This is a genomic window from Mammaliicoccus sp. I-M35, assembly GCF_022386455.1.
GTDB lineage: Bacteria > Bacillota > Bacilli > Staphylococcales > Staphylococcaceae > Mammaliicoccus > Mammaliicoccus sciuri_A.
The window spans coordinates 1-57,671 of record NZ_JAJNIL010000008.1 but is presented as its reverse complement, the minus strand read 5'-3'; the positions used below and the strand labels follow the sequence as shown (position 1 = coordinate 57,671).

General features: G+C 33.3%; 60 protein-coding genes (1 of these 60 running past the window's edge). 25 read left to right on the top strand and 35 right to left on the bottom strand.

Annotation, left to right across the window (positions count from 1 at the left end; all coding sequences use genetic code 11):
• Window positions 1-370: the start of an MFS transporter gene (locus tag LQ679_RS10190; RefSeq protein WP_185805761.1), read on the bottom strand. 851 nt of this gene lie to the left of the window's left edge; 370 of the gene's 1,221 nt are visible here — the first part of the coding sequence; the start codon lies at window positions 368-370; the stop codon falls past the left edge of the window.
• Window positions 371-543: 173 nt separating this feature from the next.
• On the opposite strand from LQ679_RS10190, the gene LQ679_RS10185 reads away from it, so the two are divergent.
• The 13 genes from LQ679_RS10185 to sarA all read left to right on the top strand — a co-directional run bounded on the left by LQ679_RS10185 (window position 544) and on the right by sarA (window position 14,655).
• Window positions 544-1,533 carry a siderophore ABC transporter substrate-binding protein gene (locus tag LQ679_RS10185; protein WP_204188332.1) on the top strand — a complete coding sequence of 330 codons (990 nt, stop codon included), beginning with the start codon at window positions 544-546 and terminating at the stop codon, window positions 1,531-1,533.
• A gap of 75 nt (window positions 1,534-1,608) precedes the next feature.
• Entirely contained in the window at window positions 1,609-2,184 is a 576-nt protein-coding gene (locus tag LQ679_RS10180) for a GNAT family N-acetyltransferase (RefSeq protein ID WP_239762636.1), read from the top strand.
• A gap of 527 nt (window positions 2,185-2,711) precedes the next feature.
• Complete coding sequence (locus LQ679_RS10175; protein ID WP_239762719.1) at window positions 2,712-4,019, top strand: LLM class flavin-dependent oxidoreductase; 1,308 nt, start codon at window positions 2,712-2,714, stop codon at window positions 4,017-4,019.
• Between the two features lie 9 nt (window positions 4,020-4,028).
• Entirely contained in the window at window positions 4,029-4,598 is a 570-nt protein-coding gene (locus LQ679_RS10170) for a GNAT family N-acetyltransferase (RefSeq protein WP_204194492.1), read from the top strand.
• 34 nt (window positions 4,599-4,632) lie between these two features.
• Entirely contained in the window at window positions 4,633-5,259 is a 627-nt protein-coding gene (locus LQ679_RS10165; RefSeq protein WP_048541896.1) for an amino acid ABC transporter permease, read from the top strand.
• A gap of 9 nt (window positions 5,260-5,268) precedes the next feature.
• Complete coding sequence (locus LQ679_RS10160) at window positions 5,269-6,024, top strand: amino acid ABC transporter ATP-binding protein (protein WP_037590060.1); 756 nt, start codon at window positions 5,269-5,271, stop codon at window positions 6,022-6,024.
• Entirely contained in the window at window positions 6,024-7,361 is a 1,338-nt protein-coding gene (locus tag LQ679_RS10155) for an MmgE/PrpD family protein (RefSeq protein WP_126476414.1), read from the top strand. Before LQ679_RS10160 ends, LQ679_RS10155 begins: the two co-directional genes overlap by 1 nt.
• Before the next feature lie 3 nt (window positions 7,362-7,364).
• A complete protein-coding gene (locus LQ679_RS10150; RefSeq protein ID WP_103361257.1) occupies window positions 7,365-8,138 on the top strand; it encodes a transporter substrate-binding domain-containing protein in 774 nt (257 codons plus the stop codon).
• A 629-nt stretch (window positions 8,139-8,767) separates the two neighbouring features.
• Window positions 8,768-10,279 carry a PTS mannitol transporter subunit IIBC gene (locus tag LQ679_RS10145; RefSeq protein WP_037590058.1) on the top strand — a complete coding sequence of 504 codons (1,512 nt, stop codon included), beginning with the start codon at window positions 8,768-8,770 and terminating at the stop codon, window positions 10,277-10,279.
• A 24-nt stretch (window positions 10,280-10,303) separates the two neighbouring features.
• A complete protein-coding gene (locus LQ679_RS10140) occupies window positions 10,304-12,346 on the top strand; it encodes a BglG family transcription antiterminator (RefSeq protein ID WP_025905500.1) in 2,043 nt (680 codons plus the stop codon).
• Between the two features lie 6 nt (window positions 12,347-12,352).
• Complete coding sequence (locus tag LQ679_RS10135; protein WP_239762633.1) at window positions 12,353-12,787, top strand: PTS mannitol transporter subunit IIA; 435 nt, start codon at window positions 12,353-12,355, stop codon at window positions 12,785-12,787.
• Window positions 12,787-13,905 (top strand): mannitol-1-phosphate 5-dehydrogenase, encoded by a 1,119-nt coding sequence (locus tag LQ679_RS10130; protein ID WP_204255196.1) that lies wholly within the window; start codon window positions 12,787-12,789, stop codon window positions 13,903-13,905. The genes LQ679_RS10135 and LQ679_RS10130 overlap by 1 nt, the downstream gene beginning before the upstream one ends.
• A 381-nt stretch (window positions 13,906-14,286) precedes the next feature.
• Entirely contained in the window at window positions 14,287-14,655 is a 369-nt protein-coding gene (gene sarA, locus LQ679_RS10125; RefSeq protein WP_025905497.1) for a global transcriptional regulator SarA, read from the top strand.
• A gap of 922 nt (window positions 14,656-15,577) precedes the next feature.
• On the opposite strand, the gene LQ679_RS10120 is transcribed toward sarA, so the two are convergent.
• The 14 genes from LQ679_RS10120 to LQ679_RS10055 all read right to left on the bottom strand — a co-directional run bounded on the left by LQ679_RS10120 (window position 15,578) and on the right by LQ679_RS10055 (window position 28,175).
• The gene (locus tag LQ679_RS10120; RefSeq protein WP_204188328.1) at window positions 15,578-16,360 is read right to left on the bottom strand and encodes an alpha/beta fold hydrolase; all 783 of its coding nucleotides are present in this window, start codon (window positions 16,358-16,360) and stop codon (window positions 15,578-15,580) included.
• A gap of 132 nt (window positions 16,361-16,492) precedes the next feature.
• Window positions 16,493-17,209: a hypothetical protein gene (locus LQ679_RS10115; protein ID WP_037590562.1), complete on the bottom strand. Its 717-nt coding sequence runs from the start codon at window positions 17,207-17,209 to the stop codon at window positions 16,493-16,495.
• 94 nt (window positions 17,210-17,303) lie between these two features.
• Entirely contained in the window at window positions 17,304-17,831 is a 528-nt protein-coding gene (locus LQ679_RS10110; RefSeq protein ID WP_037590564.1) for an SA0570 family protein, read from the bottom strand.
• Window positions 17,832-17,955: 124 nt separating this feature from the next.
• Entirely contained in the window at window positions 17,956-18,732 is a 777-nt protein-coding gene (locus LQ679_RS10105) for an alpha/beta fold hydrolase (RefSeq protein WP_037590576.1), read from the bottom strand.
• Window positions 18,729-19,496: an HAD family hydrolase gene (locus LQ679_RS10100; protein WP_239762631.1), complete on the bottom strand. Its 768-nt coding sequence runs from the start codon at window positions 19,494-19,496 to the stop codon at window positions 18,729-18,731. The genes LQ679_RS10105 and LQ679_RS10100 overlap by 4 nt, the downstream gene beginning before the upstream one ends.
• 86 nt (window positions 19,497-19,582) lie before the next feature.
• Window positions 19,583-20,563: a FecCD family ABC transporter permease gene (locus LQ679_RS10095; RefSeq protein WP_239762629.1), complete on the bottom strand. Its 981-nt coding sequence runs from the start codon at window positions 20,561-20,563 to the stop codon at window positions 19,583-19,585.
• Window positions 20,556-21,446, bottom strand: a complete 891-nt coding sequence (locus LQ679_RS10090) for an ABC transporter substrate-binding protein (protein ID WP_239762627.1) — start codon at window positions 21,444-21,446, stop codon at window positions 20,556-20,558. The genes LQ679_RS10095 and LQ679_RS10090 overlap by 8 nt, the downstream gene beginning before the upstream one ends.
• A 95-nt stretch (window positions 21,447-21,541) precedes the next feature.
• The gene (argS, locus tag LQ679_RS10085) at window positions 21,542-23,200 is read right to left on the bottom strand and encodes an arginine--tRNA ligase (RefSeq protein ID WP_239762626.1); all 1,659 of its coding nucleotides are present in this window, start codon (window positions 23,198-23,200) and stop codon (window positions 21,542-21,544) included.
• Window positions 23,197-23,613, bottom strand: coding sequence for a YwiB family protein (locus LQ679_RS10080; protein WP_025904915.1), 417 nt, complete (start codon window positions 23,611-23,613; stop codon window positions 23,197-23,199). The genes argS and LQ679_RS10080 overlap by 4 nt, the downstream gene beginning before the upstream one ends.
• Window positions 23,614-23,818: 205 nt before the next feature.
• On the bottom strand, window positions 23,819-24,331 hold the full coding sequence (locus LQ679_RS10075; RefSeq protein ID WP_191836148.1) for a YwhD family protein: 513 nt from the start codon (window positions 24,329-24,331) through the stop codon (window positions 23,819-23,821).
• A 68-nt stretch (window positions 24,332-24,399) separates the two neighbouring features.
• The gene (locus LQ679_RS10070; RefSeq protein WP_048541443.1) at window positions 24,400-25,698 is read right to left on the bottom strand and encodes an HD domain-containing protein; all 1,299 of its coding nucleotides are present in this window, start codon (window positions 25,696-25,698) and stop codon (window positions 24,400-24,402) included.
• A gap of 23 nt (window positions 25,699-25,721) precedes the next feature.
• Window positions 25,722-26,483, bottom strand: coding sequence for a 2-keto-4-pentenoate hydratase (locus LQ679_RS10065; protein WP_239762624.1), 762 nt, complete (start codon window positions 26,481-26,483; stop codon window positions 25,722-25,724).
• A 13-nt stretch (window positions 26,484-26,496) separates the two neighbouring features.
• Entirely contained in the window at window positions 26,497-26,973 is a 477-nt protein-coding gene (locus LQ679_RS10060; protein WP_239762621.1) for a GNAT family N-acetyltransferase, read from the bottom strand.
• Between the two features lie 350 nt (window positions 26,974-27,323).
• The gene (locus tag LQ679_RS10055; RefSeq protein WP_239762620.1) at window positions 27,324-28,175 is read right to left on the bottom strand and encodes an NAD-dependent epimerase/dehydratase family protein; all 852 of its coding nucleotides are present in this window, start codon (window positions 28,173-28,175) and stop codon (window positions 27,324-27,326) included.
• Between the two features lie 206 nt (window positions 28,176-28,381).
• Between LQ679_RS10055 and deoC the strand changes: the two genes are divergently transcribed.
• The 3 genes from deoC to LQ679_RS10040 all read left to right on the top strand — a co-directional run bounded on the left by deoC (window position 28,382) and on the right by LQ679_RS10040 (window position 30,273).
• Window positions 28,382-29,095 carry a deoxyribose-phosphate aldolase gene (gene deoC, locus LQ679_RS10050; RefSeq protein ID WP_239762717.1) on the top strand — a complete coding sequence of 238 codons (714 nt, stop codon included), beginning with the start codon at window positions 28,382-28,384 and terminating at the stop codon, window positions 29,093-29,095.
• A gap of 6 nt (window positions 29,096-29,101) precedes the next feature.
• Complete coding sequence (locus tag LQ679_RS10045; RefSeq protein WP_239762619.1) at window positions 29,102-29,815, top strand: GntR family transcriptional regulator; 714 nt, start codon at window positions 29,102-29,104, stop codon at window positions 29,813-29,815.
• Between the two features lie 77 nt (window positions 29,816-29,892).
• A complete protein-coding gene (locus LQ679_RS10040; protein WP_239762618.1) occupies window positions 29,893-30,273 on the top strand; it encodes an SDR family NAD(P)-dependent oxidoreductase in 381 nt (126 codons plus the stop codon).
• A 996-nt stretch (window positions 30,274-31,269) separates the two neighbouring features.
• Here the strand turns inward: LQ679_RS10040 and rihB are convergent.
• Window positions 31,270-32,199 carry a ribosylpyrimidine nucleosidase gene (rihB, locus tag LQ679_RS10035; RefSeq protein ID WP_239762614.1) on the bottom strand — a complete coding sequence of 310 codons (930 nt, stop codon included), beginning with the start codon at window positions 32,197-32,199 and terminating at the stop codon, window positions 31,270-31,272.
• A 102-nt stretch (window positions 32,200-32,301) separates the two neighbouring features.
• Here rihB and yeiL point away from each other — a divergent pair, with 102 nt between their 5' ends.
• The gene (gene yeiL / locus LQ679_RS10030) at window positions 32,302-32,964 is read left to right on the top strand and encodes a transcriptional regulator YeiL (protein ID WP_239762612.1); all 663 of its coding nucleotides are present in this window, start codon (window positions 32,302-32,304) and stop codon (window positions 32,962-32,964) included.
• A 61-nt stretch (window positions 32,965-33,025) separates the two neighbouring features.
• Here the strand turns inward: yeiL and LQ679_RS10025 are convergent, their stop codons facing one another.
• The 5 genes from LQ679_RS10025 to LQ679_RS10005 form a co-directional block, all read right to left on the bottom strand.
• Window positions 33,026-33,361 carry a YuzB family protein gene (locus LQ679_RS10025; RefSeq protein ID WP_025904905.1) on the bottom strand — a complete coding sequence of 112 codons (336 nt, stop codon included), beginning with the start codon at window positions 33,359-33,361 and terminating at the stop codon, window positions 33,026-33,028.
• A 78-nt stretch (window positions 33,362-33,439) separates the two neighbouring features.
• Window positions 33,440-34,279, bottom strand: a complete 840-nt coding sequence (locus LQ679_RS10020; protein WP_037589955.1) for a lipoate--protein ligase family protein — start codon at window positions 34,277-34,279, stop codon at window positions 33,440-33,442.
• A gap of 2 nt (window positions 34,280-34,281) precedes the next feature.
• Window positions 34,282-35,268: a phosphate acetyltransferase gene (gene pta, locus LQ679_RS10015; RefSeq protein WP_204258248.1), complete on the bottom strand. Its 987-nt coding sequence runs from the start codon at window positions 35,266-35,268 to the stop codon at window positions 34,282-34,284.
• A 113-nt stretch (window positions 35,269-35,381) separates the two neighbouring features.
• A complete protein-coding gene (locus LQ679_RS10010; RefSeq protein ID WP_204258249.1) occupies window positions 35,382-36,062 on the bottom strand; it encodes a hypothetical protein in 681 nt (226 codons plus the stop codon).
• A gap of 71 nt (window positions 36,063-36,133) precedes the next feature.
• Window positions 36,134-37,939: a purple acid phosphatase family protein gene (locus LQ679_RS10005; RefSeq protein ID WP_239762610.1), complete on the bottom strand. Its 1,806-nt coding sequence runs from the start codon at window positions 37,937-37,939 to the stop codon at window positions 36,134-36,136.
• 270 nt (window positions 37,940-38,209) lie between these two features.
• On the opposite strand from LQ679_RS10005, the gene LQ679_RS10000 reads away from it, so the two are divergent.
• On the top strand, window positions 38,210-39,001 hold the full coding sequence (locus LQ679_RS10000; protein WP_204188317.1) for a Cof-type HAD-IIB family hydrolase: 792 nt from the start codon (window positions 38,210-38,212) through the stop codon (window positions 38,999-39,001).
• 29 nt (window positions 39,002-39,030) lie between these two features.
• Window positions 39,031-39,411, top strand: a complete 381-nt coding sequence (locus LQ679_RS09995; RefSeq protein WP_107576876.1) for a VOC family protein — start codon at window positions 39,031-39,033, stop codon at window positions 39,409-39,411.
• Between the two features lie 61 nt (window positions 39,412-39,472).
• Here the strand turns inward: LQ679_RS09995 and LQ679_RS09990 are convergent, their stop codons facing one another.
• From LQ679_RS09990 to LQ679_RS09975, 4 genes are read right to left on the bottom strand one after another with little or no spacing between them, the layout of a single operon-like run.
• Complete coding sequence (locus LQ679_RS09990; protein ID WP_206166500.1) at window positions 39,473-40,381, bottom strand: ABC transporter substrate-binding protein; 909 nt, start codon at window positions 40,379-40,381, stop codon at window positions 39,473-39,475.
• A gap of 21 nt (window positions 40,382-40,402) precedes the next feature.
• Entirely contained in the window at window positions 40,403-41,209 is an 807-nt protein-coding gene (locus LQ679_RS09985; RefSeq protein ID WP_037589949.1) for a MetQ/NlpA family ABC transporter substrate-binding protein, read from the bottom strand.
• 7 nt (window positions 41,210-41,216) lie between these two features.
• A complete protein-coding gene (emtB, locus tag LQ679_RS09980; RefSeq protein ID WP_037589948.1) occupies window positions 41,217-41,888 on the bottom strand; it encodes a metal ABC transporter permease EmtB in 672 nt (223 codons plus the stop codon).
• The gene (locus tag LQ679_RS09975) at window positions 41,885-42,607 is read right to left on the bottom strand and encodes an ATP-binding cassette domain-containing protein (RefSeq protein ID WP_239762607.1); all 723 of its coding nucleotides are present in this window, start codon (window positions 42,605-42,607) and stop codon (window positions 41,885-41,887) included. Before LQ679_RS09975 ends, emtB begins: the two co-directional genes overlap by 4 nt.
• Window positions 42,608-42,803: 196 nt before the next feature.
• Between LQ679_RS09975 and hemQ the strand changes: the two genes are divergently transcribed.
• Window positions 42,804-43,556, top strand: a complete 753-nt coding sequence (hemQ, locus tag LQ679_RS09970; protein WP_239762598.1) for a hydrogen peroxide-dependent heme synthase — start codon at window positions 42,804-42,806, stop codon at window positions 43,554-43,556.
• Between the two features lie 448 nt (window positions 43,557-44,004).
• On the opposite strand, the gene gltS is transcribed toward hemQ, so the two are convergent.
• The 5 genes from gltS to LQ679_RS09945 form a co-directional block, all read right to left on the bottom strand.
• Window positions 44,005-45,213 (bottom strand): sodium/glutamate symporter, encoded by a 1,209-nt coding sequence (gene gltS, locus LQ679_RS09965; RefSeq protein ID WP_037589945.1) that lies wholly within the window; start codon window positions 45,211-45,213, stop codon window positions 44,005-44,007.
• A 215-nt stretch (window positions 45,214-45,428) separates the two neighbouring features.
• Window positions 45,429-46,907: an APC family permease gene (locus tag LQ679_RS09960; protein ID WP_048541410.1), complete on the bottom strand. Its 1,479-nt coding sequence runs from the start codon at window positions 46,905-46,907 to the stop codon at window positions 45,429-45,431.
• A 52-nt stretch (window positions 46,908-46,959) separates the two neighbouring features.
• Window positions 46,960-47,322 carry a DUF423 domain-containing protein gene (locus tag LQ679_RS09955; RefSeq protein WP_025904893.1) on the bottom strand — a complete coding sequence of 121 codons (363 nt, stop codon included), beginning with the start codon at window positions 47,320-47,322 and terminating at the stop codon, window positions 46,960-46,962.
• 20 nt (window positions 47,323-47,342) lie between these two features.
• Complete coding sequence (locus tag LQ679_RS09950) at window positions 47,343-47,678, bottom strand: DUF5327 family protein (RefSeq protein ID WP_239762595.1); 336 nt, start codon at window positions 47,676-47,678, stop codon at window positions 47,343-47,345.
• Window positions 47,678-48,334 (bottom strand): uracil-DNA glycosylase, encoded by a 657-nt coding sequence (locus LQ679_RS09945; RefSeq protein WP_103361275.1) that lies wholly within the window; start codon window positions 48,332-48,334, stop codon window positions 47,678-47,680. Before LQ679_RS09945 ends, LQ679_RS09950 begins: the two co-directional genes overlap by 1 nt.
• A 114-nt stretch (window positions 48,335-48,448) precedes the next feature.
• On the opposite strand from LQ679_RS09945, the gene thiD reads away from it, so the two are divergent.
• Window positions 48,449-49,279: a bifunctional hydroxymethylpyrimidine kinase/phosphomethylpyrimidine kinase gene (gene thiD / locus LQ679_RS09940; protein WP_239762593.1), complete on the top strand. Its 831-nt coding sequence runs from the start codon at window positions 48,449-48,451 to the stop codon at window positions 49,277-49,279.
• An 805-nt stretch (window positions 49,280-50,084) separates the two neighbouring features.
• Here the strand turns inward: thiD and LQ679_RS09935 are convergent.
• The 4 genes from LQ679_RS09935 to LQ679_RS09920 form a co-directional block, all read right to left on the bottom strand.
• A complete protein-coding gene (locus LQ679_RS09935) occupies window positions 50,085-50,423 on the bottom strand; it encodes a hypothetical protein (RefSeq protein WP_239762715.1) in 339 nt (112 codons plus the stop codon).
• 104 nt (window positions 50,424-50,527) lie between these two features.
• Window positions 50,528-51,268: a glucosamine-6-phosphate deaminase gene (gene nagB, locus LQ679_RS09930; protein WP_037589941.1), complete on the bottom strand. Its 741-nt coding sequence runs from the start codon at window positions 51,266-51,268 to the stop codon at window positions 50,528-50,530.
• Between the two features lie 2 nt (window positions 51,269-51,270).
• Entirely contained in the window at window positions 51,271-51,939 is a 669-nt protein-coding gene (locus LQ679_RS09925) for an N-acetylmannosamine-6-phosphate 2-epimerase (RefSeq protein WP_239762591.1), read from the bottom strand.
• Between the two features lie 15 nt (window positions 51,940-51,954).
• Window positions 51,955-53,490 carry a PTS transporter subunit EIIC gene (locus LQ679_RS09920; RefSeq protein ID WP_239762589.1) on the bottom strand — a complete coding sequence of 512 codons (1,536 nt, stop codon included), beginning with the start codon at window positions 53,488-53,490 and terminating at the stop codon, window positions 51,955-51,957.
• 125 nt (window positions 53,491-53,615) lie between these two features.
• On the opposite strand from LQ679_RS09920, the gene LQ679_RS09915 reads away from it, so the two are divergent.
• The 4 genes from LQ679_RS09915 to folE2 all read left to right on the top strand — a co-directional run bounded on the left by LQ679_RS09915 (window position 53,616) and on the right by folE2 (window position 56,437).
• On the top strand, window positions 53,616-54,422 hold the full coding sequence (locus LQ679_RS09915; RefSeq protein WP_048541392.1) for a MurR/RpiR family transcriptional regulator: 807 nt from the start codon (window positions 53,616-53,618) through the stop codon (window positions 54,420-54,422).
• Window positions 54,423-54,499: 77 nt separating this feature from the next.
• Window positions 54,500-54,859 (top strand): YojF family protein, encoded by a 360-nt coding sequence (locus tag LQ679_RS09910; RefSeq protein ID WP_025904884.1) that lies wholly within the window; start codon window positions 54,500-54,502, stop codon window positions 54,857-54,859.
• Window positions 54,860-54,871: 12 nt separating this feature from the next.
• Entirely contained in the window at window positions 54,872-55,540 is a 669-nt protein-coding gene (gene bshB2, locus LQ679_RS09905) for a bacillithiol biosynthesis deacetylase BshB2 (RefSeq protein WP_037589936.1), read from the top strand.
• A gap of 18 nt (window positions 55,541-55,558) precedes the next feature.
• A complete protein-coding gene (gene folE2 / locus LQ679_RS09900) occupies window positions 55,559-56,437 on the top strand; it encodes a GTP cyclohydrolase FolE2 (RefSeq protein ID WP_037589935.1) in 879 nt (292 codons plus the stop codon).
• A gap of 66 nt (window positions 56,438-56,503) precedes the next feature.
• On the opposite strand, the gene LQ679_RS09895 is transcribed toward folE2, so the two are convergent.
• Window positions 56,504-56,911: a GNAT family N-acetyltransferase gene (locus LQ679_RS09895; protein ID WP_206166508.1), complete on the bottom strand. Its 408-nt coding sequence runs from the start codon at window positions 56,909-56,911 to the stop codon at window positions 56,504-56,506.
• Window positions 56,912-57,671 lie beyond the last annotated feature (760 nt).

The following is a 57,671-nucleotide window of genomic DNA, read 5'->3' as shown; positions in this document are numbered from 1 at the left end:
CTAAACTTAATAAACCACTGTTAAAAGTGAGTGATACAGCCATATCTGTAACTGTCAAAATGATTACAATTATGTATATGTATAGAAGTTGGTTTAAACTATTTGGTATTAAGTAAATACTTATAATTGATAAAATCGAAATGCACTGCATAGATATGATAAATGCTTTTTTATTAATCTTATCTATAAAATATCCGATAGCAGTACTGCCCAATATAAATATGAGCGAATATATAATCATAATATTAGAAAAGGCTTGTACACTTCCTGTTATCTTTAAAACATGAAATGAAAGCGCAAAGGTAAATAATTTACTGCCAATAATGCTAAAAAAGGTAAATAAAATAATAAATATATAGTTTTTCTTCATATTGCATACCACCATATCATGACTTACTTTAATTATATACAAATTATCCTATGTGTGGAATAAGTAAATATGCAACCTCTAAAACATTTCCAATTTTTAAGATTAGCACTTGTTATTCTCAAATAATTTTGTATAATTGAGAAATGTTATCAATTAGAAAATGGGAGGCAATTATGAAAAAGTATATTACCGTCATCGTTTGTGTACTTTTATTATTATCTGCGTGTAGTAATAGTAAAGATGAAGTCAGTCATAAAGATACTGTCACAATTAAGAAGACTTTTGAATATAAAGAAAAGAATAAAGATCATAATAGAGGCAAGAAAAAAACTGAAACTGTAACAATACCTAAGAATCCTAAAAAAGTTATTGTCATGGATTATGGCGCTCTAGATATTATGAAAGATTTGAAATTACAAAATCATATAACGGCTATTCCTAAAGGTCCAAATGGTGATTTCTTACCAAGTTATTTATCAGAGTTTAAAGATGATAAATATACCAATTTAGGGAATCCCGGCAGACCGAATTTTGAAAAAATCGCTGAAGAAGATCCGGATTTAATTTTAATATCATTTAGGCAAGCTTACACTAAAAACTTAAAAGAATTTAAAAAAGCTGCACCAAACGCAAAAGTACTTTATGTGAGTCCGGATGATGATCGTTACATAGAATCTGTTAAGGAAAATGCCCAAAATATTGGAAAAATATTCGATAAAGAAAGTGAAACTGAAGCACTCATAAAGAAACTTGATCAAAAAGTTAAATCTGTAAAAAGTAAAGTGAATGACGATACCGTTATGTTTGCGAATATTGACCAAAAAGGCATTAAGACATACGGTAAAACTGGTAGATATGGTGGCTTTTTAAGTGGTGATTTAGGTATCAAACATATCGATCCTGACATGCCAGCAAACTCAAGCGGACAGTTAGTGTCATATGAATATATCGCTGAAAAGAATCCAGACAAAATCTTCTATATAAATAGAACAGATGATGATTCTAAAGGATTACCACAAGAACTTAAAAATCCAGTCATTAAAAACGTCAGTGCAATCAAAAATAAAGATATACTGAAATTCGATTCCAACACATGGTTCTTCGGTTCTGGTGGCATTAGTTCAACAATTAAACAATTAGATGATATAGAGAAAGCTTATTAATTCTATAATTTATACACCCCTTTTGTAATGGTATAATGTAATAAATTACACATATTTTTACAAAGGGGATTTTTAATGTATACAGATAAAGAATTAACTTTTCGTACGAACAGGTTGACGATTCGACCTTTAAATTATGATGACCACAAAGTTTGGGTTGAAGGTTTTGAAAATCGCTACCCTTCGCAATATAAACACGACAAAGGGAAAATCAATATGGAAGAATGCGACGAAACTTGGTTTAAAGCACTCGTTGATAAACAACAAGCGCTCATTAAACAAGACGATACTTTTATATTTGGAATATTTTTAGAAAATGGCAAACATGTAGGCATGCTGGATATTAAAGTATTAAGCAGATCAGACTTCCAATGGGGAGAATGTGGCTATTTCTTGCACAACCAATTTTGGAATCAAGGTTATGCATTTGAAGCTATGAAAGAACTCATCAGTCAATGTTATAAAACATTAAAACTTCATCGAATAGAAGCACATATTAATGTAGATAACGAACCTTCTAAAAAACTCATTAAAAAATTAGGATTTGAATTTGAAGTATTAAGAAAGAACTTTATTTATGAATTTGATGAATGGACAGATAACGAAGTATATTATATTAACTTACATAACGAAAAATTGATAGAATCTTAAAGATTGAGCGACCCGAAAACATTGTTTTCGGGTCGATATTTTTATTTATCGGCCTGATAATCCCGTTTTCAGGTCGATATTTTTATTTATCGGCCTGTAAATCCCGTTTTCGGGTCGATAATTTTATTTATCGGTCCATATTTTCCGTTTCTGGACCGGTAATTTATTTTATCGGTACATATTTCTCACTTCTGGACCGATAATTTTTCGTATCGGTCCACATTTCCCATTTCTGGACCGGTAATTTTATTTATCGGTCCAGAAATCTTCGCCAACATAACTCCATCAATCCCTCCACCCTATTTTAATATATTTTAATAATATTATTAATCAAATTCCACTTATAAAAACCCGATTTAACAAGCATAACATTCAATTTTTTATATCATCATACAAATGTTCACAAATAGTACATTATTTTAATATTAATCCCTAATAAAATTGTCAGATTTAATTGACAATTGTTAAATTTAAGTGGTATTCTTTATATCTTATTAAAACTATCGGATTAAAATGTTTGGGAGGATATTATGACAACACATAAACATATAAAATTAGGTCTCTTTTTAGCGGGATATGGTCATCATGTGGCGAGTTGGCGCCATGAAAAGGCTATTGAAAAGGGTCCTATGGATTTAAATCATTTAATTAATACTGCTCAATTAGCTGAGAAAGGTTTATTCGATTTAGTCTTTCTTGCTGATAGCTTATTCGTATCTGAAAGTTCACATCCAAATATATTAAGTAGATTTGAGCCGTTTACGCTTTTATCTGTTCTTTCTACAGCAACGACTAATATCGGATTAGCTGCTACTGCTTCTACTACATACAGTGAACCTTTCCATATAGCACGTCAATTTAGTTCTTTAGACCACTTAAGTCACGGAAGAGCTGCTTGGAATATTGTTACTTCTTCAATAACTTCTACTGCTGAAAATTTTAATGGCACTAAGTTAATGGAACATGAATTACGTTATGAACGCGCAAATGAATTCGTCGAAGTAACGAATAAGTTATGGCGCTCATGGGATAAAGGTGCTTTAGTTCGTGACAAAGAAACTGGCGCATTTATTGATGCATCAAAATTACATACGATTGATCATGAAGGAAAACATTTCAAAGTAAGTGGTCCTTTAAATATTGAACGTTCTCCACAAGGAAGACCTTTATTAATACAAGCTGGTTCTTCTCCAACAGGAACGGATTTAGCTTCAAAAGTAGCTGATGTTATCTTTACAGCACAAACTCAAATTGAAGATGCTCAGAACTTTTATAAACAGTTAAAAGAGAAAGTATCTAAACAAAATCGTAATCCTGAAGAAGTTTATATCATGCCAGGATTATTCCCTATTTTAGGTGATACAGAAGAAGAAGCGCATCAAAATTATCAAGAAATTCAAGATTTAATCTTACCTGAAGTTGGATTAAGTATATTGGCACCTTATGTTGGAAATATCGATTTATCACAGTATGACTTAGATACTAAGTTTGCCGATTTAGATCTATCTACAGGTAACGGTGTGCAAAGTCGATTTGAAATTATTCTTAAAGAAGCGATTAAAGACGATTTAACGTTAGAAGAAGTTTATAAAAAAGTTGCTGGTTCTAGAGGTCACCATATCTTTGTAGGTACACCAGAACAATTAGCAGATAAGATGGAAGAATGGTTTAAATCTTCTGCTGCAGATGGTTTCAACATTATGCCACCTATTCTACCATCACAATTTGAATTATTTATCAACAACGTTATACCAATTTTACAAGAAAGAAATTTATATAAAGAAGCTTATTCAGAAGGAACATTACGACAAAAATTAGGCTTAGAAAATGAATAGAGGTGCTCTATGGAAACAATCGTTAGACGTGCAACTGAAGATGATATTCACGACTTAATCAATTTAATGTACGAAGCCTACGAGCCCATTCGAGCACTAGGTATTAATTTTCAGTCTGCTAACCCAACCGAAGCTTCAATACGTAAAAATTTAGAAGAAAATATTTGTTTCGTACTTGAATCTGGTGATGAAATTGTCAGTACACTTTCATTACGAATGCCATGGAGTGACAACCCTGGACCATACTATTTCCCCCATATATGGTGGTTCGCAACATCACCTAAATATAAAAATAAAAAATTCGGGTCAAAACTTTTAAATTATGTAGAAAATGATTATTTACTGAAGCATTTAAACGTTCCAGCCGTTTCACTTGGTACTGCTGATCATCACCCGTGGTTAATAGATATGTACGTCAAAAAAGGCTATCAAAAATTTGGTAAGCAAGACTTAAAAAAAGGACATATTACGCAATATTTAGTGAAAGTCCTTAACCAAAACAAATTTAAAGGTACACAAGAACTTAAAGAAAAATTTAATCAAGTCATATTCGAAGAAGGTGAAACAATTGAAATTTGATCCAATATATTTTCTACAAACATTTCCAAAATTAATGCCCTATTTACCTATTACATTGTCACTAGCTGTTATTTCACTAGTCATTTCAATCTTAGGTGGATTAGTTATCGCATTAATTTTACGTACTAAATTACCCGTACTTAAAGAACTTGCTCTACTATATATTTCGTTCTTTAGAGCCATTCCGAGTTTAGTACAACTATTCTTAATTTATTACGGGCTACCACAACTTATTCCAGGTATGAGAGTTGTTGATGCCTTAACAGCAGCTGTTATCGGTTTAAGTATTAAAAATGCAGCTTACTTAGCAGAAATTTTCAGAGCGGCTATTACATCAGTAGATAAAGGTCAATTTGAAGCAGCCCATTCTATCGGACTCAACAAATTCCAAACTTACCTTAAAATTATACTGCCACAAGCAACACGTAATGCCATACCAGCATCAGGTAATATTTTTATCGGTTTAATTAAAGAAACATCACTTGTATTTACATTAGGTGTTACTGAAATATTCGCGAAAAGTAAATTATTATCTGCCGCTTCATATAAATATTTAGAAACATTCTTAGCTGTCGCAATTGTATATTGGTTAATTACGATTATATATACATACTTGCAAAGTTTATTAGAGAAAAAACTCAACAAACCTTATGAAAGTTAGGTGTCATTCATGATTTCAATACAAGGTATTAAAAAATCTTTCCACAAAACACCTGTATTAAAAGGTATAGATATAGAACTTAATAAAGGTGAAGTCCTTGCGATTATTGGACCATCTGGATCAGGAAAGTCCACTTTATTAAGATGTTTGAACTGGTTAGAAGTGCCAGATGAAGGCATTATTTCAATAGATGATATATCAGTAGATGCAGAAAATTATAAAAAGAAACAAGTTCAACAACTTATTCAAAAATCAACAATGGTATTTCAGCATTATAACCTTTTCAAAAATAAATCCGTTATGGAAAACGTCACACAAGGACTTATTACAACTAAAAAGTTACCTAAAGATGAGGCATATGCAATTGGCGAAAAATATTTAGACCAAGTCGGTTTATTAAAATTCAAAGATAAATATCCTGCAACTTTATCTGGAGGTCAGCAACAACGTGTTGGTATAGCAAGAGCATTAGCTATGGACCCAGAATTGTTACTTTTTGATGAGCCAACTTCTGCGCTTGACCCTGAACTTGTTTCAGGTGTTCTAAAAATCATTAAAGACATTGCTTCAATGCAGAAAACAATGATTCTTGTAACGCATGAAATGTCATTTGCAAAAGATGTTGCAGATAAAATCATTTTTATGGAAGATGGAAACATTATTGAAAGTGGTACAACTGACGAAGTGTTTAATCAGTCTCACAATTCTAGAACACAATCATTCATAAATAAAATAGAAACTGAACAAGATGAAGAGGTTCTCTAATGACAGATACAGAAGTATTAGTTGAAAGGATTTATCGTCAGTCGAAACATATTTCTACTATTGAAAGAGACAATGCCATTACTGGCATACTTGATTTTATAGCAACAACTTACAGCGCTAACAATCATCATAAAGTCAATGATTTAATACATTTCATTCAAGAAGAAGAAGGATCAGGCAATGCATCTATCATAGGTTATGATGCTCAATTGTCACCTTCAAATGCTGCTTTAGTGAACGGTTTTATTGCACATATTTTAGACTTTGATGATGTTCACTCAAGTATGAGAGGTCACCCTACTGCTGTTATACTACCGAGTTTATTAGCAGTTGCAGAAAACGATACGCAAACTTTCAACCACTTTATAGATAGTTATATTATCGGTGTCGAAATGGCGACTCAAATTGGCGAAACAATTGGTTCTCATCATTACGAACAAGGTTGGCACTCAACATCAACAATCGGCTTATTAAGTGCAACTGCTGCATGTTGTTACTATTTAAACTTAGATGTTCCTTCATTCGCGAATGCTATTGGAATAGCAGTTACACAAGCAAGTGGTTTACGTAACCAATTCGGTTCTGACGTTAAACCATTCCATGTTGGACTTGCATCGCAAAAAGCCTATTTAGCTGCACGTATTTCACAGAAACGCATACTTGAAGGTAATAACAATATGATGCCTGCTTTTTATGAATTATTTGGTACATCAAATCGTTCATTTACACAAATTATTGAAAGTTTCGGCGATCAATGGTCAATTACACATCCAGGAATGTGGTACAAACTTTATCCATGTTGCTCAGCAAATTACCATTTAATCGATGCTATTAATACTATTAAACAAGCACATCATATTTCCCAGGAAAAAGTAGAGTCTGTCAAAATTACTTTTCCTACGAACGGTGATGCAGCATTAAAGTTTAAATCACCAGAAACTGGCTTAGAAGGTGCTTTTAGTGCTGAATATGTATCAGCACTTTTATTACTGGATCAAGAATTAACGGTGGATCAATTTTTAAATAAACCTATTAGTCATGACGTTAATCAACTTATGGAGAAAATCGGTAGACACTACGATGATGACATTCAACCAAGTCCACATGCCCTACCGAAAAATCGATTTACGATCGTCGAAATAACTTTAGTTACGGGTGAACATTTTAAACAAAGAGTAGATGCACCTAAAGGTAGTCCATATAAACCATTAACGAAAGACGAACATCTTAATAAACTCAAACATGCGTCTTATAAGCATTGGGAAAATATAAATGATTTTTATGAAATTAAAGATACTAAAATGTTACAAAACTATATATTTAAAGGAGACATATAAAATATGAAAAAAATATTAACATTTTTACTAATTGGCCTCATCGTATTGGCAGGCTGTTCAAATGATTCAGACAAAAAAGATAAAGGTACAATTGTCGCTGGTACTACAGGACAAAGCTATCCAAATTCATATGAAAAAGATGGTAAATTAGTTGGTTACGACATCGAAGCATTTGAAAAAATCGCTCACGAAGCTGGTTACAAAGTTAAATGGGTAAAAGCTGACTTCTCAGGACTTATGGGACAATTAGAATCAGGAAGAATTGATACAATAGCAAATGCTGTCGCAACAACAGATGAACGTAAAGAGAAATATCTCTTCACAGATGCGTACTCATATATCGGTAGCCAGATCATAACATCATCTAAAAACAAAGACATTAATAGCTATAAAGACTTAAAAGGTAAAAAAGTTGCAGGCGTGTTAGGATCAAATCACACAGAGGCATTAGAGAACTTTAATAAAGAAAATAATTACGGGTTCAAAACTAAAACTTATGAAAACCGTGAAGGCGCCCTACTTGATTTAGAAAACCAAAGATTAGACGGTTATGTCAATTCAGACTCAGTATCAGCTGCAGATAAAAACAAACGCGGGAAAGAAATTAAATTTGTAGGTAAACCATTTAATGTAGTCGGAACTAGCTTCCCATTCACAAAAGAAAATAAAGACCTAAAAGAAGACATCGATAAAGGCGTTAAAAAACTTAAAAAAGACGGCACACTATCTGACCTATCAGATAAATACTTCGGTGTTGATACAACGAAAGAAAAATAGAGAATATATATGAGGCTGAGACGAATTTTATCGTCCCAGCCTTTTTTCGGGTCGATAATTTTATTTATCGGCCTGCAAATCTCGTTTTCGGGTCGATATTTTTATTTATCGGCCTGTAAATCTTGTTTTCGGGTCGATATTTTTATTTATCGGCCTGTAAATCCCGTTTTCGGGTCGATATTTTTATTTATCGGCCTGTAAATCCCGTTTTCGGGTCGATAATTTATTTTATCGGTCCATATTTCCCATTTCTGGACCGGTAATTTATTTTATCGGTCCATATTTATCTTTTCTGGACCGGTAATTATTTTTATCGGTCCATATTTATCTTTTCTGGACCGATAATTCCCACGCATCGGTCCAGAAACCTCCTCTTTTTCCTCACTCTTCTTCTATTTCAACTTTATTTCCTATTTTATATTCCATAACAGTATGAAGCGTCCCTTCAAAAGTGTATAATTACATTACAAGTGTGTATAAGCTATTTGAATACCCCAAAATAAATGTTTAAGACACGCATGTCAAAATGGATGTGACAAAGTTGCATTTACTAATCATTGTATATGTACATACATCTTCGTATGATTAAGTTACAAAATACTTTTTATATAAGGGAAGGTGTGTTCAATATGGCAGAACAAGCTGAAAAGAAAAAAGGCATTGGTCCTAAGGTTCAAGCTTTTGGTTCATTTTTAAGTAGTATGATTATGCCAAACATTGGTGCTTTTATTGCTTGGGGGCTAATTACAGCACTGTTTATCAAAGATGGTTGGCTACCTAATGAAGAACTTTCTTCAATGGTTGATCCAATGATTAAATATTTAATTCCATTACTTATTGCATTTAGTGGTGGTCGTTTAGTTCACGGTTTACGTGGTGGTGTCGTTGGTGCGACAGCTACTATGGGTGTTATCGCAGCATTCCCAGATACGCCGATGTTAATCGGTGCAATGATTATGGGTCCATTACTTGGTTGGTTAATGAAAAAAGTTGACCAATTCTTAGTTCCTAGAACACCTCAAGGCTTTGAAATGTTATTCAATAACTTCTCAGCTGGTATTCTAGCTTTCATCATGGCGATTGTTGGTTTCAAAGGATTAGCGCCATTAGTTGAAGGACTAATGAAAGTCTTAGGTATGGGTGTTGACTTCTTAGTTTCTCATCACTTATTACCATTAGTAAGTATTATTATTGAACCAGCTAAAACAGTATTCTTGAACAATGCAATTAACCACGGTGTCTTAACACCTCTTGCATCTGAACAAGTAGCTCACGCTGGTAAATCTATTCTTTATACTTTAGAATCAAATCCTGGACCAGGTTTTGGTATTCTATTAGCTTATATGGTATTCGGTAAAGGTACTGCAAAAGCAACTTCATATGGTGCTGGTATCATCCACTTCTTAGGTGGTATTCATGAAATTTACTTCCCATATGTTTTAATGCGTCCTTTATTATTAGTTGCCGTTATTTTAGGTGGTATGACTGGTGTTGCAACTTTTAGTATGTTCGACTTCGGTACTACTGGACCAGCATCTCCAGGTTCAATCTTAGCTTATATCGCTATTACACCTAAAGGAAGTTACTTAATTATGTTACTTGGTATCTTCTTAGCAACATTAGTTTCATTTGTAGTTGCATCTATCATCTTAAAATTCACTAAAGACCCTGAAGGCGACATTGAATCAGCTACTGCTGATATGGAAGCTCGTAAAGGTAAAAAATCTTCTGTTAGCGGTGCTTTAACTGGTTCTAAAGAACAAGAAAAAGGTGAAGCTTCTGAAGAAACAGAAGAAAAAGATGAATCTGAAGAACTATTAGATCAATATGACACAGAAAATATTGATGCACATGATTTCTCTAATGTTAAAAAAGTTATCTTTGCTTGTGATGCTGGTATGGGCTCAAGTGCTATGGGTGCTGGTATGTTAAGAAATAAATTCAAAAAAGCTGAGTTAACTGATATTGAAGTTACAAATACAGCTATTAACCAATTACCAGACGATGCTGATGTTGTCATTACGCAAAAAACATTAACAGATAGAGCAATTAAGAAAAATCCTAAAGCCATTCATATTTCAGTAGATAATTTCTTAAATTCACCAAGATATGAAGAATTAATTAACGAACTGAAAAAATAATTTTACACAAAGGAGTGAAGAACGATGATGATCAGTAACCGGGAAAAGAGTATTCTCAAATTACTATCTGAGCGTCTTCACTCTTTTTTAACAATTCATGATATTGCACAAGCACTTGGTATTTCCTCTCGAACTGTTCATAGAGAGATGAAAAGCGTTGAAGATACACTGAATAAATATCACTTATCTCTGACAAGAGTTCCTAAATTAGGATTACGTATTGAAGGAGAACCAGAAGACATTGACAATTTTGTACAATCATTGACTGAGCAAAATACAATCGATTTATCTGATGAAGAAAGAAAAGTTATTATTCTATACAACCTTATTCAATCTAAAGATCCAGTGAAATTATATAGTCTTGCGAATGAAATTGGTTCATCTACGCATACACTTAACAAAATCATTGAACAATTGGAACCTGAATTACACACATTTGAACTTTCATTAGAACGAAGACGTGGCGAAGGTTTGATTCTGAATGGTGAAGAAGTCAACAAAAGGCAGTTACTCGCTAGAATCATGTTAGAAAAATTAGATGGTGATAGCGTGTACTCTGTAGTAGAAGATCATTTCGTATATCATACGTTAAACGAAACACATCTTCGAGGTATTGTTGATATAGATAGATTGTTTAATGTTGAACGCTTGTTAATGGATGAACTCGGTACATTACCTTATACATTAACTGAAGCAAGTTATCTCACATTAACGATTCATATCGTTTTAGCAATTGAACGTATTAAGCAAGATGGACATGTAGAAATTGAGGATGATATTTTAAATGAATTGATTTCGACGGATGAATTTAAAGTATCAGAGAGACTTACCAATGTATTAAGCGATATATATGATGTGACATTTAATCATTCTGAAATTGCTTTTATTACAATGCATTTAAGAGGTGCAAGACGTCGCCACGAAACAACTTATGAAAACAATGATATTCATAAGCAGCGCGTTACCGAACTTATAGAATTTGTAAAAGATCAAGGATTTTCATTTAAAGATGAAGATGCCCTATTCAAAGGACTAAACTTACATTTAGAACCTGCGATTAATAGACTTGAGGCAAACATTGAAACCTACAATCCGCTTACCGAAATGATAGAAACCTATGATCAAGAATTATTTGAAGCTGTTTCATCAGGTTTAAAGATTGTATTCATGAATTATCATTTTCCAAAAAGCGAAGTTGCTTATATCGCACTTCACTTTGGTGGCATGTTACAAGCAAAACAAAGACGTTCATTACATGTTCTCGTTGTATGTAGCAGTGGAATTGGTACAAGCCGTATTCTATCCAATCGTTTGAAACAGCATTTTTCTGAAATCACGCAAACTACCGAAGTTTCTGTCAGTAGTTTGAAGTCGATTGATTTTTCAAAGTATGATGGCATGATTTCAACTGTAGCTGTAGACACAAAGTACCCACATATTACAGTGAATCCTTTATTACCAAAGCAAGACGCTGAAAATGTGAAATACTTTTTGAAATTACAGCAATCTGTTGTCCATGATCCTCAAAATACGCAGAATCAAGAACAACCACTATCATATGAAGATTATGATCGCACTGTAACTTTTATAGAAGAAAGTTTGGCACTGATTCAAAACATGATCGTTGAAAAGAAAAAAGTAACACAGTTAGAACGATATCTCATTCAAACATTGTCGAAGCATCGTGTGATTGATAATACACATACGTTCAGTGAAAAGCTTAACAGCCGGATGAATTTACAAGGCTTTGCATTAACCGGTTATCCAGTTGCTATTCCCCATCTTTCTGATGAATCAATCAAAAAGCCACAATTGATTATTACGGAATTAACAAAACCATTAATGCTAAAAACGATTGAAAATGAACAACAAGAAGTAAATTGGCTTGTATGTATGTTTATTCCGAGAAATTCGGAACAAGGACAACTTATGAGCGAAGTGTCATCCTTAATTACAGAACATTTGGATGATATTGATCAGTTGTTAAATGATAGAGTAAAGATAGAGAACACGCTCAAATCATTTTTCTTAAATAAATTAAAACAAAAACTAACGAAAACGGAGTGAATTAACATGACAAAATTATTTAATCCAGAAAACATTTTTATGAATCTTTCAGTAAATTCTCAAGAGGAAGCTATCGAAAAAGCTGGCCAAGCATTAGTTGAAGAAGGTGCTGTAACTGACAAATATATTACTGCAATGAAAGAACGTGAACAAATCGTTACAACATATATGGGTAACTTCTTAGCTATTCCACACGGTACAGATGAAGCTAAAACTGAAGTATTAAAATCAGGTCTTGTATTACTTCACATTCCAGATGGCGTAGATTGGGATGGCAATGAAGCTAAAGTAGTTGTTGGTATCGCTGGTAAAGATGGCGAGCATTTAGATATCCTTTCTCAAATCGCTATTGTATTTAGTGAAGAAGAAAATGTTGAACGTGTTATCAATGCACAATCTAAAGCTGAAATTCTTGCAATCTTTGAGGAGGTTGAACTTTAATGAAAGCCATTCACTTTGGTGCTGGTAACATCGGACGTGGCTTCATAGGTAAAGTATTAAATGATAATGGCTATGAAGTGACATTCGTCGATGTTAACGAAACAATTATTAATCAAATTAATGAAGAAAAAGCTTATCAAGTTGTTATCGCAAATGAAGAAAATACTAAAGAACCTGTTTCAGGCGTTAAAGGTATCAATAGCATTACTGAAACAGACAAATTAAAAGAAGCGATTTTAGAAGCAGACGTCATTACGACAGCTGTAGGTGTAAACATCTTACCTATTATCGCTAAATCATTTGCATCATTCTTAAAAGAGCGTGAAGCTGGTAAACCATTAAATATCGTTGCTTGTGAAAATGCTATTATGGCAACAGACCAACTGAAAAAAGCCATTTTAGATATTACAGGTCCTTTATCTGATGACATTAGCTTCCCTAACTCAGCAGTTGACCGTATCGTACCTCAAGGTCAAAAAGAAGGATCATTAGACGTATTAGTTGAACCTTTCTTTGAATGGGTTGTAGAAGCTTCAAAATGGCAAGGTACACAATTACAAGATGTACACTATGTTGATGATTTAACACCTTATATCGAAAGAAAATTATTAACAGTTAATACAGGTCATGCTTATTTAGCTTACTTTGGTCAATACAAAGGTTACAATACAATTCTTGAAGCGATTCAAGATGAAGAAATTAATGCAGGTTTACGTGAAGTATTAAAAGAAACAAGTGAATATCTTGTTTCTAACTTCGATGAGTTTACAAAAGAAGATCAATCTTACTATGTTGATAAAATAATTGGTCGTTTCCAAAACCCATATTTATCTGACGATGTAACTAGAGTTGGTCGTGGCGTATTACGTAAAGTTGGACCAAACGATCGTATCGTTAAACCGCTAGTAGCGTTATCTAAAACGAATAAAAAACATTCTGAACTCGTTAAAGCACTTTGCTATTTATTAGAATATCAAGATGAAAACGATAAAGAAACAGTAGAGAAAAATGACTATATCAAGGAACATAGCGTTGCTGAATTCTTAAGTAAATATGCAGAATTAGAATCAGATATTATCGAAGAAGTAATCATTCAATATACTTCAATCAATAAATAATTTTTAAGAAGTCGTATGTTAAATACGACTTCTTTATATGGTTAATTTTATAATATTCTCATTTAATATCGGCATATTTCGTAATTTTCAATTTATTTTATTGATAGAATTAATAATAACCATGCACTTTAATTTTTTGAGATTATATTATACCTACCTTTCGTTTGTGACAGTTATATTATTTATATTATTATTTAATTAAATCCTACTCTTATTAGTTTACATACAGTTATTTTTAGGCTAAAATAAGTAAATAATTGATAAACTGTATTTATGAATTAAAAATTTAAAACGCTTCCATGTTGATAATGCGAGGCTTTACCACCAAACTGTATTATTTCAATTACAGAAGCAAAATACTCACTTCTAGGGGGATTCAAAATGGCAATTTCTAAAATAGAAAATTGTTCCGATTTACTAGCACTTGTAACATATGTGGACAAATTAAAATCAATCATTAAAAAGGATTTTTCACTTAGCTTTGAAGAATTCGCAGTATTAACTTACATTAATGAAACAGACGATGAAGAATATCATCTTAAAAAAATCATTAGCAAGTTAAACTACAAACAACCACAAATTGTAAAAGCAGTTAAAAACTTATCACAACAAGACTACTTTACAAAAAGAAGAAATGAATATGACGAGCGTACAGTTTTAATTCTAGTTAATAAAAAACAACGTAAATCAATTTCTGAAGTGCTTGAAAAAATCGATAACGAAATCGCTAAAACTGAAATTAACGAATAATATGACGAAGCGGAGACATTCTATGATGTCTCCGCTTTTTTGTGGGGTATGGGGTGTGGGGGTGATCTTGGCTTTATTCAATACTTAAGCCACGACTTCAGCTATCTCTTGGCTTTACTTAGGACTTAAGCCACGACTTGGGCTATCTCTTGGCTTTATTCACTACTTAAGCCATGACTTAGACAATCTCTTGGCTTTATTCAACACTTAAGCCACGACTTGGATGATCTCTTGGCTTTATTCACTACTTAAGCCACGACTTAGTCAATCTCTTGGCTTTACTTTGGACTTAAGCCACGACTTAGTCAATCTCTTGGCTTTATTAGACACTTAAGCCATGACTTGCCTCATCTCTTGGCTTTACTCTGGACTTAAGCCATGACTTGCCTCATCTCTTGGCTTTACTCTGGACTTAAGCCACGACTTGCCTCATCTCTTGGCTTTATTCACTACTTAAGCCATGACTTGGGCTATCTCTTGGCTTTATTCACTACTTAAGCCACGACTTAGTCAATCTCTTGGCTTTATTCACTACTTAAGCCACGACTTAGACAATCTCTTGGCTTTATTAGACACTTAAGCCATGACTTGCCTCATCTCTTGGCTTTACTCTGGACTTAAGCCATGACTTGGATGATCTCTTGGCTTTACTCTGGACTTAAGCCACGACTTGGACTATCTCTTGGCTTTACTCTGGACTTAAGCCACGACTTGCCTCATCTCTTGGCTTTATTCACTACTTAAGCCACGACTTTGATGTGCACCCCAATATTTTGATTTGTTTAGGTCAAATATTTGGGTGCACATCACTTCGCAACCGCTCATCCTACTCAAAACCACTTCACACCCACTTCACACCCACACCTTCCTCACCTTACCAATAAAAAAGCTAAGACATCATCAAATGTCCTAGCTCTCTTTATTATATGACTTGTTTATCTCTTACAGGTTGGTTTAAAAAAGATGATACGACTTGTTTGAATTTTTCACTTTCTTCAATAAATGGTGCGTGCCCTGAATGTTCAAATATTTCTGTTTGAGCGTTTTTGATATTTTCCGAATCATTATCAATATCAAAAGGATCATGTTTACCTTTCACGATAAGTGTTGGAATGTCTATATGATCTATTTTGATATTTATACCATTTATCGATCTAACAGAAATTGCATCTTCTTCTGGTGTCATTCGATAATATTTTTTCACTTCTTGATACCATTTAAAAGTCGATTTAACATCATGAAATATTTCATTGAACAATATTAACATTGCTTCTTCTTTACTAAATCCTGCAACTTTATCTCTATGTTTAGCTATTAATTTAATAAGTGGTTGTTTACCTTGATTGGAAATTGAAGATACGAGTACTAACTTTTCTACTTTTTCTTGATGTTGGTTTGTAAATTCTTGAGCAATGACGCCACCCATATCATGTCCTAATATATAAGCTGATTCTATGTCTTCAGCATCCATTAAATCTACAATATCATCTATATGATTTTGGATTGAAATTTCTTGTTGTTTATCTGATTTACCATGTCCCCTAGAATCCATTGTATATATTGTAAATTGATCTTTCAGAAGCTGTACTGTTGAATTAAATGTCGCTAAATTCATATTTAATGCATGTAACATAATTAATGGTTTCCCTTTACCGTGTTTTTCATACACTATATGAGTCCCATCCCTTGTTAATAATTCTCCCATAATGAGTACCTCCCTACTTTACAGTAATAATATACCCATTTAACAATTTTTCACACTTATAATATTAAGTTAATGCCATAAAAATAAATGCAAAAAATGATTGTAGCCAATACATCATTTTCTGCATTTATGTTATACATATTTTCTTGTAGAATACATCATTACAAAATAAAGGATAATCACGAGGATAATAGACCAACTCGCAAATGTAACAATCATAATTACTGTTTCATTCATCGTTATGGATGCGATTGTTTTTTGAATAACTGCTAATCCCATTGCAGCGACTTCGAGCTTTTTCATAAATATTGCGAGTATGACGAGAATAATCCCGATGCCAAATATGGCTTGAAAGACTTGTAACGGTAATACATACATTCCTAACGTAACATTAAATATTTTAAGCATACATAGAACAATGCCTATACTAAATAAGAAAATATTGGTCATCATCAATTTCTGATTAGGATAGAGATAACTATGTTTTTTTATAATTAAATATATAACGAGTGAAATAGACAATATAATTACAAAATAAAATATATACAATCCCGTTACGGCATTAAACGGAATGAGCTTTTTATCAAATAAATATGCTAATAATAAGAAGTGTAGTGTATAAAAAATGATTGGATTATAATTAACAACCACAATATTTCTCTCTATGATTTGAAGTATTTCAGCGTGAGATTTGTGTCGATATTCTGCATAATCTATATCTTTCTCATCTGACTTTTTCATATCCTTCTTTAATGAATGTTGCACTTTATCAATTTGTTTAGGTAATACACCGACATGCTGTAAATAATCATTTACATTTTCCAGCAATACATTATTGTTCGGACGCAAATAAATACACCACCTTCATTATAATATTGTATAAATTAATCCCCTATTATGCAATATGTATATAACATAACAGGGGATTAAATTCGCTATTGATTTAGTATTTACCTATATCAACACGATATACTTTAAATTGTTTACTATCAGGTGTTGCTTTTGAAAGCTGGAAGTGTGCTTGTCCATTATTCACGTATGCATAACCGCCCGTATACTTATTATTTTGTACACGTTTAGTCGTATTGTCACCAAGAATTGAGACAAGCGAATCTAATTTCACATTTGTTAATTTGTCATAAATCATTGTAACGCGTTTAACTGTTTCTTTATTACCTTTAACTTTGGCAGTAATAATCATATGTCCATTTTTAGTATCAAATTCGTAATAATTTTCTCTATCATTACTATCATCAGAATATGAGAACATTAAATTTGGATACTTTGATTTAATTTTAGAAATCTTATCACCAATTTTAATACCTTCGATTGTTACTGTACCGTCTTTATAGGTCTGCACATTATTTTCGTTAATATTTAATTGATTTTTAGTTGCAGCATTTGCCTCAGCAAAAGTTGAAAATGGCAGAACCATAAGTACCATTGCAATTATTAAGAGACATTTTTTCATATGAGGTTCTCCTTCAGTCTGTGTCTTATATGCTATGCATTGAACTGCGTTAATTATAACATAAAGATTACAAAATGACCACTTTTATTACAATCATGTAACAAAACCGTGAAATATCGCTTGATTAACTTAAAAATTCTTCCAATACTTTAATGAATTTCTCTTTTTCTTCAATAAAAGGTAATTCGCCTGAACCTTCAAACAGTTTAAATTCAGCATTCGGCAACAGTTCACTTATTCTTTTACCTTCGCTATATAATATTTTGCCATCGTATTGTCCAGAAATGACGAGCGTACGAGTTTCAATATCTGGAAGTAACGATATAATATCAAAGTCTTTAAAAGAGCGCTTAACAGCAATTTCTTCTTCCATCGTTTGAAGGTCATTCGACGGAATATGTGATTTTACAAACTTTTTAGCTTGTTTAATATTTTTATATCTGAATCTTAATAAATATTTTTCTTTGTCCTCATCAGACATCGTTCTAATTTCATCAGCATGTCTATCATAAATACGGTTATCTGGAAACGTTGAATGATCGTCTGTAGGATTAATTAACACCATGCCATTGATCAAATCAGGATTCTTATATGTGAGACCTGTTGCAATTGTTGCGCCAAGTTCTAGGCCAATTACATATGCTGAATTAATGAATAATGCATTTAATAGTTGCTGAATATCTGAAATATAGTCATCTACTCTACTATCATGTGGTGTATCACTTAAACCATGACCTCTTAAATCAATAGATATAACTTGATAATTTTTACTTAATTTTTTAATCAGTGGTTCAAAGACATCCATGTCTTGAAAAACACCATGTAACAAGATAATTGGATAGCCGCTTCCTTTTGTATTATAGTGTATGGCAACATTTTCTTTCGTTAAAAATAAGTTCATCGTGCTTCACCTCTTTCGATTTGTTTACAAACATCTATGAGATCACTTAAACTTTCGATTGTATAATCTAATTCGTGCTCCTCTGGTGTGCCAATGACTGAATTAGCCATCCATGCAGTCTTCATGCCCATAGCATGTGCTGCTGCGATGTCATTTAAAGGACAATCTCCAACATATAATGCATGATGTGCCGTTATGCCAAGATGTTTCAATATATCTTCAAATATGATTGGGTCTGGCTTCATAGCACCCACCTCATCAGAAGTTGAAACATAATGAATGTATGGATAAATACCGATTGCATTCATAACATGTGTAATTTCTTCACTCTTACCATTCGCTACAACACCTAATTTATAACCCATGCTGCGTAGTTTATCCAATGCTACCAATGTATCATAGAAAGGAAAATGGTATCTGTAATGATGCATTTTATAGTCGTTATAAAATGTCTTCCATGATATCCTTTCTATATTTAATCTCTTTACGAGTTCTTGATATACCCATTCAACATCTTCTATACCATAGGGATTTAACGTTAAATATACCTTTTCAAAATCACGTCTTTGGACTGTTACCATTAACTCATGAAACCTCTCAAACTGTTCTTCCAAAAACTTCATTCGCGATTTCTCACGATCTACAAGCGTATCTTCTAAGTCAAAAATAATCGCTTGAATATCACACGAACACATGTCATCATCCCTTTCATAGAAACATTTTAAACTATTCCATAAAGAAAGCAATACAATTTTTACATACAAAACACCAACCCTCTATCATAATGTTTAAAGGATTGGTGTCCGTAAGCTATTGATTGTGATTTAATACTGATAGATACATTAAATATTCAGTAAGTTCTTTCTTTTTTTCGTTGTTCTGTAATCATTAAATACATCATAATCGGTATGGCAATAATTGAGAGTATAATGCCAACCGGAATTTGAATCGGACTTATGATAATTCTGCCAACAGTATCTGCAATTAATAAAAGTGCGCCGCCGATTAATAAATTCAACATCATTTGAACGTTAATAGGTACCTTGTACACCCTTCTAACAACTTGAGGTACAATCATACCTATAAATCCAATAATACCCGTAAAACTTATAATAACGGCTGTCATTATAGCAGCTAATAGCAAACATGTCCATGATATCAATCGAACATTCACACCAAGTGTAGTTGCTTTATCTTCACCTAATTGAATCATTTTAATATAATGACTCATCATAAACAAGATTAAGATACAGATTAAAGTAACAATCCCAGTGATTTCTACAGTTATTCTTTCGGCAGATGAAACACTACCAAACATATATGACACCATGCTATTAACTTTATCCGGCTTAAGCAATAAAAGGATATAGAGTGCCGAACTAAAGAACGCACCAATAAAAATACCTGAAAGTATCATTGTTGCTACATGAAATGTTTTGACCATCGTTTCTGTAATCAGTACAACAACGATAAGCGTTAACAAGCTGAAGAATATTGAAAATAGTGGCACAAACCAAATGGATACGCCGATAAATACGGCAAGTGCACTTCCGAATGTTGCCCCGCTCGCTAATCCTAATGTAAAACTATCCGCGAGTGGATTATTCAATATCGTTTGATAGATTTGACCACTCATGACTAGCCCCATACCAGCAATTAATGCTAACAGTGTCCGCGGTACTCTTAACTTGTAAAAAATCGTCCATTCTAGTTGATTATCAAATTTCCATGTTATACCCGTAGATCCTACGAATAAAGAAATGCCAATTGCAAACAATAGAACGAGAAACCATATCACAACATGACGATAAACGTTATGATTTTTAGTCATAAACTTTTTCAGAAAGTTCTTTTAGACCTTTCGCTAATCTTGGTCCTGGTCTAGAAATCATATCTGCATTGAGTGCATGAACGTGTTTCTCTTTAACAGCATTAACTTGGTCAAAGCCATCTCTATTGTTATTTAATTTTTGATATTCCGCTTCAGACTGTCCACTTGTTGTAATCATAACATCAGGATTTCTTTTAAGAATACTCTCTTTATCCGTTTTAATCCATCCTTCTTGGTCATGATAAAGGTTCTTAGCTTTGATAGAAGTTAACATATCATCATAAAACGTATTTGATCCTGACGTGTAAATGTCAGGTTGAGAAGAAATTTCCATAAATACTTTTTTACCTTGTTGGTCTTTAGGGACATCTTTTACAACATCTTTTATTTCTTTCTTCACTTTACTTACTAATTTATCTGCTTCTTTTTCTTTACCTGTTACTTTTCCAACTTGCTTGAATGTATCATACATTTCATTAATTGAATTTGCATCATCTATGTAGACGACTTTCACGCCTGCATCACTTAATTTTTTTAAATCTTTTTCTTGTGTAGATTTGTTCGACTCATGCGCCAAAATTAAATCAGGTTTTGCTTTTAATAATGCCTCTGTATCAAGTTTAAAGGCATCGAATTGTTTTTTATCTTTCACATCTTTAGGATAATCATCAACAGTTGATACCCCAACGACTTTATCTCCAAGTCCTAACGCGTATAATATTTCTGTATTACTTGGAATAAGCGACACAATACGCTTATATTCTTTCTTATCAGTTGTTTCTTGTTTCGTTTCTTTCTTGTTATCCGTATTATCTCCGCTTTGGCAACCTGTCACGATGATCATAGCAGCAAAGATTAAATAAATTATTTTGTTTATTTTCATACTTAATCCCTCCATATATTTAATTAAAAAATGGTACACAAAAAGGCGCAACTCAAATAAGATTGAGCTGCACCTCAATTAAAATAATGATTAAATTACATAGATTCTGGAGCTGACACACCTACTAATGCTAACGCATTGCGAAGTGTAATACGCGCCGCTTCAATTAAAGCTAAATGCGCTTTTGTCTTCTCTGCATCATCTGTTAATACTTTCTCTGCATTATAGAACTTGTGGAACTGTGCAGCCAAATCTTGAATATAATTCGTAATACGATGTGGACTGCGTGATTCTGCAGCAGAAACAATTGTTGGTTCAAATTCAGCAATTTTCTTCAATAAATCAAATGCTTTTTCATGTGTAATTAATGATAAATCAACATTTTGATCAATCGTGATACCTTTTTCTTCTGCTTGACGAATAATAGATGATATACGCGCATGTGCATATTGTGCATAATACACTGGGTTATCTTGTGATTCTTTCTTAGCTAATTCCATATCAAAGTCAAAGTGTGTATCAGGACTACGCATCGTTAAGAAGTAACGAGCAGCATCAATGCCTACTTCATCCATAATGTCACGTAATGTAATAGCATTACCTGTACGTTTACTCATTTTCACTTCAACGCCGTCTTGTAATAATCGTACCATTTGCATAATTTGTATTTCAAGACGTTTTGAATCTACGCCAAATGTTTCAAGAGATGCTTTTAAACGATTAATATAACCGTGGTGATCAGCACCAAATAAATTAATTAATTTGTCAAAACCACGTTCTACTTTATCGTAATGATAAGCGATATCTGGTAAGAAATACGTATACGTACCGTCTTGTTTAATTAACACACGGTCTTTATCGTCACCAAATTCTGATGTTTTTAACCATGTTGCGCCATCTTGTTCATAAGTATAGCCTAATTCAGTCATTTTATCTAAAACAGCTGAAATTTTGTTTGTTTCATATAATGATGTTTCACTGAACCAATTATCAAAATGAATATTAAAATCTGCTAAGTCTTGTTTTAATTTTTTCATTTCATAATCTAAACCAAGTTTACGGAATGTCTTAATACGTTCTTCTTCAGCTTGATCTTTAATTTCAGGATGTTTTTCAGCTAAGTCTTTACCGATTGCGATAATATCTTTACCGTAATAACCATCTTCAGGTAATTCAGCATCTAAACCTAACGCTTGGTTATAACGCGCTTCGATAGAATGCGCTAAATTTTCAATTTGTTTACCTGCATCGTTAATATAATATTCACGTGTTACATCATAACCAGCTGCACTTAACACGTTTGATAACGTATCACCTACTGCTGCATTACGTGCATGTCCAATATGCAAATCTCCTGTTGGGTTTGCAGATACATACTCAACGATGATACTTTCGTTTTTACGTTCTTCTGTTTGACCAAATGTTTCGCCTTTTGATAAAGCTGTCTTAATAATTTCAGTTAAATATTGTTGATCTAAATAAAAGTTAATAAATCCAGGACCTGCAATATCTACTTTTTTAACATTCGCTTTATTTGTGTCTAAATTTTCAACGATTTGATTCGCAATTTCACGAGGATTTTTACGCGCTAATTTTGTTAATACCATCGCAATATTTGAAGAGTAATCTCCATTTGTAGGGTCTTTAGGTGTTTCGATTTTAATTTCTGGAACTGTTTCTACAAGTTCAGATTTAATGATACTTGCTTTAATTTCTTCAATTAACGTTTCTTTAACTTTGTTAATAATGTTCATTCATTTATCTCCTTATAATTAATTTGAAATTGGTATGTTCCAAGTAACCCAGTTTGATCACTTAGCTGATAATGTATCCTGAGTTTACCTTGTTGATCGTCTATAAAGTGTTTGATTGATAATGTATTAACGTGCATTGTCATGCGTCCTGCATCAGTATCATAATAACTAATCGTTTCCTGTCCTTCAACAAAATGAAAGACTGTTTTGACCGCGCCTGTACGGTGGATTTTCACGCCATCATCTTCTATTTTAAGCATATTTTTTACGATTTGTTCATCAATCGTTTCTTCATATCTAATTATATCGCTATTTCTTCTATGAAATGTACCTGATGTTTTTGTTTGAAATGTTTCTTTCTCGCCATTTTGTTTCACGACTTGTTTAATATTTATATTAATATTTTCTTTCATAATTGGCCACCTCACCGTTTAAGAACGTATATCATTATAGCATATTTGACTATTAAAATTAAAAAAAGCAGGGCGAAAAGCGCCTGCTTTTTTTAGTGTCCTAGCTATAGTAGCTATCAACTATTTTACTTATGATATTGTGAAAAGACAATAGCTATTTAATTGAATTGTGATAATTCACAATTAAGTCACAAAATAGACATATTTAATTTATCTCTAAAGATGATTTTAGTTCATCACTGCTGTTATGCCACATTTCAGAATTATGTTCTTGAAGGAATTTTTTAAGAATTGCTCTATTTTCGTCACCAATTTGGTCAATCTTCACTTGATGTTTCATAGATTTATCCATCATATTCACATGTTCTGGCATACTTTTATATCCACGCTTCTTCGGTTTATTAACCATTAAATAGCATCCTGTTAGCCCTGCATAATATGGACCTTGTTCGCCACGTTCAGTTGTAACCCAGCAAAGCCAATATTCTTTTGCTTCTTCACCTTTGACTTCTTCTATATCTTTAACCCATTTCACACGCTTTTCTACTTCAGCTCTAGCATGCATGGCACCAATATCGATAAATGCAGTTTGTTCTGATACATCGACAAATACAGGCGCAACGTTGTCTAAACTTATAGAGCCTATATTTGTACCTTTATGCCCATCTAATGGATCATTTTTAATGATATTAAATTGAAATCCTTTCTTTTCAGCCACTTGTTTCACCTCATTTAATTCATGATTACATCATACTAGAGTATCAGACTGACATTCAAGTTTGTAATCTACACGAGTTCATTTAATATATTGATAATATCGCCTTTAATCGTTTCATCTTCCATTTCTATAATTAATTCTTTAGGATAATACAGTTTATAGTCTAAACGTTTAATCCCTGTAATACTATGGATGATGACTGACTGGCTACTAATTTCTTTAATACGACCTGTCTTCTGTAATAGATGTATCGGCTGTCTATTTGATCCTGGTCGATCATAATCATACGGTAAGTCTGAGAACGAGTCACAAACGAAATAATATTCTGGGTCAATGCCACCTTTTTCAAATAGATCTGTCAGTTCACCAATCGTAATAATAGATCCATCAAATGGTAAGTATTTAAATAAATCACGATTAACAAATCTTTTACTTAAATCACTTAAGATTGGATCATCTTCTTCAGTCCACTCTTCTAAATAATACATTACGACCGCTTCATCAAGACGAATATAATCAGCGATTGAAACGTCTTCTTCAAAAAATGGAATTAAATATTTGGGTTGTTCTTTAAATGAATACCCTTGATCATAAAGTACTTTCGCACGCTTAAAGCAGCGATTAAGCAACACTTCTCCACCTCGACTCACCGGGTGAAAATAAATTTGCCAATACATTTGATAACGACTCATTAAGAAATTTTCAACTGCATGCATACCACTTTCTTTAATCAACACTTCATCTTTAGACGGACGCATCAATCTAAGTACACGTTCCATATCAAATTGACCGTAACTCACACCTGTAAAATAAGCATCTCGCTGTAAATAATCCATGCGATCAGCATCTATTTGAGATGAAATCATTGATATGACTAATTTATTTTCATGTGTCTTATTAATCACTTCTGCTACTTCAGCTGGAAAATCAGGCGACACTCTACTCAATACTTCATTAACTTCTGTATCACCTTTAATGATCAGCTGTGTAAATTTTTCATGATCCGTTAGAAAGATTTTTTCAAAACAATGTGAAAATGGACCGTGCCCTAAATCATGTAAAAGTGCTGCACATAATGCGAGTGGTCTATCCTTATTATCCCAATGTGCACGTCCTTCAAATACTTCGTCTATCATACGTCGTACAATTTCATATACACCTAGAGAATGTCCAAAGCGACTATGCTCAGCTGTATGGAAAGATAAATAGAGTGTTCCAAGTTGTTTAATTCTTCTTAAGCGTTGAAATTCTTTCGTTTTGATAAGATCCCAAATTAATTGGTCTCTTACGTGTATATAACGATGAACAGGGTCTTTAAAAACTTTCTCTTCAGGTAATTTTTTTGTTCCATAAGCTTCCTGTGTCACTTTGTTCCCTCCATTTCATCCAATTATTCTACAATAAATTCAACTTCGCCGACATTTTCATATACGGCTTTATACTCTCCTTGTGTTAAAGGTTTTGGCAAAATAAATGTTCCACTTGAAATAAACATGCCTGGTGTTAATGAACGATTATATTCTTTAATTTCATTAATCAACCACTTAACAGCTTTAGCAGGATGTCCTTCAACTTCTGTACTAAATCCAGAAGCTAATTCTTTACCGTCTAAATATAATGTCCCTTTAATGTTATCTATATCTTCATAACTTAATTTCTTAGGTTCACCGTAAACAACGCCACCACTTACTGCGCTATCGGCAATAATTTCTGTTACTGATAAATTAGGGAACCAGTTACTAAAACGTGAATCTGGAATCTCTACCCCTGGTGCAATCAAGCATTTATCCATAATATCTTCAAGGCTATCTTCTTCTGTTAATTCTTCTTGAACAATAAAGACTAATTCTAACTCTGCTAAAGGCTCATTTAAGTCATTTAAATAAATATGTTTGTCCAGAATAGTTGTTTCTCCCATTGCACCATATAATGGCGTTGTTGAAGAAAAGATATCTCTCGTTTCTTGACTCGTTAAACTAATTTTATAACCTTTATGAATTTCAGTTTCTTCCTTACGCTGCAACACACCTTCTTGAATATCATATGCAGCATGTTCAGTTATATTCGATGGTAAAACACCATTTGGAATAATTGATTGATTCTCATAAGCTTCATAAAATTGCGAAATCCATTTATTTAGTGATTGTTCCATTACAATCAACCTCCTAAAAAGTTTTTTTCATTAACGTCGTGCGCATTGTGTCACCAAAAAGTAATTCTTCATATTCACGTATCACTTCAAAACCTTCCTTTTTATAAAAGGCTATACCGATAGCATTCTTGCCATCCACTTCTAAATAAACTTCATGATATAAATCTTTGTATTGATCTAAACCTGCTTGTAATAAAGCTTTACCATACCCTTCACGTTGCGCTTCAGGTAGAACATAATGAGAAGATAAATACAATTCAGTACCTTTGATAAAATTAGCAAAACCAACAATCTTATCTTCATCTTCTGCAACAAAGAAATCAGAATCATTAATGCGCTTTTGAAGCATCTCTTTAGAATAAGACGCATTTAAAAATGCCGTCACAGTGCTCGCAGTATAAATATTGGTATACGTGTCATACCAAGCCTTAGACGCTACATTTTTAATACCTGAATAATCTTCAATTGTTGCTTTTCTTACATTTGCCATAAATATCTCTCCTCTATCTACCTTACACATCAATCGTCAATTCATGATGTCTATTAATCTAAGTTTGTAAATCCCCGTTTAATAACGTTCCAATGTACACATTTAAAATAACTTTATATCTCACGTTATAAATAATTATATCATTTATATATTAAAAACTATAATATTCAGAATACTTAATTATACCCGAAAACCCTACAGAAATGTAATATTTGTTAAGTATGTTAACACAAATTTAAAATACAGAACGTCAAAATATAAAAAATGAAAAACTAACAATCATTTTTACTAAATAATAATCCCCTCACTATAAAAATAGTAGAGGGGGGTTAATTTAATATTAAATATATTTATTTAATCGGGTGCATTCCGTCTTTCCAAGTTGTATAAATAAGTTTACCGCCTTGGTCTTTAAATTTCTTATTTGTTACGCCGCGCTCAAATGGTGCTGCTGGCTCGATGTTTAGGGTTGGTGTGACGTTTAATTCATTGGCATACCATTTAGCCCAATCGTCTCCTTTTACGGGCTCATCATCTGCTACGTTATAAATACCTGATTCAAAGTTTAATGCTTGAATGGCTGTTTCAACTGCATCATCTATATGAATAAATGATTGTATGCCGTCCGTCATCGTAACTTCACCATTAATAAATTGATTATAAATCATACCATCTTTACCATACCAAGTACCTGGTCCGTATAATAAACCGTAACGTAAAATAACATGTTTGTTTAATCTAGCTGATTCTTTTTCTAATCCTTCTACACCATCAACTGTTATTTTACGATCGCCACTAGCATCATAGTCTAAACTTGTTTCTTCTGTTGCTAATGTATCTCCAGCTTCATAAACAAATGCAATACTTTGTGATTGGATATGTGGCACATCGTGTTTAATTGCCGCTTCTACAAGATTTCTCGTACCTTCTATTCTAACTTTCGTATTAGCTGACATATCAACTTGTTTTAAATCCGTGATTTCGTTCATGATTATATCTGGTTTAAAATCACCGATACTTTTTTCTATTGTGTCATATTCTAATATGTTGCCTATATATGCTTTTACACCTGCATTATCAAGTTTTTCTTTACCTTTTTCAGAAGTTGTTAACCCAGCTACTTCATAACCTTCTTCAATTAAGCGTTTAGTTAATTTTGTACCTATTAAACCAGTAGCGCCAGTAACAAAAATTTTAGTCATGATAATCCACCTTTTTTATTTATATTTTCATTGAGATATATACCCATTTTCAGAGTATAAAAACCATCCTAAAAAATATCAAACTTTTTATTATGTAATGACATAATAATTTATAATGTCACTATTATTAGATTCCTAGCCCAATTGACGTATGTAATCGCGTTATTATATCATTATGTCAATACAAATAAGGAGTGTTTATTTTGATGAAATCTTATACAATTGATGACCTTTGCCGAATGATTGATCACACTAACTTACATGCAGATGCAAGCCCAGAAGATATAAGACAACTTTGTGAAGAAGCAAAGAAATACCATTTTAAGATGGTTGCTGTTAACCAAGTACAATCTAAATTATGTTCAGAAATATTAGCTGGAACCGATATAGGAATAGGCGCTGCCATTGCTTTTCCATTAGGACAGACTTCTATTGAATCTAAGAAGTTCGAGACGCAAGATGCGATTCATAACGGTGCGACAGAAGTTGATTATGTTATTAATGTTACTGAATTGAAAAATGGCAATTTAGACTATATCAAAGAAGAAATGTCTTCAATAGTAGAAATTTGTAAAGCACACAATGTCACTTCAAAAGTAATCTTTGAAAATGCCTATTTAACTAAAGATGAAATCAAAACTTTATCCCTTATCGCAAAAGACGTTAAACCTGATTTCATTAAAACATCTACTGGCTTTGCGACATCAGGTGCAACTGTAGAAGATGTTAAATTAATGTCCGAGACTGTAGAAGGCGAAGTTAAAGTTAAAGCAGCTGGTGGTATTCGTGATGCTGATACATTTATTAATATGATTAAAAATGGTGCAGAAAGAATTGGCGCTAGTTCAGGTATCAATATCATCAAAGCATTAGAAGAACGTCTTACAGAATCAGATCAGAAAACGATAGAAATTGGATGATAAATTATGATAAACAAACCTTTACATCAACAAATTAAAGAAGATTTACTGAATAAAATTGAATTCGAAGACTATAAAGTTGGCGATAAAATTCCAAATGAAGTTGATTTGGCTTCACATTATAAAGTAAGTAGACCTACTGTTAGGCAAGCAATTAATGCACTTGTTATTGATGGCTTTTTAGAACGTCGAAAAAAGCGAGGTACAATCGTTCGACAACGTAAAATCAATCAAGAATTTACACACGTCATCGAAAGCTATAATGATGAAATGACAAGAAAAGGATTAATCCCAAAGACAAAAGTTCTATCATTGAAATCAGAAGTTGCCAATGAAGAAGTCATGCAACAATTAGAACTAAAACCTGGAGAATCTGTATATAAATTAGTCCGTTTAAGATATGCAGAAGAAGACCCAATCGTACTTGTAACAACTTATATTCCATTATCCTTAGTACCTAATTTAAAAGAAATTGATTTTACTACGACACGATTTTACGAAGTGTTAGAAAAAAACCAAACACCTATCAAAGAAATTACGAGAAAGCTTGAATTAATCACAGCAGATGAAACCGTAAGTGATTTATTATCTGTAGAGATAGATGCCCCACTCTTCTACTTCCATAGTGTGGGTTATATAGAGAATCGTGTACCAATAGAATATTCCGTCTCTAAATACAGAGGCGATTTAAACTCATTTATCTTTAATATCTCTTCATAATCTAGCTATGTTCAAACCATTATAAGCTCAACGATAGTAATAATGCAGTCCAATCATGAATAAAAAGGTGATATGCTATGACAAATATATTAGAGCACTTCAAATTACAAGGTAAAGTTGCAATCATTAGCGGTGGCACAATAGGAATAGGTCAATCAATGGCATTAGCATTAGCACAAGCAGGTGTTCAGATTATCATTGCTGATCATAACGTCTCATCAACAACCAAAACACTCTCAGGAATTAAACAGAGCGAAGACCTTGAAACAATAGCATTAAAAGTAGATATAACCGATCCAACATCGGTAAATCAAATGCTCAATAACGTCATAGAACAATTTGGCAAAATTGATATGTTAGTCAATAAAGTTGGGATGACATACAACGTAACAGAAGAAGAACTCACATTTGAAAATTGGAATAAAGTTATGAATCTAAACTTGAATGGAATATTTTGAGTGAGCTGATGTTTGAAGGCTGTGTTGGCAGGGCTATAGCGCACGAAGACTTCTAGATATCGTGCGTTATACCCTAAAAACTGTACCTAGCGCACGAAGACTCCCAGATATCGTGCGTTATAGGGTTAAAATGAGGCTTGGCGCACGAAGACTCCCAGATATCGTGCGTTATACCCTAAAAACTGTACCTAGCGCACGAAGACTTCAAGCAAAGTACCTCACTCCAACAGATATTTTATGAATTTATAATTTGAAGGCTGTGTTTTGACTGACGAACACAGTCCTTTTTATATTAAATTCTTTTAAGTTCTATTTATTTCATACTTTAAATACGGTAAAATTATATATAACTTGAAATGAAAATGGAGTTTTTCACATGAAATATAAAAGATTCGAACAAAATAAGATATTTATGATTTTAAACTGTATTATTTTCTTGATAGCTTGTTTAATACTCAAAAGATTCCCTATTTTTAATTACTCGGGCTTTTTAGGAACGATTCTTTTTATTGTTGTAATACTCATATTAAGTGTTGTCATATATCAAGTTAACTTCTTTATCTATAGAAAAATCAAAAACTATACAAGAGAAAATAAATATGATTAGAAGTATGTAAAATTAATGCATAAGCTCTGTAATGTTATGTAGCTTGATTCTGTGTAAATATATATATCGTAATAAAAAATCACTACAAGCATTGTTAAAAAAACAAATTGTAGTGATTTTTTTCTATTAAACTAACTTTTAAATAATGAACTATTTCAAAGGAGATACATCATGAAACTGTTATACACTTTTTTAATTTATTATTTTTCAATAATGATAATATTTATCGTAGTCGAAAGTATACTTCAACATGAATTAGAAACAACAAAAGTTATCATTTTACCTTTTTTTCTAAGTATTATTATGATTGCATTTAATAAACAAGAATGAAGATGTTTAGAAATTTTTAATTCCTTAATAAACCACCTTCAAATCAATGTTCTTATACTTTAATACATACGTATACATTCATATACTAGATCGAAGAATTCATCGACTTTGACGTTTTTGGCTACTTTAACGTTATGTTCTTTTTTGAGTACGTCGGATTCGTCACATACTGTTCGTCCATAACTTGGTCCGCGATTAATGTCGATTTCTACGTACATATCTTGAACTTCAAATAAGTCTTTATTTACAAGATAGCCTATTGTTGTTGCATCGTGTAATGGACCTGCTTCCAATCCAAATTCTTGGAATTGTGTTTTTAAAGTAAAGTTCATTAAATCACTAAACAATTGCCCAGCTTTATTATTTGTTGATTCCATACGTTTGATAATTTCAGGTGTGCATAGTGTCTTGTTTGTTACATCTAGACCCATCATGACGATTGGTACACCTGATTTAAAAACAATATGTGCCGCTTCTGGATCAGCAAAAATATTAAATTCTGCTGATGGTGTGAAATTCCCATTACCGTACGCGCCACCCATTAAAACAATTTCTTTAATTTTAGATGTGATGGATGGTTCTAATTTCATCGCTAAAGCAATATTGGTTAATGGTCCAGTTGGTACTAGCGTAATATCTCCTTCACTATCTAATAACGTTTCAATGATAAATTGTACTGCTCTTTTATCTTCAGGTTCTCTATTTAACGTATCAAATACAGGACCATCCATGCCTGTTTCTCCATGGACATTGTCAGCAACTACACGTTCTCTCACTAAAGGTTCAGACGCCCCACTATATATTTTAACGTCCATATTCAAGTGTTGTGCAACACTCAAACCATTCTTAACAGTTTTCTCAAGCGTTTGATTCCCTGAAACAATTGTTATACCCAGTAAATCAATATTAGGATGAATGTATGCCATTAACATCGTTATTGCATCATCATGACCAGGGTCGCAATCTAAAATTATTTTTTGTTTTTCCATTATAATTCCTCTCCTTTTTGTAAGCCTTTTCTTTATTCTTGTATTATACTTCTGCAAAGATTAAAGTAAGTATGAGAAATATCATATAAGAGGTGTGAAATATTGAGAGAAATTTATAATGACAAACTTAAACAAGATTTAATAGACCAATTCAATTATTTCGATCTCTTTGGATTTGATGTGAAACAACACGTAAAACTCTTTTTCATTCCTCAAAAAGATCATATTATTCAAGACACTCAAAAACCCGAATATTTATTTTATCTTGTTAAAGGAAAGACAAAGTTATATGAATACATGGAAAATGGGCAAGTTTCTTTAATCGATTTTTTTGAGCCTTCTTCTTTTATAGGAGAAATGGAATTGATAGATGAACACGCTGCACCTCTTAATGTCCAAGCAATAGAAGATTGTTGGTGTTTAGCAGTACCACTTAATGAACTTAAAGACACTTTATTAACGGATCCCGTATTATTAAAGAATTTATTATCTTATATCGCACATAAGAACATGAAAAACATTCGAACTTCAACACGTAACCAATCATATCCATTGTCTAAAAGACTCGCTTCTTTTATTTTAGTTACAGAACAAAATGGTAAGTATGAAGAAAAACATACACAAGTCGCACAATATTTAGGTGTATCTTATCGACATTTATTATTTGTTATCGCAGATTTTGTACAAAAAGGATATTTAGCAAAAGAGAACAATAGCTATAACATATTAAATATGGATGCACTAAAAAAATTAGCAAACATATAATATAGTATAAAAAATCCCCCACTACATGTTGTATTGAGGGGATTTATAGCTAATATTTATATTATGACTGTGTCTTTTTCAACTTCTTATTTAACTTCTCGTCTAATTCTTTTTGTCGACGTTTTCGTTCTTCATTTCTAAGTCGCAATCTTTCTTCTTCTTCTGGATCGCGTTTCTTTTGAAGTTGTTTTTGGATTTTTTCCATTAGTTCGTCTTCTGTTAAAGCGGCACATGGGCGGTTATTTACGAATGCGAATGTCTTTCTTCTACCTGGTCCACAATATGATTGGCATGCTACTTCTATTTCAGCTTCTGGGTCTAATTTTTTAATTTTTTTCAAAAGTGATGGCAAGTTAACCGCTTGGCAATCATCGCAGACTTGAAATTTATTTCGCATTTGTTTCCCCACCTTTCTTAATTGTTAATTTTGCAATAAATTATTATACCACCTTAACAGTTGTTTGAGAATGTCATTTTATCGTTTTTCCATATTTCGAATCATTTTATCATTGCGTTCAATCATTCTTTCGAAATATTTATCGTACAATGTCCATTCTTCTGTTGTGACAGGATCCATATTCAAAGTTGCACCTAAATTTTTCAAACTTCCTAACAATTTAAATAGTATGTCGTTAGTTGTATATTCAGTGCCTAATAATTCGTTCAATGAAGCCATGCTTTCAGGTATGATAGTCGGATAAATGAATTTTGTCTTTTCGTTTTTCAGTGCATGTTCATAGAATGCTTTCATCATTTCGGCACGTTCAGCGCCTGATCCTTCCACACATAAATAGATTTGAACTGCTATACCACCTCTCACTCTTCGTTGTGATATACCAGCAAATTTTTGATTATGAATACTTAAGTCATAACTACCAGGGCAGTATGATGCAGTAATTTCTTTATTCTCAATTTCATTAGTATCTTCTTTAAACATTTCACGAATAAGACGTAACATCACTTCATATCCTGTATCAATGGATACATCATGCTTACCTTTAAAGATTAAAGATATATTCAGGACACCTTTATCTAACACAACACCTAATCCGCCAGAATTTCTAACGATTGCACTATAACCTCTAACATCATTTAAATATGCAATACCGTCTTTTAGATAAGGTAATCTAGAATCATGTATGCCTAATATCACGACGTGATTGTGTATCCATGTCCTAACAACACTTGGACTTTTATCATTTCCTACTTGATCACAAAATGTATCATCGAAACTAAAGGACTGCATTGGCTGCAGTCCTGAAGTGTGGTCAATGTATCGCCATTCTTGTGTAAAATAATCTTGCAAATTTGCCATGATTATAATGTTTGAGCAGCTGTAATGATTGAAAGACTATATACGTCTTCAGCTGAACAGCCACGAGATAAATCGTTAACAGGTGCGTTTAAGCCTTGTAATACAGGACCAACTGCATCAAATCCACCTAAACGTTGAGCAATTTTGTATCCAATGTTACCCGCTTCTAAGCTAGGGAAGATAAATACATTTGCATCACCTTGAATTTCAGAATTTGGTGCTTTCTTAGCAGCAACTTCTGGAACGATTGCTGCATCAAATTGGAATTCACCATCTAATACAACATCTTTTAAATCTGTTTCTTTTAAGTTTTCTTGAGCAATAGAAACTGCTTCAGATACTTTTTCAGTATCAGGTGATTTAGCCGAACCTTTAGTTGAGAAGCTTAACATTGCTACTCTTGGAGACATACCAAATGCTTGAGCAGTCTTAGCACTTTCGATTGCAATCTCAGCTAAGTCTTGTGCATTAAGTTCTGGGTTAATTGCACAATCACCGAATACATATTGTTCTTCACCTTTAGTCATGAAGAATACGCCAGATGTTTTTGTAACGCCTGGTTTTGTTTTGATAATTTGTAATGCTGGACGTACAGTGTCTGCAGTTGAATGTGCTGCACCACTTACTAATCCGTCAGCTTGATTTGTGTAAACTAACATCGTACCGAAGTAGTTAACGTTATTTAACAATTCTTCAGCTTGTTCTTGAGTTGCTTTACCTTTACGACGTTCAACAAATTTTTCTACTAAATCTGCTTTTAGTTCACTTGTTTCTGGGTTGATGACTGTAAGACCATCGATTGATAAGTCTGCACCAGCTGCAGTTTCTTTAATTTTTTCTTCATTACCAAGTACGATTGGTGCAACCAAATCTGTAGCTTGTAATTTAACTGCTGCTGTTAATACGCGCGCATCTTCACCTTCTGGTAATACGATACGTACATTTTTACCTGTTAGTTTGTCGCTTAGAACATTAAGTAAATTAGACATAATTGCCTCCTATATATGATTGCTATTATTTTTCCATTCACAATTATAACATTTTTTCATAAATTTTCACGTATCTAAACTGTGAATTTATAATGGATATTTTTAAAATATTATCATTTATATTCTGAAAGCAACATTTTCCATTTTTTATTTAAAATTTTATCCTTTGAAACTATGAATTTTTCGTTTGGTTTTAAGTTTGGATCTTTACCGTTGTAATCTTTAGTTGCAAATCCTGTTGATAGTGATGGTTCACTATTCGCCTTGAATTGATATTCGTATACTTTACCGTTATCTGCAAACAAATATTTCGTAATCGGTTGATCCATTTTAGCGACACTACTGTATCCTTGAATATTAGTTAAATCTTGTGCTCGTTCATCATAACCACCTTGAGTATGCTGACCTTGATACATCGTTAATCCGACAACATTATGGATCTTAAAATGTTTCCACCCTGGTTTATTATGATCTGTTATTTGGATTTCACCATCATCAGTAATCGCATAGCCATCACCTTCCATTTGTTCGTTTCGACTAAAGTAACGATTAGTTACTGCTTTATGCTGATCTTGGCCATATTCGTCAGCAATTTTTAGTAACTCTTGTTTCAATGCATCTTTGTCTTGCTCTGAAAGTTGAATCTGCTTAGTTGCTGCATGTTTCGTTTCACTATGCTGCTTTGTCTCTTCTTGCGAACCATTTTGACAACCGCTTAATATCATTATCATCACAATGGCCATACTTAAATAATTGAATACACGTCGCAAAGTAACCGCTCCTTCTATTAACAAATAGGCGCCTCCATATCATCATATTTGAAGGAGACGCCTTATGGATATTTATTTAACTTTGAAATCTATGGTTAGTCTTTTTTAATACCGAATTCATCAACTAATTTAACTGTTCTTTGTTCACCTTTACTAATATCGCCATGTAATTGATAAATTTTAACGACTAATTTACCTTCAGATACATCATAAACTGAGAAGTTCTGATCAGATGAATCTCGATTATTTTCATGACTATCATTAAAAGCATCTGTCTTATGAGGTTGCTCGCCTATCGCAAACAAACTATTATAATGATCTAATTCTTCTTGAGTTAAATTTTCTAGCTCTGGTCTAACTTTCTTAATATGTTCTAAAGGACGGTCATATATACTGTCATACGCTTTTGTACCACCTGTATTTGGCAGCACGTAAACTGAACCTTCTGGGTTATCATAATAAGTGATGTTATCTTGACCTCTAATTTGTTTGGCATCTTCTTTCTTAGCATTTACAAAGCTATTTTTAGTCGATGTATGTTCTAATGGTTTCGTACGAGAAAGCACGTGGTCATGACCTTGTAACACTAAATCCACATCTAAATCATCAATTTGTTGAGTCAGTTCGTCACGTATTTTAGCAACATCTTCATCTGATAGTGCATGATACGATTTAGAATACATTGGTTTATGCAGATTTAAAATAACCCATTTAGAGCCATTCTTTCTGGCATCTTTAATATCTTGTTTAATCCATTCCATTTGTTCTTTGCCAATTGCTTTTTCTTCAGGATTATCTTTAGATTTCTTATTATCATTTGTATTAGCGACAACCATATGTGCACCATTATAATCAAACGAATAATAAGATCCACCATTGACTGCATTGTTTTCTTTAGGCACATTGACATGTTCGTTATACTTTGTCAGTAATTTTTCATCATCTTCGCTTAGCGCATATTCGTCATGGTTACCTGGTGCAGAAGCTACAGGTAGTGACATAAATGATGGACGTGATTGATCATATAAATCTAACCACTCATCTTCAATTTCTGCAGTTTCTACAAAGTCTCCTGTGTGTAATGCGAAGTTTGGATTGCCTGCTGTTTGAATAGCATTGCTTAACGTATCTGCCCCAAATTGTGCTTCATTTCTTACGTGTTCATTCCAATAAGCATTTTGTGTATCTGTATACTGTACGAATTGGAAAGGATCACCGTTGTTGCCAGAAGTCTTAAATTGTCCAACTTCACTTTGAGGACCACTTGCACTACCTACGCGATAATAATATGTAGTATTCGGCTTTAATCCCGTTGCTTTCGCTTTATAATTATATTCAGGAACTGTCATTAGTTCAGACTTCCCATGTTTATCACCGCGCGTCCATTCAGCACCTTGTGCATGTTCATCTGTATAATATCCATTTATTTTTTCTTTACCTTGTGCATCTTTAACAGGTTCACCTTCGTCATCTTTTTCTACATCCGCAAAGATGAAATTGCCGTTCTTATCTCGTTCAACATATTTAGAATCCACTTGTTTAGAAGTTGCATCAAACGCTTGTGCATCATCAAATTGACCCGTCTCTGACACCCAAACTTTAGCATCATTAAATTGATCTGTCGTATACCAATTAAAAGCCATTTCTGTTTTCGTATCACCATTAAAATTCGTAATAATACGATTCGGCTGATTTTTCTTAGGTACAGGCGCTACCTCCGGCTTCTGAGACATCACTTTAATATCCGAATGAGCTTGTTGATTCACAACAGACGAATCACCAGCACCACCAGAACCACCAGAACCACTCGCTTCAACCGTACCAGTAGTAGAAATCCCTAATAATAACATCATACATGCCGTACCACTAATGAATCTCTTTGCTATTGACTGATTATACATGTACACTTCCTCCTAATTAACCCTATAGTGATTTAAAAAGCAATCTATTTAGAAGTGTATCAATCATATTTTAACCCTATGTAAAGATAGTATGAGTATTGTATGAATGTAATATAAAGAGAAGAGTTAGGCAAAAGTACACCGGGCAATATTAATGAATCTATAATGTAAAATTGGTAAAATCATTACATAAATAGAGTACATATAATAATCATTTGGAGGTTGTATATTTCATATAAATCTTAGTTTTATTAAAAGGAGGGTTTATTCTTGATTAAAGCAATAGCGGTTGATATGGATGGGACTTTTTTGAATTCAGAAGGTTCTTATGATAAAGATTTATTTAAAGATGTATTCTCGTATTTAAAATCACAAAACATAAAATTTATTGTAGCGAGTGGTAATCAATATTATCAACTTAGGAGTTTTTTCCCAGGGGAAGATAAATATATTTCTTACATAGCAGAGAATGGTGCTATATACGCTGATTATAATCATATTACCAATGTCGCAGAATTTGACGAACAATTATTAATGAATATCTTGGATGGATTAAGTAAGCATAATATTGAGTTTGTTTTGTGTGGTGTAAACAGTGCTTATATTTTAAGTAACTCAAGTGATGCTTTTAAATCTGATATGTCAAAATATTATTATGAACTTAAAGAAGTGGATCATTTAAAAGACTTGCCTGAAGATAAGTTTGTTAAATTGGCTTTATCCGTTTATGATAATGGGCACGAATTTAGAGACTTATTAAATGAAAAGTATGGAGACCAAATTGTAGCCGTTTCTAGCGGGCATCATAATATTGATATTATTCTTAAAGGTGTTAATAAAGGTAGTACGCTTAATAATTTATTGAAAGAATTAGGATTAACTCGAGAAGAACTGATGGCTTTTGGTGACGCTGGAAATGATAAAGAAATGTTGGAGTTGGCAAATTATAGTTATGCAATGAAGAATGCCAGTGAGGATATTAAATCAATCACAAAAGAAATTGCGCCATCTAATGATGAAAATGGTGTCTTGTTAACAATTAAAAAAGCACTAAACATATAATTCAAAAATTGATACAAAGGGAGATTATTATGAAAATAGAACATGTAGCATTGTGGGCAGACGATATTGATAAACTGAAAGATTTTTATATAAAGTATTTTAATGTAACGAGTAGTGAATTATATTTCAATGAAAAAACGAAATTCAAATCATACTTTTTGCATTTTGAAGAAGGCAGTCGCTTAGAAATAATGAACAAACCATTTTTGAAAGGTCATTTAGGTGATGGTAAAGGCTATGCTCATATCGCTATTTCAGTTGGTGATAGAGAAGCGGTTGATAGCTTTGCTCAGCAATTTAGCCAAGATGGATATCCATTGTTAAGTGGTCCAAGAGTTACAGGTGATGGTTATTATGAAGCGGTCATTCAAGATCCAGAAGGAAACTTACTTGAGTTGACAACTTATTAATAACTTAGCCTATAAAATAACAAAAAAGAAGCTCAACTCGAGCTTCTTTTTTTATATTACTTTATTTTTTTAATAGTTCTTTTTTAAATGTTTCTGCTTGTTTCTCTACTGAGATTAAATCTCCGTATAATGCTTCATTACTTGTGTAGTAAATGACGTTATTGTTTTTAACTGCTTTATTATTTTTCCAGATAGTTGAATTTGTAAATTCATTATTTGGTTTTTTACCGTCTTTTGTTGGAATAAATAAGTAGTCTCCTGAATAATCGTTAAATTTTTCTTGAGGTACTTTCATGAATTTTTCTTTTGGCATTGCTTTTTTAGCTTCTGGATCTTCTTTTAATTTGAAACCATCGAATAGTGCGTCACTACCTCTACCGAATCTTGCGCCGAACTGATAAATATCTTTAGCTTGTACGTCCATAATTGAAGCTGTTTTATCTGCTCCGATATGTTTTTTAATTTCTTTACCGTCTTTTAGTAGTTTATCTGATAGTTCGTCTGCTTGTTTTTTAGCTTTTTCTTCTTTGTTCACTAATTTACCGTATTCGATATGAGTTTGTTTATAATCTGTGTCTTGTACTTTTAGTGATACAGTTGGTGCTATTTTTGAAAGTTTATTATTATTTTTATTTTCTTTATACGTTACGATTAAATCTGGTTTAAGCTTCGCTGCCGCTTCAACATCTTCTGGATCTATTTTCTTAACGTCTTTCATATCTAAATATTTAGAATCTGGGAATACACTTGTGATCGCTACTGGTTCTACACCTAATTTTTTCAAGTTACCATAGTTAGCTGTCAGTAATAGAATACGCTTTGGATTTTTAGGAATTTTTACTTTTTCGCCGCCTTCAGTCGTAAATGTTCGTTCTTTACTGTCACTTTTACTACTTGATGCTTCGTTGTTATTACCACATGCTGCTAACAATAACGCTAAACATAATACAAAACTTAATAATTTTTTCATTTCTACACCTCATATATTATTTTAAAACGATGGAATTAACGTATCTTCATGTTTTTCTTTTAGATATTTTTTAACTGCATCACTTTTCATAACTTTGTGCAATTCTTTAATTTTTTCTGAGTCTTTATTATCTTCTCTTGCAACGAGTTGAATTGAGAAACGTGAATCAATATTTTTCTCTAAGAACAATGCGTCAGCAGGTTTTAAGCCAATTTTAGAAATATAAGTTGGATAGTTATAGACAAGTGATACATCCTTTTCACTATAAGTTTCTGCTAAGTTCAGTAAGTCTACTTTCAACCATTTGAAATCTTTAGGATTTTCGACGATATCTTTCGTAGTGCCATTTACACCAACGCCGTCTTTCAATTTAATAAGACCTTGTTCTTCAAGAATCGCTAACGCTCTACCTTCATTTGAAATATCGTTTGGTATTGCTACTTTTGTCCCTTTTGGAATATCATTGATGTCTTTATATTTTTTAGAATAAAAACCAACTTTTGCATCATAAATCGGTTGAATCGCGACTAAATTTGCTTTACGTTCTGAGTTGTATTTTTCCATAAATGGTTTATGCTGTGCGAAGCTTGCATCCGCTTCTTTACTACTTACCATATCGTTATAAGCAACGTTGTCATTCACTTGGACAAGTTTAATTTCCCAGCCGTCCTTTTTAGCTTCTTTTGCTGCTTGTTTAACGACATCTGTCATTGGTGGTGCTTGAGAAGCGACTTTAATGACTTTGTCTTCATTATCTTTTTTATTCGCGCCACAGCCTGCGATGATAATGCTTAACATTAATAACATAACAAATAAACTTTTTTTCATTTCTACACTACTTTCTTTTATCTATTTTTTGAGCTATAAAGTTTCCTAACATTTGTATGATAAACACACTGATAATGATGATGATGATTGAGAAATACATGATTTCATTCTCATAACTTTGGTAACCGTATCTGATTGCGAAATCACCTATTCCTCCACCGCCGACAATACCCATGACTGTTGAATAAGACACCATGCTTACTGTCGTCGTTGTATATGCCAATATAATGCCGCTACGTGATTCAACTAATATGAAATTCCAAATATATTTATATGTTGTGGCACCTAGAGATTCTGCTAAGACTTTAATATCACCAGGAATATCTAATAATACTTGTTCAACCAATCTTGAAAATATCGCAATACCTACAATACTTAAAGGGATAATCGATGGATATGGACCAAATGCACTCCCTAAAATCATGCGTGTAAGTGGGATTAAACTGATTACAAATAGTAAGTACGGGAATGAACGTATAAATGTAATTAAGAAATTAAATGACCAATAATAATTGATATTTAACGCTTTAATACTTGGGTTTGATAAAAATAATGCGATGCCTAGAGGTAGTCCAACTAGTAAAGTGATGAGCATCGAATAACCTAACATGATGCACGTTTCTTGTAAGGACTGAATCAATTCTGGTAAGTAGTAATTTATTTTCTCTAAAAATGTCATTCTTCTAAACTCTGCCTAACATTCTCTAAATAAGAATTCGTGTTTCTTTCTACACTTATTACTTTATTATCCATAACCTCTAACAATTGACCGTCCTCCATAACACATACTTTTTCACATAATTGTTTAACAACACTCAATTCATGCGTCACAAAAATAATCGTAATGTTGTATGCTTTATTCACTTTCTTCAACATCTTAATGATGATTTCCGTGTTATGTTCATCTAAACTACTTGTCGCCTCATCACACAATAAAATATCCGGGTTTCTCACGAGCGCTCTTGCTAATGCAACACGTTGTTTCTCTCCACCGGATAATTGTGCTGGATAATAATCCTTTTTATCATTTAACCCTACAAACCCTATTAATTCATCTACTTTTGCATTATCTTGCTGATTAATAATTTTTAAAGGCAAAGCGATATTTTGCTGAACGTTAAGATTATTCAACAAATTATAATTTTGAAATACCATGCCTATTTTTTCTTTATACTTCCTTACAACACGCTTTGATAATGCTTCTGTATCTTTCCCGTCAAAAACAATGCGCCCTTCTGTTGGTTGTTCTATTAAATTCAGTAATCTCAGTAACGTCGACTTTCCCGAACCACTTTTTCCGACAATACCTGTAACAGATCCTGGTTCTATCGTTAAAGAAAAATCTTTTATAGCAAAATTGTCATTATATTTTTTTGAAACATTTTCTAATTTATACAACTTTATACTCCTGTAAAATTATTTTAAAAAGGAAATCTATTTTCATTATCTAATAATTGAAATCGATAATCAATATCAATTAATACATTTAAGTATTCTTTCTTTCACAACAATGTAAAAAGTTGAGTCCTTTCAACCTTATCTAGTATGATAGACTTGTAATGAAGATATCTTTTCTAAAAGGAGCGAAAGTAAAATGAACGAAGCAGCAAAAACATTAGATGGTTGGTACAGCTTACATTTATTTTATGCAATTGATTGGGCAAGCTTAAAAACTGTACCTGAAGAAGATCGAAACACAATGATCGGCGAATTCAAGACTTTCCTTGAAGCGTTGGAAACAGTTCATAATAATAAAGAAGGTTCTCATGCTTTCTATAACATAACAGGCCAAAAAGCAGATTTAATGTTATGGTTCTTAAGACCAGACGTTAAACAATTAAATGCCTTAGAAAATGAATTTAACAAGTTAGATATTAGCGACTTCTTAATTCCAACATATTCATACGTATCAATCGTAGAACTTTCAAACTATCTTGCAGGTGACTCTAACGAAGATCCATATGAAAACCCACATGTTAAAGCAAGATTATATCCAGAAGTACCACGTTCAGAGTACGTATGTTTCTACCCAATGGATAAAAGACGTGACGGCGAAGACAACTGGTATATGTTAGATATGGATCATAGACGTAGCCTAATGCGCTCACACGGTTTAATCGGACGTAGTTATGCAGGTAAAGTAAAACAATTTATTACAGGTTCAGTAGGACTAGACGATTACGAATGGGGCGTAACATTATTCAGTGATGACATGTTACAATTCAAGAAATTAATCTATGAAATGCGTTTCGACGAAGTATCAGCTAGATATGGTGACTTCGGAGCATTCTATGTAGGTAATATATTAAATATTGATGAATTAGATACATTCTTTAAATTGAAATAATATAGAAAGAGCCTGGAACTTCACTCAGTTCCAGGCTCTTCATAATTTGAGTGCTAATGATGTTGATTTCCAGGCCGATAATTTTATTTATCGGCCTGGAAATTCCGTTTTCGGGTCGATATTTATTTTTATCGGACTGGAAATCCTGTTTTCGGGCCGATATTTTTATTTATCGGCCTGGAAATCCCGTTTTCGGGTCGATATTTATTTTTATCGGCCTGGAAATTCCGTTTTCGGGTCGATATTTTATTTTACCGGCCTGGTAATCCTGTTTTCGGGTCGATATTTATTTTTATCGGACTGGAAATCCCGTTTTCGGGTCGATTTTTTTATTTATCGGCCTGTAAATCTTGTTTCTGGACCGATAATTATTTTTATCGGTCCAGAATATTAATTAAGGCTGGAACATAATATAATATCCCAGCCTCAATCTCCTTGCCATCTATATTTAACTAAATATATTAATGAATAATGTAACAATTGGTACGCCTAGTAAATCTATTAGGAAGGCGCCAACTACTGGGACTACTAAATATGCTTTTGGTGATGCACCGAATTTTTTAGTTATAACATCTAAGTTAGCCATGGCATTTGGTGTTGCGCCTAGTCCATGTCCGATAAATCCACCTATCATAACTGCTGCATCATAATTTTTACCTAGTCCTCTAAACACGACAAATACTGAGAATAGTACGATAAATACAATTTGTACTAATACAATAATTGTTAACGGTAGTGCCAATTGATAAATTTCTGTTAATTTAATACTCATTAACGCGATTGATAAGAATAAACTTAATGAAACATCACTTACTTGGTTTGTAATTTTCATATCAATAATGTTTAAGTTTCCGTAATCAGAGATGTTTCTTATGATAACTGCGACAAACATTGCCCCAACATACACAGGAATATTAATACCTGTTAAATTTGTAAATCCATCTCCAATATATGTACCAATCGCCATACATACTGCAATAATTGTAAATTGAACAATAAATACTGTTGTAGGGTTCATTCTACTATGTAAGTTCTCGTTATATCCCACTTCGCTAAAATCAATACCTGTATCTTTAGCATCTCCAGGTTTCAAATCAAACTTTTTAATTAAATATCGAACAACAGGGCCACCTATTAATCCACCAGCAACAAGTCCTAATGTCGCTGCAGCAAGTGCCGCTGTTACCGCAGAGTCTACACCTAATGATTCTAAAGTCTTACCGTATGCCGCTGCATTACCATGACCACCTTCCATGGACATTGATCCAGCAGTTAAGCCAAGTAGTGGTGGAATATTTAATACTTTAGATAATGACACACCGATTACATTTTGACAAAATGCTAAAATTCCGCAAAAAATAAAATATAAAATCAGTACTCTTCCACCAAGTTTTAATAATTTTAATGACGCACCTAAACCTATTGTTGTAAAGAATGCCAACATAAAGAAGTCCTGTAGAAAATCAGAATCTAATTTAATTGTAATGACATTTAATGATTGTAAAATAGCAACTACAATAGCAAATAACAAGCCACCTATAACAGGTGCTGGAATACATAAACGTCTCAATATAGAAACTTTATTTACAATACCCTCACCTAATAAAAGTAAGACACATGCTATAGCTAAAGTTGTGACAGCATCAAACTGTAACATCATCGTTCCCCCTAAAACCTTATATTTTTATCTAGAAATCGTTTTCAAACACTGATGAACATTATACCTATCTCAAGTAAAGAATGCTACCTTCTATAAAACAAAAATAAAATAATTTCACAAAAAACTAATTATACAATTATTTTAAGTTGAAAAATGTTACTAATAATAAAAAACCAGACTAACGTCACTCGCTAGTCTGGCTTACTATTTATTTATTTTTTCACTTCTGTTTTGGCTTCTAAGTCTATCATTTCTTCTTTTGTCTTATCTAATACTAAATAGTTTAGCTCGTCGTTCGTCATTTTCTTAAGTGATGGATATCTTATCATAAAGAATACAATACCAAGCACTAACCAAATGAACAATGCGATATAAGAAGGTAATGATAAACTTGCTGGTGATCCTGGGATAAGTAATAATCCTAAGAATATACCAGCGATAATTGCACCGATAATCGCAAATGTTTTGTATTTTGGATGATACATCATGCTTCGTTTATCGTATGAAAATAGTTTGAATGCTGATAAACATGTTATGAAGTAAGCGATTGATACACCTGTTGATGACATATCTACAATCCATGTTAATGCTGTTCTACCTAACCATGGTGCAGCGAGTGCCAATACTAATATAAATATAATACTAATATAAGGTGTATTATATTTTGGGTGTAACTTTTTAAAGACGCTTGGCATAACAGATGCTCTACCCATAGAGAATAACAATCTACTTGAACTCATAAAGAATCCGTTCAATCCTGTGAATATCCCCATCAATATTGCGACGATTAATACTGCTAAACCAACAAACGAGAAGGCTTCTTGAACGACTGAACCTGTCACCCATAAATCTCCACCTACAGATGATGCATCTTTAAATAACCAACTTGTTAAAAGTATCATCATCACATAAGTAAGCGCTGATGCGATCAAACTAAATACGATTAACTTGAACGTCTTACTTGGTGAAAAGTTAAATTCTTCTGCCGTTTGCGGAATATTATCAAAGCCTACATATGCCCATGGTGCAACTGCCAGAATTACAACAATTGAGGCAAGCCAACCCATGTCATTATTGACAACAGGCTTAAGATTTGAGAATGAAAAATCATGCGTGAAAAATGATCCTGCAAATAAAAGTATGACAACAACTGCTAATACCACACAGAATATATATTGCAGACTTCCTGAAAAACTAGAACCTTTTATACTTATCCAAGCAAATATTAACAATATAAGTGAAGATAGTATAATTTCAGTTATGTACACATCCCAACCTGCTACTGTATATAATTTACCTTGTTCTAAAAATCCCGGCATAATAAATTTAAAAAGCAAACTAAATGCAGAGGCGTTTAAAGCAACGATACAAATATATCCAAAAGTTAAAAACCATGATGAGAAGAATGATACATATTTACCGAATCCTAAGTATCCGAATGCAAAAGCACCACCTGATACTGGAAACTTTTCAACTAATGCACCGTAACTAACGGCAATAACAATCATCAATAATGCCCCGATAAATATACCGATTGAAGCGCCTAATGGTCCAGCCTGACTAATCCAGTCACCTGGTAGTATAAATGCACCCCAACCTATACTTGAGCCGTAAGCAATGGCCCATACAAATTTTTCTGATAAGTTCTGATCTAAATTTCCTCTTGATAAATCTTTCTTTTTCCTAGCCATACATGTTCCACCCTTATTTTTTTAAATTTCGTGAAACGTAATTAACCTTTAATTAAATTTTCCAAACAGCAATTACGAGTAATAACCAACTTGCTATAAATAACACGCCGCCAATTGGTGTAATAGCGCCAAGTATTTTAATTTGAGTTACAGCAAGTATATATAATGAACCACTAAAGAATACTATGCCAAACGTCATTAACCATCCAGCTACGTTTAAACTGATAGATGTTGTGCCCGAAATAATACCAATTAATATTAAACCGAGTGCATGATACATTTGGTATGTTGTTGCTTTACCCCATATATCTAAGTATTTAGCCGATAATTTATTTTCTAAACCATGTGCCCCAAATGCACCTGCTGCTACAGCGATCATTGCATTAATTGCACCTATTATAATAAATAATTTCATTTGTTATCTCCCTTTCTTATTTAAAAATCAAATATTGAATCTCCGTTACCTATACCATCATCTGTTATTAATTGATTGTCTGTTTTATTTACAGATGGTTCGTTACGCACTTTACCACCCATTTTTCTAATTTCTTCATCTGAAATTTGTGGTTTTGCTTTTGGTGTTGGTTTAGGTGTAGAAGAAATATTTTGTTCTACTTTAATATCGTGCGTTAAATCGTCTTCTTTATCTACCAATCCACTTAACGTATGAATGGCATGCATGTGGCGATTAAAGACTTCATTTGTTGAAGCATTGTCAGCAGCAACGAGTTCTTCTTCTATTGCAGCAATTAATTGTGATCTACTTATCATTAAATGTCACCTCCACACCAATTAATGGGTTCTTTGCCACTCGCAATAAGATATTCATTCGTCTTACTAAATGGTTTAGACCCAAAGAATCCTCTATAAGCCGATAATGGACTTGGATGTACAGATTGTATAATATGATGGCGTTCTGTATCAATAAGCTTGATCTTAGATTGTGCAGGTTTACCCCAAAGTATAAACACAACATCTTCTAATTCACTGGAAACATGTTTAATAATTTCATCCGTGAATATTTCCCAACCAATATTTTTATGTGAATGTGCTTGATGCGCTTCTACTGTTAAGACGGTGTTTAAAAGTAATACACCTTCCTTAGCCCAATCTTGCAAGTGAGGTGTCGTTCTCTTACAACCTATATCGTCTTCTAATTCTTTATAAATATTTCTTAATGAAGGTGGGAATTTTGCGTCTGGTTGTACTGAAAAAGCTAAGCCATGCGCTTGATTCGGACCATGATAAGGATCTTGCCCGAGAATAACCACTTTCACATGATCTAAAGGTGTTAAATCAAATGCTTGATAAATATTTTCTCTATCAGGATAAATCGTCTTACTTTTATATGCTTCTTCTAAAAATGACTCCATTTCTGAAAAATCATGTTCGGATTTTATTTTATGAAATATTTGTTGCCAATCCATATTATTCACCTCAATAAAAATGATAACATAGCACTCAAGAAAAGGTCATAACTATTTTTTACAATTAAAAAACGTGATATGATGAAATATATGAATTATTGGGAGGAATCATCAATGGCATTAAAAAAAGTCTTAACAATAGCAGGATCAGACACAAGTGCTGGAGCTGGAATGCAAGCAGATTTAAAGACATTCCAAGAGCATGACACATATGGAATGGTTGCATTAACAGCAGTCGTTACAATGGACCCACAAACATGGTCACACGACGTAACACCATTACCTCTTGATTTACTAGATAAACAATTAAACACAGCTATTTCAATCGGACCAGATGCAATAAAAACAGGTATGCTTGGTTCTGAAGAAATTATTAAACGTGCACGTCAAACATATGACGAAGCAGACGCTGAAATTTTCGTAGTTGACCCTGTAATGGTATGTAAAGGTGAAGACGAAGTACTTAACCCGGGAAATACTGATGCAATGATCAAAGAACTATTACCAAAAGCAACAGTCGTTACACCAAATTTATTTGAAGCAGGTCAACTATCAGGTATAGGTAAACTAACTTCAATTGATGATATGAAAAAAGCAGCAGAAAAAATCCACGAACTTGGTGCACAATATGTTGTCATTAAAGGTGGAAAAGCTCTAGAATCAGATAAAGCTTATGACTTATACTATGACGGACAAAAGCATGTCCTATTATCAACAGATAAATTCCAATCAAGTTATAACCACGGTGCAGGTTGTACATTCGCAGCAGCAACAACAGCTAACTTAGCAAACGGCGAATCACCAGAAGATGCAATCATTCATGCAAAAGCATTCGTAGCATCAGCTATTAAAAACGGTTGGAAAATGAACGACTTCGTAGGTCCAGTAGATCACGGCGCTTCAAACCGTATCGAAAAAATAGAAGTATATACTGAAGAAGTATAATAAAAAGCTGTACGCGTGTGCGTACAGCTTCATAATGTCGACAAGGTCTTAGACTTTGTTGGCATTTTTTTGTGGGGAAGCTAGGAGGTTGTTTCTATTGGGGTTAACGACGGGAGCGGGGGTAGCGGGAGCGTTGTGAACACTTCTGGCTAAACTTGTTCATAACGGGGGCGTTGTGAACACTTCTCGCCAAACTTGTTCGTAACGGGGGTGTTGTGAACATTTCTGGCTAAACTTGTTCATAATGGGGGCGTTGTGAACACTTCTGGCTAAACTTGTTCATAACGGGGGCGTTAATTACAAAACTCGGCCAAAGTGTTACTATCGACCGCCTTAGTTACAAAACTCGGTCGAAGTGTTACTAAGGACAGCCTTATTTACAAAACTCGGCCGAAGTGTTACTAAGGACAGCCTTATTTACAAAACTCGGCCGAAGTGTTACTAAGGACGTCTATAGTTACAAAACTCAGCCGAAATGTTACTATAGACAGCCTTAATTACAAAACTCGGCTGAAATGTTACTATGGACCGCTATAATTACAAAACTCAGCCAAAATGTTACTAACGGCCGCCTTATTTACAAAACTCGTAACAACTGTAAACATGGCACTCAGTATTTGCACTTTCAGCCAAAACTGCTAATAACTGCCCCACTATTTGCACCTTCACCCAAAACTGCTTTTAACGATAAGAGTCCACCACATGGAATTCTCACAACCAACACCCAAATATAAACAAAAGCCGAGACAACATTTCTTGTCTCGGCTTCATTCAATACGATACGCACATGCGTACAGCTTTTCTATTATGATTTCATGATACTAAATTCTGCTGTGACTTTTGCCACTTCTTTGCGGTTCTTAAATAATGTCATTTGATATTGATAAAATGCATTATCTCCCTCTTTTGTTTCATTTAAACATTCTAATTCTGCGATGTAATTTTCTAATGTCATAATACGTTCTGTCTGTTCAAACTCACTTTTAATTTGTTTAAGTTTTGTATCATTTCTCATAAATGGCTTAAAACTATTAAACTTTCGAAGTACGCTTAATAAGTATTGAACTGGTACTTCTTCATAGTACTGATATCCCATTATATTACAATAATCTAAAACCGCTTCATCGTTAAATGAAATGCGCATTGTTTCCAATAATTCCACCCGCCATTTCTTGAGGCTAATCTCAGTTGTAATTGTACTTTAAAGAGTATCATCATTCAAGTGAATTTTTACTATGACTTATTACTCTAAATGTCTTCTTCTTCACTTAAATACGCATTATTATCTAGTATAACTTCTACATTAGGATGATTATACAAAACAGATGCTGGTAAGTCTGTTGTAATGTCACCTGTTAATAATCGTTTAATCGCTTCTGCTTTCTTCGGTCCATAAGCTAATAGAATTATACGTTTAGCTTTCATAATAGATTGAATACCCATAGAAATGGCTTGTTCTGGTACTTCTTCAATTGTTTCAAAATATCTACTATTCGCTTCTATTGTAGACTCCGTTAAATTCACAATACTTGTCACACTATCAAATGGAGTGCCTGGTTCATTGAAACCAATATGACCATTTTCTCCAATACCAAGTATTTGAACATCTATTGGTCCTTCTTGATCTAATAATGCTTCATAACGTTTCGTTTCTGCTTCTAAATCTTCTGCCGAACCGTTTGGTAAATGTATTCGCGATTCATTCCAAGATGGTAAATGATTAAAGAGTACGTCATGCATATATGTGTAGTAACTTTCTGGATGATCATAATCGATACCAATATATTCATCTAAATTAAATGTCGTGATTTCACTCAAATCAATTTCATTAATTCTAATCAAGTTCACAAGTTGTTCGTATACACGAACCATCGTTCCACCAGTCGCTAATCCAAGCACACTTTTTTTATTTGAAATAATTTGCTTTAATAACTCATTCGCAACATAGTGGCATGCTTCCTCTTTAGATCCTAAATTCATGATTTGCATAATTATCCCTCTATTTCTTTTATAAATCTTTTCGCTATTTCTAAAGGTCTCGTAATAGCGCCGCCAACAACTGTACAATGTACGCCTAAATCTGTTACACGTTTAAACATTTCAGGGGTAATAACGTTTCCTTCTGCGATTACTTTTGCGTTAACATTGTCTAATACTTCTTTTAAAAATTGAAAATCATTTTCGTATAATACATGACCTTTTGTATATTCTGTATAACCTCTTAAAGTTGTACCTACATAATCGAATCCTAATTTATCAGCCTGAATAGCTTCTTCTAAATCAGAGACATCTGCCATAATTTCAACGTTTGGTGCATGCTCTCTAATATATGAAACAAGTTCTTCAAGTGACTCTTTAGGTCTTTCTTGTTTCGTCGCATCTAACGCAATAACTTCACAACCACTTTCAATTAATTCATCGACTTCTTTTGAAGTTGCTGTGATAAATACTTTTGAACCTTCATAATCACGTTTTACAATGCCGATTACCGGTAAATCAACTTCTTCTTTAATAGCAATAATATCTTCTTTCGTATTCGCTCTAATACCTTTAGCACCTGCTTGAGATGCAGCTAACGCCATCCTACTCATAATAAAAGATGAATGTAATGGTTCATCCGGTAAAGCCTGACATGACACGATTAATCCTTGTGGTAACATTTATAAAAACACTCCTTATTGATTTTCTAACGCTTCTTCTACTTCATTTTTTATAGTCGTAACATGCGGACCATAAATGATTTGAATACCTGTTCCTTTTTTGACGATACCTCTTGATTCTGTCGTCTTAATGAGTTCTTCGTTGAACAAATACTCATCATTAATCGTTACACGTAATCTTGTAGCGCAACAATCGACTGTATCTATGTTTTCTTTTCCACCTAAACCTTTAATGATTGTTTCGGCACGTTCACTTGCTTCAACAGTTTGAACCGCTTCACTATCTTCACGTCCTGGTGTCTTAAAGTTAAATTTCGTAATTAAAAATCTAAAAGTCACATAGTATAAGAAGAACCAAACTATACCGATAGGAATGACTAATAAATAGTTCGTCTTACTATTCCCTTGTAACACACCGAAGAGGATATAATCAATGAATCCGCCACTAAAGGTTTGACCGACAGTGATGTTAAATATGTCAGCCATCATAAATGCTAAACCATCAAATATTGCATGGATAACATATAATACTGGTGCTATGAATAAGAAACTGAATTCAAGTGGTTCAGTAATACCTGTTAAGAATGATGTTAATGCTGCAGAAAGCATTAAGCCACCTACTACTTTTTTCTTCTCTGGTTTAGCTGTGTGGTAAATTGCTAAAGCTGCACCAAGTAATCCGAACATCATTGTAATAAAACGACCAGACATGTATCTTGAAATACCTGAATAATAATGTGTTAAATCTGCATCTCCTAATTGTGCGAAGAAGATATTTTGAGTCCCTTGTATAATTTTCCCGTTGATTTCCATCGTACCACCAAGTGCAGTTTGCCAGAATGGTAAGTAGAATATATGATGTAAGCCAAATGGCCCAAGCATACGTAATATAAATCCATAAATAAACGTCCCGATGACTCCTGTTTTATTAACAAGACCACCCGCATTGAATATCCAACCTTGAATCGTTGGCCAAACAAAGAACAAAATAACACCTAGTACGATTGACGCAATTGACGTTACAATCGGTACGAATCTCGATCCACCAAAGAACCCTAAGAACGGTGGCAATGTGATTTTGTTATATTTATTGTGTAGCATGGCAGTCATAATACCGACGATAATCCCACCGAACACACCTGTTTCGACAGTTTGAATACCTAATACCATACCTTGTCCTGCTTTAGCTAATGCTTCTGGTGCTGCAACATTATCCGTAATCGTTAATAATGCGTTCATCGTCGCATTCATAATTAAGAATCCTAACATTGCTGCTAAACCTGCTGTACCTTTATCACTTCTTGCTAAGCCTATCGCAACCCCGATTGCGAATAATACTGGTAAATTCGCAAAAACGATATTCCCCGCTGATGACATCAAAATAAATATATACTGTAATAAATCTACGTCTAAAATCGGATATGCTTTAATTGTGTTTGGATTACTTAAAGCACCACCGATACCTAATAACAACCCTGCTGCAGGTAAAATTGCTATAGGTAACATAAATGATTTCCCGAATTGTTGTGCTTTATCAAAAATTTTACTCATTCGAACACCTACCTCCCTATTTACCCTAAATATAACACCATGAAAATTATAGTCAACTTTATTATTTGTTTTGAAAAATCTTTTCAATTATAATGTTATTTATTCTATAAATTGAGGTGTCCTTCATGAATTTTGAAAATCGTATTCAACAATTTTCATACCTTTTCACAAAATCTGATGAAAAGATTGCTAGATTTATACTCGATCATCCAGTTGGCGATCATTTTTCAACAATTACTTCTTTAGCTTATGCAATTGGTGTATCAACTTCTAGCATTACAAGATTTAGTCATAAATTGAACTATCAACATTTTCAAGATATGAAGTTCAATATTCAACAAACTTATGAGAAGACGGATATTCAAAATGTTCCGCTCATTAAAAGAATCCATGAATATCATCAAACGCTTATACAACAAACTGGTGAATTTATATCTAACGATAAAATTAATCAACTGATTGATATTTTAACTAATAGTCGACAAACACTTTTTGCAGGTTTAGGGAGTTCTGGTTTAACAGCAACTGAATTCTATTATCGAACGATGAGAATGGGCATAGCCGGAAGTTCTGTAACTGATGCGCATCAAATGAAAATTGGGGCTTCGCTATTAAATAGAAATGATGCGTTAATTGCTTTTTCTAATAGTGGTAAGACAGAAGAACTGATTAATGCTGCTAAAATTGCGAAATCTCAAGGGGCAACTGTTATTGCGATTACAAACTATGCTGGCAGTGAACTGACTGCTTATTCTGACATTGTCATCATGACGATTGATCAAACGAGAGTGAACGATAAACAATTCATTAACACACAAATTTCAGCACATTTCTTGATTGATGTGGTCAGTTATATGTTGTTAGAGCGCCAAGATAATATGAATCTTTATCAGCATACGAGAGATGTCATACTTCAAGACAATAAATCATAACTTGTGAGCAGAATGTATATAAATTTACTCAAGAATTTAGTAGAATAGTAAAGTATATACTATGAGGAGTGAAAGGCATGGAATTAATTCAAGTAGATCAAGTACAATCACTAATATCGGAATATGAAAATAAGCCAGTTTATCTCCATGTAGAAACAACAAATGGTGCTTATGCAAACCATTTTGATAGCAAAGTATTTAATGCTGGTACATTTTTAAGAAATATTCAAGTTACTTTTACACACGCACATTTAACGGGTGGTAATAAAGAACCTTATCGTGTTGGTTTAAAATTAGACAACAACGGTTGGGTTTATGTTCAAGGATTAACACATTATGAAGTAACTGAAAATAACGAACTATTAATAGCGGGACTAAATTATGAAGGACAACTTGCTGCAACTTTAGAAATTAGTAGCAATCCTTTCAAGGATTAAGAGGTGAATACAATGAATGACGAAAGACAAGTATTAGTTATTTTTCCACATCCAGACGACGAAGCATTTGGAACATCTGGTACATTAAGTAAGTTCGTGGACAATGGTACACCAGTAACTTACGCATGTTTAACGTTAGGACAGATGGGCCGTAACCTAGGTAACCCACCTTTTGCTACACGTGAATCTTTACCATTTATAAGAGAACGTGAATTAGATGCAGCAGCTGAAGCGATCGGTATCACGGATTTAAGAAAAATGGGCTATAGAGATAAAACAATCGAATTTGAACCTAAAGATGAATTAGATAATATGGTAAAATCATTAATAGATGAACTTAACCCATCATTGATTATTTCATTCTATCCTGGTTATTCCGTTCACCCTGACCATGAAGCAACTGCAGAATCAGTTGTAAGAACAGTCAGTCGTATGGAAGCATCAGCGAGACCTAAATTACACCTTGTGGCATTTAGTAATGACACTTACAGCGATTTAGGAGAACCGGATATTAATATAGATATTACTGGATACGAAGAACGCAAGATGAAAGTCCTTAAAGCTCATGCGTCTCAAACAGGTCCAATGTTACAAAACCTTGCTTCAAATACTCAAGAAGGTGAAGCGGCTAAAGATATGTGGATGAAGACAGAACATTTCTGGACATATCATATTGAATAGATAGTGGAGGCAATGTGAATGACACAATTAGATTTATCAACACGTGAAGCGCGCTGGAAATATTTCGGTTCAGTTGACCCTATTAAAGGTACAAAGCCAACTGAAAAAGAAAAGATGCCTGATTTACAAAGCTCTAAGAAAGATTTCCTGTTCGAAATTGAACATGTTGGTATTAAGAACTTAATTTACCCTGTAAGAATTGATGATTTTCAAACAGTTGGAAACTTCGAATTTTCAACTAGTTTAAATCAAGACGAAAAAGGTATTAATATGAGCCGTATTATCGAAAGTGTTGAAAAACATTATGATAACGGTGTAAAACTAGATTTCGATCATCTAACAACATTATTAAATACACTACAAACTGCAATGATTCAAAATACTGCATCAGTTGACGTAACAGCAAAATGGTTCTTTAACCGCTTTAGCCCAGTTACAAACCAAAAGGCAGTCGGTCATGCAGATATTAGATATATCTTATCCGTTTCAGAAGATAAAATAACAAAGAAATCTTTAGGTATAGAAGTACCTGTAACAACGTTATGCCCATGTTCTAAAGAAATTAGTGAATACTCAGCTCATAATCAGCGTGGTATTATCACAGTCCTAATTGATTTAGATCCAGAAGTAAGCCTACCAGATAACTACAAAGATATTGTATTAGACGGTATGGAGGCTAACGCAAGTTCAATGTTATACCCAATCTTGAAACGAACAGACGAAAAAGCCGTTACAGAAAGAGCATATGAGAATCCAAGATTTGTAGAAGATTTAATTAGATTAGTAGCAGCTGATTTAGTAGAATTAGATTGGATTCAAGGATTCGAAATCGAATGCCGAAACGAAGAATCTATACATCAACACGATGCATTCGCAAGATTAAAATATACTAAGTAATTTAAATAGAGAACGGACCGACGTAGAACAGTCGGTCCGTTTTTTTGAGTTGTGGATGTGGGAGGACTATTGGTTGATCTTCATGAAAGCAGTACAGTCATATTTATCTAATGACAGTAACTCATTCTTTTCATAAAAATTGATAGTCTTTTCTGATGTATCCGTCATTAATACAACTTGTCTGACATGATTAAATCGTTCTTTAATCATATTTAAAAGTTTGCTACCTATTCCGTTACCTTGATAATCAGGATCTATAAGAATATCTTGTACATATGCAATTGAATGGTCATCACTAATAACTCTAGTCAATCCCAGTAATTGATCATTATCCCATACAGTTACAAAGTAACATGCATTTTTTAATAGCACAGTCATATCTTCATTATTCTTTACATATACATCCCAGCCGACACTTAAATATAACTTTTGTAAATCCTCATTGCTAGGTATTCTCTTTATTGAATATTCCATAGTAATACCTCCTATTAATGCTTGATCATCAAGTTATCAAAATCACTTATTATTGCATTAAGGTAATTATACATTATTATGGTGGATTGTGATGTTATATGCGGTGGTACTCTCATTTTCGGGTCGATAAATTTTTTTATCGGCCTGTAAATCCTGTTTTCGGGTCGATAATTTTATTTATCGGCCTGCAAATCCTGTTTTCGGGTCGATAAATTTTTTTATCGGCCTGTAAATCCCGTTTTCGGGTCGATAATTATTTTTATCGGCCTGCAAATCTCGTTTTCGGGTCGATAATTTTATTTATCGGCCTGCAAATCCTGTTTTCGGGTCGATAAATTTATTTATCGGCCTGCAAATCCAGTTTTCGGGTCGATATTTTATTTTTTCGGCCTGGAAATCCTGTTTTCGGGTCGATAATTTTTTTATCGGCCTGCAAATCCCATTTCTGGACCGTTAATTTTCCGTACCGGCCCGTATTTCTCGTTTCTGGACCGGTAAATTTTCGTATCGGTCCATATTTCTCTTTTCTGGACCGATAATTTTCCGTATCGGTCCATATTTTCCGTTTCTGGACCGATAATTTTCCGTATCGGTCCATATTTCTCACTCGCATCCCGACATTTCCATCTTTCTCTATAAAGAAAAGAGCAACAGCCTAAGCTGTTGCTCCAGAGTGTCGACAAAGTCTTAGACTTTGCCGGCATTTTTTTATGCGCATGCTTTCCGCGGGCATGTTCTCAGCCTGTAGTCTTCGAATCAT

What these genes read in the sequence shown, in the direction of transcription:
- LQ679_RS10185 (WP_204188332.1), top strand. Translation starts at nt 544, where the DNA reads ATGAAAAAGTATATTACCGTCATCGTTTGTGTACTTTTATTATTATCT.
- LQ679_RS10180 (WP_239762636.1), top strand. Translation starts at nt 1,609, where the DNA reads ATGTATACAGATAAAGAATTAACTTTTCGTACGAACAGGTTGACGATT.
- LQ679_RS10170 (WP_204194492.1), top strand. Translation starts at nt 4,029, where the DNA reads ATGGAAACAATCGTTAGACGTGCAACTGAAGATGATATTCACGACTTA.
- LQ679_RS10165 (WP_048541896.1), top strand. Translation starts at nt 4,633, where the DNA reads ATGCCCTATTTACCTATTACATTGTCACTAGCTGTTATTTCACTAGTC.
- LQ679_RS10160 (WP_037590060.1), top strand. Translation starts at nt 5,269, where the DNA reads ATGATTTCAATACAAGGTATTAAAAAATCTTTCCACAAAACACCTGTA.
- LQ679_RS10155 (WP_126476414.1), top strand. Translation starts at nt 6,024, where the DNA reads ATGACAGATACAGAAGTATTAGTTGAAAGGATTTATCGTCAGTCGAAA.
- LQ679_RS10150 (WP_103361257.1), top strand. Translation starts at nt 7,365, where the DNA reads ATGAAAAAAATATTAACATTTTTACTAATTGGCCTCATCGTATTGGCA.
- LQ679_RS10145 (WP_037590058.1), top strand. Translation starts at nt 8,768, where the DNA reads ATGGCAGAACAAGCTGAAAAGAAAAAAGGCATTGGTCCTAAGGTTCAA.
- LQ679_RS10140 (WP_025905500.1), top strand. Translation starts at nt 10,304, where the DNA reads ATGATGATCAGTAACCGGGAAAAGAGTATTCTCAAATTACTATCTGAG.
- LQ679_RS10135 (WP_239762633.1), top strand. Translation starts at nt 12,353, where the DNA reads ATGACAAAATTATTTAATCCAGAAAACATTTTTATGAATCTTTCAGTA.
- LQ679_RS10130 (WP_204255196.1), top strand. Translation starts at nt 12,787, where the DNA reads ATGAAAGCCATTCACTTTGGTGCTGGTAACATCGGACGTGGCTTCATA.
- sarA (WP_025905497.1), top strand. Translation starts at nt 14,287, where the DNA reads ATGGCAATTTCTAAAATAGAAAATTGTTCCGATTTACTAGCACTTGTA.
- LQ679_RS10120 (WP_204188328.1), bottom strand. Translation starts at nt 16,360, where the DNA reads ATGGGAGAATTATTAACAAGGGATGGGACTCATATAGTGTATGAAAAA.
- LQ679_RS10110 (WP_037590564.1), bottom strand. Translation starts at nt 17,831, where the DNA reads ATGAAAAAATGTCTCTTAATAATTGCAATGGTACTTATGGTTCTGCCA.
- LQ679_RS10105 (WP_037590576.1), bottom strand. Translation starts at nt 18,732, where the DNA reads ATGAACTTATTTTTAACGAAAGAAAATGTTGCCATACACTATAATACA.
- LQ679_RS10095 (WP_239762629.1), bottom strand. Translation starts at nt 20,563, where the DNA reads ATGACTAAAAATCATAACGTTTATCGTCATGTTGTGATATGGTTTCTC.
- LQ679_RS10090 (WP_239762627.1), bottom strand. Translation starts at nt 21,446, where the DNA reads ATGAAAATAAACAAAATAATTTATTTAATCTTTGCTGCTATGATCATC.
- argS (WP_239762626.1), bottom strand. Translation starts at nt 23,200, where the DNA reads ATGAACATTATTAACAAAGTTAAAGAAACGTTAATTGAAGAAATTAAA.
- LQ679_RS10080 (WP_025904915.1), bottom strand. Translation starts at nt 23,613, where the DNA reads ATGAAAGAAAATATTAATATAAATATTAAACAAGTCGTGAAACAAAAT.
- LQ679_RS10065 (WP_239762624.1), bottom strand. Translation starts at nt 26,483, where the DNA reads ATGGAACAATCACTAAATAAATGGATTTCGCAATTTTATGAAGCTTAT.
- LQ679_RS10060 (WP_239762621.1), bottom strand. Translation starts at nt 26,973, where the DNA reads ATGGCAAATGTAAGAAAAGCAACAATTGAAGATTATTCAGGTATTAAA.
- LQ679_RS10055 (WP_239762620.1), bottom strand. Translation starts at nt 28,175, where the DNA reads ATGACTAAAATTTTTGTTACTGGCGCTACTGGTTTAATAGGTACAAAA.
- deoC (WP_239762717.1), top strand. Translation starts at nt 28,382, where the DNA reads ATGAAATCTTATACAATTGATGACCTTTGCCGAATGATTGATCACACT.
- LQ679_RS10045 (WP_239762619.1), top strand. Translation starts at nt 29,102, where the DNA reads ATGATAAACAAACCTTTACATCAACAAATTAAAGAAGATTTACTGAAT.
- LQ679_RS10040 (WP_239762618.1), top strand. Translation starts at nt 29,893, where the DNA reads ATGACAAATATATTAGAGCACTTCAAATTACAAGGTAAAGTTGCAATC.
- rihB (WP_239762614.1), bottom strand. Translation starts at nt 32,199, where the DNA reads ATGGAAAAACAAAAAATAATTTTAGATTGCGACCCTGGTCATGATGAT.
- LQ679_RS10025 (WP_025904905.1), bottom strand. Translation starts at nt 33,361, where the DNA reads ATGCGAAATAAATTTCAAGTCTGCGATGATTGCCAAGCGGTTAACTTG.
- LQ679_RS10020 (WP_037589955.1), bottom strand. Translation starts at nt 34,279, where the DNA reads ATGGCAAATTTGCAAGATTATTTTACACAAGAATGGCGATACATTGAC.
- pta (WP_204258248.1), bottom strand. Translation starts at nt 35,268, where the DNA reads ATGTCTAATTTACTTAATGTTCTAAGCGACAAACTAACAGGTAAAAAT.
- LQ679_RS10005 (WP_239762610.1), bottom strand. Translation starts at nt 37,939, where the DNA reads ATGTATAATCAGTCAATAGCAAAGAGATTCATTAGTGGTACGGCATGT.
- LQ679_RS09995 (WP_107576876.1), top strand. Translation starts at nt 39,031, where the DNA reads ATGAAAATAGAACATGTAGCATTGTGGGCAGACGATATTGATAAACTG.
- LQ679_RS09990 (WP_206166500.1), bottom strand. Translation starts at nt 40,381, where the DNA reads ATGAAAAAATTATTAAGTTTTGTATTATGTTTAGCGTTATTGTTAGCA.
- LQ679_RS09985 (WP_037589949.1), bottom strand. Translation starts at nt 41,209, where the DNA reads ATGAAAAAAAGTTTATTTGTTATGTTATTAATGTTAAGCATTATCATC.
- emtB (WP_037589948.1), bottom strand. Translation starts at nt 41,888, where the DNA reads ATGACATTTTTAGAGAAAATAAATTACTACTTACCAGAATTGATTCAG.
- hemQ (WP_239762598.1), top strand. Translation starts at nt 42,804, where the DNA reads ATGAACGAAGCAGCAAAAACATTAGATGGTTGGTACAGCTTACATTTA.
- gltS (WP_037589945.1), bottom strand. Translation starts at nt 45,213, where the DNA reads ATGTTACAGTTTGATGCTGTCACAACTTTAGCTATAGCATGTGTCTTA.
- LQ679_RS09960 (WP_048541410.1), bottom strand. Translation starts at nt 46,907, where the DNA reads ATGGCTAGGAAAAAGAAAGATTTATCAAGAGGAAATTTAGATCAGAAC.
- LQ679_RS09955 (WP_025904893.1), bottom strand. Translation starts at nt 47,322, where the DNA reads ATGAAATTATTTATTATAATAGGTGCAATTAATGCAATGATCGCTGTA.
- LQ679_RS09950 (WP_239762595.1), bottom strand. Translation starts at nt 47,678, where the DNA reads ATGATAAGTAGATCACAATTAATTGCTGCAATAGAAGAAGAACTCGTT.
- LQ679_RS09945 (WP_103361275.1), bottom strand. Translation starts at nt 48,334, where the DNA reads ATGGATTGGCAACAAATATTTCATAAAATAAAATCCGAACATGATTTT.
- thiD (WP_239762593.1), top strand. Translation starts at nt 48,449, where the DNA reads ATGGCATTAAAAAAAGTCTTAACAATAGCAGGATCAGACACAAGTGCT.
- LQ679_RS09935 (WP_239762715.1), bottom strand. Translation starts at nt 50,423, where the DNA reads ATGCGCATTTCATTTAACGATGAAGCGGTTTTAGATTATTGTAATATA.
- nagB (WP_037589941.1), bottom strand. Translation starts at nt 51,268, where the DNA reads ATGCAAATCATGAATTTAGGATCTAAAGAGGAAGCATGCCACTATGTT.
- LQ679_RS09925 (WP_239762591.1), bottom strand. Translation starts at nt 51,939, where the DNA reads ATGTTACCACAAGGATTAATCGTGTCATGTCAGGCTTTACCGGATGAA.
- LQ679_RS09920 (WP_239762589.1), bottom strand. Translation starts at nt 53,490, where the DNA reads ATGAGTAAAATTTTTGATAAAGCACAACAATTCGGGAAATCATTTATG.
- LQ679_RS09915 (WP_048541392.1), top strand. Translation starts at nt 53,616, where the DNA reads ATGAATTTTGAAAATCGTATTCAACAATTTTCATACCTTTTCACAAAA.
- LQ679_RS09910 (WP_025904884.1), top strand. Translation starts at nt 54,500, where the DNA reads ATGGAATTAATTCAAGTAGATCAAGTACAATCACTAATATCGGAATAT.
- bshB2 (WP_037589936.1), top strand. Translation starts at nt 54,872, where the DNA reads ATGAATGACGAAAGACAAGTATTAGTTATTTTTCCACATCCAGACGAC.
- folE2 (WP_037589935.1), top strand. Translation starts at nt 55,559, where the DNA reads ATGACACAATTAGATTTATCAACACGTGAAGCGCGCTGGAAATATTTC.
- LQ679_RS09895 (WP_206166508.1), bottom strand. Translation starts at nt 56,911, where the DNA reads ATGGAATATTCAATAAAGAGAATACCTAGCAATGAGGATTTACAAAAG.